The sequence below is a fragment of the Mesorhizobium sp. M2E.F.Ca.ET.209.01.1.1 genome (genome assembly GCF_004010375.2).
Classification (GTDB): Bacteria; Pseudomonadota; Alphaproteobacteria; order Rhizobiales; family Rhizobiaceae; genus Mesorhizobium.
Window position 1 is genome coordinate 1 of record NZ_SADP02000005.1, and the last position, 56,390, is coordinate 56,390.

The following is a 56,390-nucleotide window of genomic DNA, read 5'->3' on the forward strand; positions in this document are numbered from 1 at the left end:
TCTCGACGCAGCGGCGTTAGACGGGCATTCTTGTGGATGTTCATTCGGTCCTCCGGGAATCACTGAAGCTTCGACAACCTCAGCTTTCTCGGTCGGGGCCGAATGGACAACCTCCTGAAAGCTCACAGCTAGCTCTCTGATCCGATCCCGGTTTCGGAAGCCTCGTCGCTTCCGGAGCCGGACGCGGCCCGGACCCCCAGCCGCCAGGCCGAGGGTGGGACACCGAGCATCTTCTTGAAGGCGCGGCTGAACGCGGCTTCTGATTCATAGCCGATGTCCGCTGCGATGCTGGCGACGTTGCTGTTGCCGGCGCTGAGCAGTTCCGAGGCGATCTGCATGCGCCATTTGGCGAGATAGTGCATCGGCGGCATGCCGACGATCTTGGTGAAGCGCTCCGCCAGCACGGTGCGAGACAAGGCCGACTCCTTCGCCAGTGCTTCCACCGTCCAGTTGTGTGCCGGCCGGTCGTGGATCAGCGCCAGCGCCCTCGCCAGATGCGGATCGCGCAGGCCCGCCAGCCAGCCGGTCTGCTGCGGCGGCAGCGATTCCACATAGCGGCGCAGCACGTCGACGAACATCAGTTCGCTGAGCTTGGTCAGCACCGTCTCGCTGCCGGCCCGCTTCTCGGCCACTTCCGAGACCGCCAATCTGATGAACTGGCCGAGCCAGCCGCTATCGCCTTTGACGTCGCCGGCCTTGATGACGGGCGGCAGCGCCTCGAGCAGCGGATTGAAGGGCAGGGCATGGCAGGCGAGATAGCCGCAGACCAGCCGCGCCGACAGCGATCCGTCCTTGACGTAGTTGATGGGGAAAGGCTGTTGGCTGGCCGCGGCAATTTCCAGCACATCCGCCGTCGGCGGCTCGGCCCGCAGGTCCGGCGTGCTCGACATGATGTGCGGGTCACTGTGCGTGAAGACCACGACCTCGCCGGCCTCCATCGGAATCGCCTCCCGGCCGACGATGCGGGCAAAGCAGCGGCCTTCCGTCAGCACGTGATAGGAAATCAGGTGGTCGGCGCCCGGCAGTATCCTCGGTAATATCGAGGCGGGCGCAGGCGAGCACACCGCCCACGGATCTTGGGCCTCAATGTCGAAGAACGTCGCGCCGGTGAGGCGCACCGTTTTCAAAAGGTCCGATAGAGCGTCCCCGGCCATTCCACGCATGTCCCGCCAAGCCTGCTGCGCGACATCCCATTCGAGTTCCGGACGCGCTGTCAACTAACGCGGACGGCCCGTCATTCCGTCCCACGCCGAAAGCTTTAAACCCCAACCGGCGCCGAGAGCTGTCTTCTGTTGCACGCTCCGCGCAATCGAACGCAACGAAAGAAAAGGACGAAAGTCATGACGGTACATAAGGGCGGGTGTTTTTGCGGCGCCGTGGAAATCGAAGTCCACGGAAACGCGGAGGCAATGGGCTACTGCCATTGCAGTTCCTGCCGGTCGTGGTCGGCGTCTCCGGTGAATGCTTTCACGCTGTGGAAGCCCGGGAACGTCAAGGTCACCAAGGGCGCGGAGTTTCTCTCTGGCTTCAAGAAGTCCGAGATGAGCGACCGCCAGTTCTGCACCAAATGCGGCGGGCATCTGATGACGGACCATCCACCGCTCGGACTGGTCGATGTCTATGCGGCCACCATACCGACGGTGGAATTCGCGCCGGGGGTCCATGTCAACTACGCCGAGACGGTCCTGCCGATGAAGGATGGGCTGCCGAAGCTGAAGGACTTTCCCGCCGAGCTCGGCGGCTCCGGCATCGCGGTCCCGGAATAGGTCCGGACGATGACCGACGATTTCAAGCAACCGCAATTCACGACAGGAGAACAGCAATGGATATCGCGACATTTCGCGCCACGCAGGAGCCGATCAAGGATCTTTATCGCAAGGATGCACGGGCCGCGCTTCTCACCCTGAAGGCCAAGGGAAGCGCCGATGACTCCAGGGTGACCTGCAAGGTCGAGACCGGACGCGGACTGGCGCTGGCCGGCATCCATCCGATGGCCGGCGGCAGTGGCCAGGAACTCTGCTCCGGCGACATGTTGCTGGAGGCGCTGATCGCCTGCGCCGGCGTCTCGATGCGGGCGGCCGCGGCCGTGCTCGAGATCCCGATCAAGTCGGCGGAGATCTCCGCCGAGGGTGATGTCGATCTGCGCGGCACGCTGGGCGTCACGGAAGGCGTGCCGGTCGGCTTCAAGGAAATCCGCCTGCGCTTCGACATCGAGTCGGATGTCGAGCAGGGCCGGCTGACCCAGCTCATGGAGCTCACCGATCGCTACTGTGTGATCTTCCAAACCATCCAGCGCAGCCCGAAGACCTTCGTGAAACTCAATAGGGTGGTCTCGTGACACTTTGCCCGGAACTCAGATCCTGGCGGGCAGGTTCCGGGCTGGGCCTGAACGCGGCTTCAGCGTCAGGCCCTATCCTTTGACGTAGCCCATCGCCTCGACGATTTTTGCCAGAGCGGCGTGCGCAGGCGCTGGCGTCACTGGTCGAATCTTCGCTGGAAGGCCTCATGGTGATCGCCCGCGCCACCCGCGGCCGCACGCCGGTCAGCGTCGTGGCCGATGAGGTCGCGGCATTGGTCGAGGGCGCGGTGCTGGCTGGTAAGGCCACCGCGGAGGCGCATTGACCATTTGAGCGGTCAACTCGGTCGCGCGCGGCCGATGAAGGCCCGCCGGCAGAGCGTTTCGCCTTCCTTTGAACGGTGAAACGCGCTAGCGGGCCGATTGCCGGATTAGATCGCGGCCGATCGGCTTCGGTGTCTCGCTGCGCAGCACCAGCGCCGTCGTGACGGAACCGTGGCGCGCCACGGCGTCGACGATGCTTTCAAGCTGCGCCGGCGAGGGGACGACCACTTTGAGGATGAAGCAGTCCTCGCCGGTAAGCCGGTGCACTTCGGTGATCTGTGGCATCTCGGCGAACTGCTTGAGGCAGGGGCGGATATGCTCATGCGTGGTGCGCACCCGGATGATGCCCATCATGCCGAGGCCGAGCGCGGCCGGGTTGATCACGGCGGTGTAGCCGGCAATGACCCCGCGCTCCTCCAAGCGTTTCACCCGCTCCGAGGTCGCCGGCTGCGAGAGGCCGACACGGCGGCCAAGCTCGGACATTCCGATGCGGCCGTTCTCCTGCAAGGCTTCGACTATGGCAATGTCGGTGGGGTCGAACATGGCTTGCTCGTCCGGTTTTTCAGCTTCACTTTGAATCCATCGGATTCGAAGTCATTTCTCCGATGATTTCCCATTCCCGCTCCTGCGGCAAGGCGCCACCATGCCCCTGTTGATCGATAGGAGCAAGGCGACATGACGCATTTCATCATCCTGCCGGGTAGCGGTGGCTCGGGGCCCACGCATTGGCAATCGCGCTGGGAAGACACCGATCCGGCGATGCGGCGTTTCCGGCCCTCGAGCTGGGACCTGCCTGATTTCACCGACTGGCTGGCGGCTCTGGAGGCAGCTGTCATCGAAGCGCCAGAGCCGCCCGTTCTGGTGGCGCACAGCCTGTCCTGCCTGCTGGTCGCGCATTGGCAGAAGATTTCGCAACGTCCGGTCCGCGCCGCCTTCCTGGTCGCGGTCCCCGATCCGATGGCGGCTGTGTTCCCGGTCTACGGCATGGCTTTTGCCAGGATCCCCCAGGCCAAATTGCGCTTTACCTCGCTGGTGGTCGCCAGCACGGACGATCCCTACGGATCGTGCGACTATGCCGAGGCGGGGGCGGCGCGGTGGGGCAGCGGCATCGCCGTCATCGGCCCGGCCGGCCATATCAACGCGCAAAGCGGATTGGGCGACTGGCCGCAGGGCCGCGCTTTGCTCGATAGCCTCGTCGCGGAAGCAGCCTGAGGCGTAGCGTTGGCGTCCGAATAACGAAAAAGGGCGGCATCGCTGCCGCCCTTTCCGTATGCATTAGCCAGGTAGGCTGGATTAGAAGTCCATGCCGCCCATGCCACCCATGCCGCCGCCGGGCATGCCGCCAGGCATGCCGCCGGCAGCTTCCTTCTTCGGAGCTTCGGCGATCATGGCTTCGGTGGTGACGAGCAGGCCGGCGACCGAAGCCGCGTCCTGGAGAGCCGTGCGCACGACCTTGACCGGGTCGACGATGCCCATGGCGATCATGTCGCCATACTCGCCGGTCTGAGCGTTGAAGCCGAAGGTCGCGCCCTTGTTCTCGAGGATCTTGCCGGCGACGATCGAGGCTTCAGCACCGGCGTTCGACGCGATCTGGCGGGCCGGGGACTGCAGCGCGCGACGCACGATGTTGATGCCGGCAGCCTGGTCGGAGTTGACGCCGGTAGCCTTGACGGCAGCCGAAGCGCGCAGCAGGGCCACGCCACCGCCGGCGACGATGCCTTCTTCCACGGCCGCGCGGGTCGCGTTCAGGGCGTCGTCAACGCGGTCCTTCTTTTCCTTGACTTCCACTTCAGTCGCACCGCCGACGCGGATCACGGCAACGCCGCCGGCGAGCTTCGCCAGACGTTCCTGCAGCTTCTCCTTGTCGTAGTCCGAGGTGGTCTCCTCGATCTGCTGCTTGATCTGGGCGACGCGGCCCTGGATCTCGGCCTTCTTGCCGGCGCCGTCGACGATGGTGGTGTTCTCCTTGGAGATCGACACCTTCTTGGCGCGGCCGAGCATGTTGAGGCCAACGTTCTCGAGCTTGATGCCGAGGTCTTCCGAGATGACCTGGCCACCGGTCAGGATGGCGATGTCTTCCAGCATGGCCTTGCGGCGGTCACCGAAGCCCGGAGCCTTGACGGCGGCGATCTTCAGGCCACCGCGGAGCTTGTTGACGACCAGCGTGGCCAGGGCCTCGCCTTCGACGTCTTCCGAGATGATGAGCAGCGGCTTCGAGGTCTGAACGACAGCTTCCAGGACCGGCAGCATGGCCTGCAGGTTGGAGAGCTTCTTCTCGTGCAGCAGGATGTAAGCGTCTTCCAGATCGGCGACCATCTTGTCGGCGTTGGTGACGAAGTAGGGCGAGAGATAGCCGCGGTCGAACTGCATGCCTTCGACGACCTCCAGCTCGGTCTCGGCGGTCTTGGCTTCCTCGACGGTGATGACGCCTTCGTTGCCGACCTTCTGCATCGCTTCCGCGATCATCTTGCCGACCGACTCGTCGCCATTGGCCGAGATCGTGCCGACCTGGGCGACTTCCTCGGAGGTCTTGATCTTCTTGGCGGCCTTGCCGAGAGCGGCGACGACTTCACCGACGGCGAGGTCGATACCGCGCTTGAGGTCCATCGGGTTCATGCCGGCGGCAACGGCCTTGTTGCCTTCCTGCACGATCGCCTGGGCGAGAACGGTAGCGGTGGTCGTGCCGTCGCCGGCGATGTCGTTGGTCTTCGAAGCGACTTCGCGGACCATCTGGGCGCCCATGTTCTCGAACTTGTCCTCAAGCTCGATCTCCTTGGCGACGGTGACGCCGTCCTTGGTGATGCGCGGGGCGCCGAACGACTTGTCGATGACGACGTTGCGGCCCTTGGGGCCCAACGTGACCTTCACCGCGTCGGCGAGGATGTTGACACCGCGCAGCATGCGCTCACGAGCGTCGCGGGAGAATTTTACGTCTTTTGCAGCCATGGTTAGCTCCTGACAGGGGCTCGGGAAGAGCCCGAAAACTCAGTTGATGGAGAGGCCGAAATTCAGCCGATGATGCCCATGATGTCGGATTCCTTCATGATCAGAAGGTCTTCGCCATTGAGCTTGACTTCAGTGCCCGACCACTTGCCGAACAGGATGCGGTCGCCGGCCTTGACGTCCAGCGGCACGAGCTTGCCGCTTTCGTCGCGGGCGCCGGAGCCGACGGCGATGATCTCGCCTTCCTGCGGCTTCTCCTTCGCCGTATCCGGGATGATGATCCCGCCGGCGGTCTTGGATTCGGATTCGACCCGGCGAACGACCACGCGGTCATGAAGCGGGCGGAACTTGGACTTTGCCATGTTGTCTTCCTCGAGTGAGAACGGTGAGAACTGTTCCTCCATCCGGCGAGGCCGCCGGATATGAGTTAGCACTCACCTAGGGCGAGTGCTAACGTGGCGCTGAGATAGGCCGGTGGGTTGCCAGAGTCAAGGCGCGCGCAAGGGGCAGGCGGCGCGAAATTTTTCTCAGGCGAAGCCCTGGTCGGAAATGCGGTGACTGCCGCCAAGCATGGGCGAGCAATCCAGCTCGTTATTCCCAGCGCCTTGGCGACCGCAGCACCAGCAGCGGGCAGCGTTCGGCGAGGCCGTATGTACCGGTCGAGGCCAGCCGGACATCATCGAAGAAGGTCTTGGCTTCCTCGATGAGCGCTGCCGCGGGGGCAAAACTGTAGATCGCCGGCGAGTTCCGGTAGACGTCGACGGTGCCGATGACCGGCAGGTCCCACCCGGTACGCGCCGAACGCTCCTCACGGTCGGGAAATATTCTGTCGAATTGTTCGAGGATGCTCGTAACCGGTATCACGTGGTCAGGCGCGCCGCCGATCGGGGTCATGGCCAGGCGCCATTTGAGGTCGTGGAAGGTCGAGACGCCGCCGGCGAGGGCCAGGGCGCGGACGTACTGCGGCTCGTCGCGAAGCTGGATCTCTGATCGCGTTCAGAGAAACACCCGCAACTGCGTGTGGATGATCGAGCGATAGTCGTCGATCGTGCGCCGGCCTTCCGCCTCGTCCTGCGTCAGCGCCAGCCGCACGACGCCGCCGGCAAGCTGGAAGATCAGGAACACGACCCGCCCGAACGCCTCGCGCTGCCCGGCTTGAAGCATCGGCGCGACATGGTCGCAGAATATCCTTGCCTGGTGCCTCGTCTCGGCAATGTCGAGATGCTGCAGCGCCTTGTCGGCCTGGATGGCGTTCTGCAGGTCCTGGATCGCCGGGTCCGCCGCGACGCGGGTATAATAGTCGTCGAGCATCCGGTCGGCCGCCGCCGTCACGTCGCCCAACCCGTTGATCCCGGCGATGATCGCGCCGAAGCGCGCCCGGCTTTCTTCTGAAAATCGCTCGTAGAGCATCGCCAGGATCGCCGACTTCGACGGAAAATAATGATAGACGGTGGCGATCGGCCCGCCGGCCAGCGCGCCAACCTCCTTCATCGTCACCGCGTCGATGCCCTTTTCGCCGATCAGTCGCATGGTCGTGGCGAGGATCGCGTCGATACGCTCGCGGCTGCGCTCCTGCTTCGGCCGGCGCCTGGGTTCCGTCGCTATTCGCTTCGCCTGCGTCATGGCCCGCATCTTTCCCGGAAAAGTGCGAATTCGCGGTTGACAAGAAACATGATCAAGTATCAGTTTCGTTGAATGCTGACAACTTGTCAGCTTTTCGATCGTGCTGCAAGGGAGGCATCTCGTGACTGCATCGCAAGCCGCGCAAGCGGAAGATGGCGATTGGCTTGTCGGCAATCCGACGGGATCGCAGCTCGCCTCGGCGCTGTGGATCGGCTCGGTCGGCCTGCTCATCCTCGGCCTGCAGCCGGTGCTGCTCGGCGCGCTCTACACGGAGGGCCACGTCACCGGCGATGAGTTGGCGCTGGTCGCGACCGCCGAGATGATCGCGATCGGCATTGGGTCGGCGATCGTGGCCATGCTGCTGCCTGCCAGGAACATGCGGTCGAAGAGCGCGGCGCTGCTCGTCCTGCTCGCGCTCGCCAATTTCTGGACCGCTTATGCCGGCAGCCCCAATGCGCTGATCGGCGCGCGCATGCTGGCCGGGCTGGCGGAGGGCGGGCTGGTCGCCGTCGCCACCGAATTGATCGCCCGCTCGCGCCGGGCCGAGCGCATCGGCGGCTATTTCGTCACGCTGCAGACTTTGGCGCAATGCGCGCTGGCGCTGATCCTCGCGCTCTATGCCGTGCCCGCCGCCGGCTCGGCCGGCGGCTTCATCGCGCTCGGCATCGTCTGCCTCTTATCGCTGGTCGTCGCCTGGATGGTGCCGGACAACTATGCCGATCTGCCCAAGGAAGAGCAGTTTGCCAACGTCGCGACGTTGCCCGCGATCACCGCGCTCCTGTCGATCTTCTGCTATTTCATGTTCTTCGGCGCCGTCTGGGCTTTCCTGGAACCCATCGGCGCGCAGTTCGGCATCGACGGCCGCACCGTCGGCCTGATGGTGTCGGCAAGCCTTGCGGCGCAGGTGATCGGCGCCATGACCGCGACGGTCTTCGAGGCGCGCATCGACTACCGTTTTGCCATCACGATCATCGGCATCGTCGCGGCCATCAGCTCGGTCCTGCTTGCCTCCGGCCCGGGTCTTTCGGTGTTCTGGGCGGCGGCTCTGGTGATGGGCTTCATCCTGCTCTTCGTCGTGCCCTATCAGATCCGCATGGCAATCACCGCCGATGAGACGCGGACGGCAGTGCTCCTGGTGCCGGCCGCGCAGCTCTTCGGTCTCGCCATCGGCCCCATCGCCGCCTCGCTTTTGATCGATGCCGGGAATTTCCGCCCGGTGCCCGAATTCGCCGCAGCGACTGCTTTGGCCAGCGTGCTTTTGCTCGGCGTCTTCGTGCTGGTAGCGGGCCGGCGCGGTAAGGCTTGAGCGGGAGGATTAGGATGGCAAACGCCTGGAGCAACTGGTCGGGTTTCGTCACGGCGTTCCCGAAGCAGATCGCGGCGCCGGCCGATGCCGGCGAACTGGCCGAACTGGTGCGCTCGGCGCCCGGTCCGCTGCGCGTCGCCGGCGCTGGCCATTCCTTCACGCCGCTGGTGCAGTCCGACGGCACCATCGTTTCGCTGGAAAAGATCGAAGGGCTGGTCTCGCACGATGCCGCGAACAACCGGGCGCGGGTGAGGGCGGGAACCAGGCTCGGCGCCCTGATGCACATCCTGCAGGACATCGGCCAAGGCCTGCCCAACATGGGCGATATCGACAAGCAGGCGATCGGCGGCGCGCTGGGCACGGCAACGCATGGCTCCGGCCCGACGCTCGGCGCCTATCACACGCAGCTGGAGGCGGTGCAGTTCGTCGACGGGCAGGGCAAGCTGCGCGAATACAGCCGGGCCAGCGACCAAGACATGATCCATGCCACAGGCGTAGCTCTCGGCGCTTTCGGCGTGCTCACCGAAGTGACGATGAACAACACGCCGACCTACCGGCTGCGCCGGTGCAAATGGGTGCTGCCGATCGGCGACATGCTGCGCGATTTCGAGACGATGATGGCGGCGCATCGCTCGGCCGAATTCTACTACATCCCGTTTTCCGGCTACGCCCAGTTCATCGCCAGCGATCTCAGCGACGCAGCACCAATGCCGCGGCCGACCGAGAACGACGAGGAGGGGCTGGCGACTTTGCGCAAGCTGCGCGCCGTGCTGCGCTGGCTGCCGTCGCTGCGGCGCGCGCTGATCAAGGGCGCGGTGAAGAAGGTCCCGTCGGAGGACTATGTGCAGGACTGGCTCAACGTCTACGCCAGCGACCGTCAAACCAAATTCAACGAGATGGAGTACCACCTGCCTTACGAGGAAGGTCCGAAGGCGTTGGCCGAGATCATCGCGCTGACCGAAAAACACTTTCCGGAAGTCTATTTCCCGATGGAGGTGCGTTCGGTGGCGCCCGACGAATTCTGGCTTTCGCCCTTCCACAAGAGGTTGACCTGCTCGATCGCCATCCACCACGATGCGGCGAACGATCCGTTGCCTTTCATGCGCGCCGCCGAGCCGATCTTCCGCAAATATGGCGGCAGGCCGCATTGGGGCAAGATGCACAGCCTCAAGGCGGCGGATTTCAAAAAACTCTATCCGCGCTGGGACGAGGCGCTTGCCGTGCGCCGCGACATCGATCCGGACAACCGTTTCGTGTCGCCCTATATGGCCGGCCTGTTCGGCATAGAACGATGAGCGCCTATTTCGCCGTTCTGTCCGAGGCGCTGAGGGCCGCCGAGATTTTCCGGCCTTGCCTAGTGCTCGACCGCGATCGGTTGGACGGCAACATCGCGCAAGTGAAAAAGAGGCTGGCGCCGGGTCTCGCGATGCGGCTGGTCGACAAGTCGCTGCCTTGCATGCCGCTCCTTTCGCACATCGCCGGGGCGCTTGGCACCAACCGCTTCATGACTTTCCATCCGCCAGTGACGCAGGCCGTGCTCGACGCTTTTCCCGAGGGCGATCTGCTCTACGGCAAGCCAATGCCGGTTGGCGCCGCCAGGGCCGCGCTGACCCAAGGCAGCGCCGGCTGGTGGTCGCGCGTCTGCTGGCTGATCGATACGCCGGAACGGCTGGCCGAGTATGGCGCCCTGGCCGCCGCGCTCGACACCGAACTGCGCTTCGCCTTCGAGGTCGATGTCGGCCTGCATCGCGGCGGTTTTTCGAGCCCCGCCGAGATCAGGGCGCTGACGATACCGGAGCGCCTGCACTGCGAAGGCATCATGGCCTATGAAGCGCATGCGCCGGAGATACCGGGCATCTTCGGCGGTGCGGCCAGGGCGCTGAAGCAGGCTTCGGCCAAGGCGGCGGAGTTCGCCGCCGCCCTTGATCCGGACCAGCGCCGCATCTTGAACATCGGCGGCTCGAAGACCGCGCTGCTGCATGGCGGCGGCGTCGCCAACGACGTTTCGATCGGCTCGGCCTTCGTGCTGCCGAGCGACTTCGATACGCCTGGCCTCGACGGCCTCCAGCCGGCCGCCTTCATCGCCACGCCGGTCCTCAAGGCACTCGATCCGATGCTGCCCGGTCCCCCGGCGGTTTCCAGGGCGCTGCAGGCGCTCGGCCTCTTCCCGAAGAAGGGCTGCTATCTCTATGGCGGCAAATGGATGGCCGAACCGGTGTTCCCCGAAGGCATGAAGCCGAACGGCCTGATCGGGCTGTCATCCAACCAGCAGTTCATGGGCCTTCCGGCAAGCTCGCAGGTGAGGCCCGGCGACCACGCCTTTCTGCGGCCGACGCAGAGCGAGGCCGTGCTGCAACACTTCGGCTCGATCGCGGTGTTTGCCGGTGGGAGGATCGTCGAGTTCTGGCCGGCGCTGCCGATGGGCTGAGGAGCTACCGAGTCCCAATCGGATAGCGCTTGGCTTCGTAGGCTTCGATCAGGGTGGCGAGCACGTCAAAGCGGTTGGCCTCAGGGCTTCCAGCAACTGGTTCATGATCGAAATAGCGAGCAATCTCAGCAATCGCCCAGTCGTACTCGGCGTCGCTATTAATGGGTCGAATGTTTTCCATCGCACGTCTCCACGACTATCTTGCCATGGCTGGCGCAACTGTCGAGAGGCGGGGCTCGCGAGATCGCGAGAGCCTATCCGATCAATTTATTGACTAAGTCAACTAAATGATTGATCCTGTCCGTGACAGGAGGAATCCCGATGACCATCCACGATCACCCCGGCAAGGAACGCATCGATACCGTGCGCGCCTTCAACCGCTTCTACACCCGCCAGATCGGCCTGCTCGACGAGAGCCTTCTGAAGAGCCCGTTCTCGCTGACCGAGGCGCGGGTGCTTTATGAGCTTGCCCATCGCGACGGGCTCGTCGCCAGCGATCTGGTGCGCGATCTTGGCCTCGACCCGGGCTATGTCAGCCGCCTCTTGAAGAAATTCGAGGAACGCGGCCTGGTCGAGCGCGCCGCCACGGAAGCCGATGCGCGCCGCGCCTCGATCGCGCTGACGCCTGCGGGCAGGGAGGCATTCGCGCCGCTCAACCAGGCTTCGCATGACCAGGTGCGCGCGCTGCTCGATCGTATGGCGCCCGCTGACCAGGACCGGCTGGTCAAGGCCATGCGCACCGTGCAGGACCTGCTTGGCGACAGGCCCGAATCCAAGGTGCCCTACATCCTGCGGCCGCTGCAGGTCGGCGACATCGGCTGGATCACGCGCCGTCAGGGCATGCTCTACACTGAGGAATACGGCTGGGACGGAACCTACGAGGCGCTGGTCGCCGAGATCCTCGCCGAGTTCGTCAAGAAATTCGATCCAAGGTGGGAACGCGCCTGGATTGCCGAGCGCGAAGGCGAGGTGGTCGGTTCGGTCTTCGTCGTACGCAAATCGCCCAAGGTGGCGAAGCTCAGGCTGCTCTATGTCGAGCCCTCGGCGCGCGGCCTCGGCATCGGCCGGCGACTGGTCGACGAATGCATCGCCTTCGCCCGCGCCAAGGGTTACAGGACCCTGACGCTGTGGACGAACGACATACTGGGCTCCGCCCGCCGCATCTACCAGGCGGCGGGCTTCAAGCTGGTCGACGAAGAGCGCCACCATTCCTTTGGCAAGGATCTGGTCGGGCAAACCTGGGATCTGGATTTGTAGTGAGGATCACCCCTTCACCGGCACCCAGATCTCCAGCCCGCCATTGCCGGTATGCGCGTCGAATTCGGGCCCGTAGCGCTCGAATTCCGGCGCGTCGGCGATCTCGTGGCCGGAGGCAGGCAGCCAGCTGTTCCAGATCGTGTTGACGGTGCGGCGGACGGTCGAGATGTGCTCGCGATGCGAGAACACCGCGTATTTCTGCGCCGGCACCCGCACGCGGTAAAAGTCCTTCGGCAGGTCGGAGAAATCCGTCACCTCGACGCCGGCGATGTAATCGAAATTGCCGGCATCGTCGCCATTGGTGCAAACGCCGTAAAAGACGCCGGGCACCTCGCCGGGAATGTTGCCGATATAGGGCGCGAAGCGCTGCCACTGCATCGGTATGCCGGCGCTGGTCTCGCAGCTGTAGCGTTCGCCGAGCCCGGCGATGAGGAACGCTCGGCTGGTCTCGAAGCGCGGCGGCTCGAGCGTGGTGAGAAGTGAACTGTCCATGAGAATAGGCTCCACGAGATCGAGGTTTCGGGTCGAGCCTTGCGCGCGCACCAGCTCCGGCGTGGTGCCGAACGCATCGCGAAAAGCTCGCGTGAACGCCTCATGCGAACCGTAGCCGGCGTCGAGCGCGACCGAGAGAATGTCGGGCGCGCCGCCGGCTAGCTGGCGCGCCGCTTCGCTCAGGCGCCGCGCCCGCATGTAGCCCATGACCGACCGCCCCGTGGCCGCCCCGAAGGCGCGCGTCACATGGAAGCGCGACACGCCGCTGCTTTGCGCTATTTCGTCGAGGCTGATGGCGTCCGGCAGATGGCTTTCGACAAACCACAGCGCTTTCTCGGTCGGGTTCATGGTTCCTCGCATTTGGCGGGCCGATCCTATCGGCCGCGCCGGCATTGAGTTTGATCGAAATTGCGCACTGGGCAATAATGCGCTTCGAGCATGCAGCGTCGAAGTGGAATCGACGCTGCGGGTACGCGGGAAGGGGTGTCCCGATGACGACGGCGACCGATCAGATATTTCGGTTCGGCGGGTTCACGCTCGATCTTGCCATGGGCACGTTGCGCGGCGTCAGCGAGCCGCTCTTCCTGCGCCCGAAGGCTTTCGCGCTGCTTTCGCATCTTGCCCGCAACATGGGCCGCGTCGTGCCGAAATCGGAACTGATGGATGTCGTGTGGCCGGGCGTCTACGTCACCGAGGATTCGCTGACCCAGTCGGTGCGCGAAATCCGCAAGGTGCTGGGCGACGACATGGTGCGTACCGTCTCCAAGCGCGGCTACATGCTGGCTGCGGAAGCCGAAGCGGCGCCGGAGATCAGCACCCAGCCGATCGTCGCGGTGGTGCGCTTCCGCAATGAGAGCGGCGATCCGGCCGACGAGGCGATGGTCGACGGCTTCGCCGAGGACCTGATCAACGGTGTCGCGCGCTTCGGCACGGTCACGGTGCTGGCACGCAACTCCAGCTTCTCCTTCGCCTCGTTTGGCCGCGCCGAGTGGCCGCAGATCCGCGCCCGCATCGGTGCGGACTATCTGGTCGAAGGATCGCTGCGCCGGCAAGGCGAGCATGTCGTGGTCGCCGTCAGCCTCGTCGACATCGCCACCGGCAGCCAGCTCTGGGGCGACCGATTCCAATCGCATGGCGAAGGGCTGTTCGCGATCGAGCGCGAGATCGTCGAGCAGATCGTCAGCCGGCTGGTCACCCGTGTCGCCAATGCCGGGCTGGAGCAGGCGTCACGCAAGCCCGTCACCAGCCTTGCCGCCTACGAGCTGCTGTTGCGCGGCTTCGCGATGCTGCGTGATCCCGCCCAGACCGACCAGCGAAGCGCCGAAGCCCTGTTCGAGGCCGCGATCGCCAAGGATCCGAACTATGGCCTTGCCTATACCTATCTCGGGCTGGTGCGGGCCTTGGACGGCGAGTTCGGGCGCGCCAGCGATGCCGTTCTGGAAAATGCGCGCGACCTTGCCGACAAGGGCCTGGCGCTGTCGCCGGACCAGCCGACGGGACACCGCGTGCAGTCGCTGATCCGCCTCTATATGCGCGACCACGAAGCGGCCGAGCATCACATGCGCATCGCGCTGCAGCTCAACCCTTATGATGCCGACAGCATCGAGCAGATGGGCATGCTGCTCACCATGCGGGGGCGGCCGCTGGAGGCGCTGACCTGGCTCGCGCGCGGCATCCGCATCGATCCCTTGCACCCGCACTGGTACCAGTTCGACCGCGCGCTGGCGCTCTACATGATGGGGGAATATCGGCAGGCGGCCGACGCGCTGGAACTGGCGACGCGTCCGGCCCCGTGGATCCGCACGCGGCTCGCGGCCTGCTATGCCCAGATGGGCGAGATGGAAAAGGCGCGGCGGCAGATCGCGCTCATCGGCGTGGGCGATCCGTTCTCGCCGCTCGATTATGCCTTGCGCGGCGTGCCGTTCGAGAACCAGGCCGATGCCGAGCATCTCGCCGAAGGCGTCAGACTTGCCCTCGGCGCGATTCCGCCCGGGGCGGATCAATCGGCCACGACCACGATGTAGTGGCCCTGATAGAGCCGGTAGTAGGTGCCGCCGCAGCGCCACACGTCGAAGCCGTTGACCTTGGTGCGCACGCAGCCGGCGGGCAGCGTGGCGACCCAGGCCGTGGTGTGCCGCAGCACGCGCCACGTGGCGGTACGCCGGGCGACGCCTGCGGCGCTGCGCGGCGTCCAGGGCGCGCCGATGCGGGCCTCGGCGGTGCCGACCAGCGACAGCGCTGGCACGGCGCTGCCGAAGATCTCGAAGGTGGTGAGCGCGAGGGCGAGCAGGGCTGCTGCCGAGCGGTATTTGTTGAAGGATTTCATGGGCATGTTGGTTTCTCCAGAAGTTGGTTGAAGTCTTTGGGGAGGATGCTGCGGCAGGCCGGGCCGAACCCGCCTGTGCCGCCAGGTGAGCCACGAGCGCCGTGCCCGCGGTTGTGGTGTCGCCCCCGACTAGCCTGTCGGCGACGACGAGATCTGCTCAGGCGGCCAGCGGCTGCGGTTCAGCGGCCGCGACCGGCTCGGCTATTGCGGTGGCTGGTTCCGGCGCCTTGATGCGGAACCAGGCGACGTAGAGCGTCGGCAGGAAGACCAGCGTCAGCACGGTCGCCACCATCAGCCCGCCCATCACGGCATAGGCCATCGGTCCCCAGAACACGGTCGGCGCGATCGGGATCATGCCGAGGATGGCGGCCGCCGCCGTGAGCAGGATCGGCCGCAGCCGGTGCGTGGTGGCGCTGATCACCGCCGCCCAGGGTTCTTCGCCGGCGGCGATATGCTGGTCGATCTGCGCGATCAGGATGACCGAGTTGCGGATCACCATGCCGATCAGCGACATCACGCCGAGGATCGCCACGAAGCCCATCGGAGCGCCGGACAAGAGCAGCGCGCCGGCGACGCCGATGATGGCCAGCGGAGCGGTGAGCAGCACCAGCACCAGGCGCTGGAAGCTCATCAGCTGGATCATCAGCACCGTCGCCATGATGAACAGCATCAACGGGAACACCACGAAGATGCTGGCCTTGGCCTTGGCGCTGTCCTCGATCACGCCGCCCTGTTCGACGCTGTAGCGCGCCGGCAGCTCGGCCTTGAAGGTGGCGATGGCGCTCCCCAGCCGCTTCGACACGGCGGTGGCGTTCTCGCCGGGGGCCACGTCGGCCTGCACCGTCACGGTCGGCAGGCGGCCACGGCGCCAGATCAGCGGCGGCTCGGTCTGGTAGCTGAGCTTCGCCACCTGTTCGAGCGGCACACGGCGTCCGCCTGAAGCGCTGATCGTCAGGCCGCGCAGCGTGTCGATGCTGGCGCGTTCGGAGTCCACGGCACGGGCGACGACGTCGATCAGGTAGGTGTCGTCGCGCATCTGGGTGATCTTCGAGCCGGACAGGATCGCGTTGATCGTCTCGGACAGCTGCTGCGAGGAGATGCCCAGCGCGCGCGCCCGGTCCTGGTCGACCTCGACCTTGATGACCTTGGCAGGCTCGTTCCAGTCATAGTTGATGTTGCGCACCGCGGCGTCGCTGCCCAGCACCTGCGCGAATTGCTGTGCGAGGCCGCGCGTCTTGTCCGGGTCCGGACCCGAGACGCGGAACTTCAGCGGCCAGCCGACCGGCGGGCCGAGCTCCAGCGGCGTGACGCGGGCCATGACGTCGTCGAAGCCGGTCGACAGCTCCTTCTCCAGCCGGTCGATGACCGCCTGGCGCACGGCGTGGCCCTTGGTCACCACCACCGCCTGGGCGAAGAAGTCGTTGGCGAGCTGCGCGTCGAGCGGCAGGTAGAAGCGCACCGCGCCCTGGCCGACATAGAAGCTCCAGTGGTCGATGTCGGGATCGGCGGCGAGCAGCTTCTCGACGCGCTCGACAACCGCATCCGTCGCCTTGATCGAGGCGGTGCGCGGCAGCGTGAGGTCGAGCATCACTTCGGGCCGGTCGGACTTCGGGAAGAACTCCTGGCCGACGAAGCCCATGGCCACGACCGAGAGCGCGAACAGCCCGGCCGTCGCCGACAGCACCAGCCACTTCGCCCGCATGGCGGCTTCAAGCAGCGTCTGGAAGCCACGGGCGATGCGCGACGGCTGATGGCTGCCGCCATGGCCCTTGATGCGGTCGGGCAGCAGGAGGACGCCGGTGAGCGGCGTGAACAACACTGCGACCACCCAGGAGACGACAAGCGCGATGGCCACGACCGCGAACAGCGAGAAGCAGTATTCGCCGGCGCCGCTCTTGGCGAAGCCCACCGGCACGAAACCGGCGATCGTCACCACTGTGCCGGTCAGCATCGGGAAGGCGGTCGAGGTGTAGGCATAGGTGGCGGCCGAGATCTTGTCGTAGCCTTCCTCCATGCGGGCGATCATCATCTCGACCGCGATCATGGCGTCGTCGACCAAAAGGCCGAGCGCGATGATCAGCGCGCCGAGCGAGATGCGCTGCAGCGATATGCCGAAATACTCCATGGTGACGAAGGTGATCGCCAGCACCAGCGGGATGGCGACGGCCACGACGACGCCCGGACGCCAGCCGAGCGCCAGCAGCGAGACGGCGAGCACGATGGCGATCGCCTCGCCGAGGCTCTTGGTGAATTCGCCGACGGACTCGTCCACTACATGCGACTGGTCGGCGACCATGCCGAGCTCGGCGCCGAGCGGCAGCTCGGCCTCCATCTCGTGCATCTTCTCCTTGATGTTCTCGCCAAGCGCCAGCGCGTCGCCGCCTGAAGTCATCGAGATGGCGATGCCGACGGCGGGCTTGCCGTTGAAGCGGAACATCGGCTGCGGCGGGTCGGAATAGGCGCGCTTGACCTCGGCGACGTCGCCCAGGCGGAAGCAATGGCCGTTGGCGTAGAAGTTGATCGCCTTCAGGCTCTCTTCAGAGGTGAAGGAGCCGGAAACGCGGATGGCGATGCGCTCGGGGCCGGCATCGACCGTGCCGCTCGGCGTCAACGCGTTCTGCGCTTGCAGCGCCTGCGTCAGCGTGCCGACGTCGAGGCCGAGCGCCGCCACCTTCTGCGTCGAGAATTCGAGATAGATCTTCTCGTCCTGCTGGCCGATCAGGTCGACCTTGGCGACGTCCTTCACGGTGAGCAGCCCGGCGCGCAGGCTGGTCGCCATATCCTTCAGCTCGCGATGGCTGAGGCTGTCGGAAGTGAGCGAGTAGATCAGCGAATAGGTGTCGCCGAACTCGTCGTTGAAGAACGGACCCTGCACGCCGGACGGCAGCGTCGGCTCGATGTCGTTGAGCTTCTTGCGCACCTGGTACCAGAGCGGCTGCACCTGGTCGCCGGCAACCGTGTCCTTGAGGTTGACGAAGACGACGGATTCGCCGGGCTTGGTGTAGCTCTTGACGTAATCGAGGTCGGGCAGCTCCTCGAGCTTCTTCTCGATGCGGTCGGTGATCTGCTCGACTGTGTCGCTGGTGCTGGCGCCCGGCCACATCGTCTTCACCACCATGGTCTTGATGGTGAAGGGCGGGTCCTCCTCGCGGCCGAGGCCGCGATAGGCATAGAGGCCGGCGAGAGCGGCCGCGATCATCAGGTAGACGATGAAGCTGCGGTGGCGCAGCGCCCATTCGGAAAGATTGAAGCTGCTCATGACAAAATCCCTCTCGGCGCGCGCGAAGGCGCGTTCCGCCGGCTCCTGCCGGCCGACCAAAACAAGTAATGGATGGGTTCCGGTCAGCGCCCGCCATGGGCGTGCACTGTCGCTGGTCAGGCCAGGCTGTGCATGGTGCCCGGCACGCGGTAGGGCGCGCGCTCCGCCGTTCTCGGCTTGATGGCGAGACCGGCGAGATAGCGCTGGAAGACGGCCGCTTCCTGGACCGGCGAGGCGAGCGCGACATAGCCGTCGGGCCTCACCAGATAGGCGGCGTCACGCTGCAGGCCGGCTTTCTCAGTCGCGTCCGACCAGGCGAAGGCGTGAACCGGGATGCCGGTCGATGCCAGCATCGCCCGGAAATCGCAGGTGATCTCGCCATAGACGTGGACCTGCCAGTCGAGCGAGCGCAGCGGCTCGAAATTGTCGCCGTTGGGGCCGAGGACATAGGGCAGGCGGTCGCCGCCGCTGACCTTGCCCGCCGTACCCGCGCTGATCGGCCCGGCGCGGTATTGGATCGCCGCCTGCGAGATCACGCCGAAGAAGAAGCGCGAGCCGAAAGAGGTGTGGAGCAGCGCGTTTAAAATCTTCGGCATCAGATAACGACGGAACAGCCCTATGAACCGCGAGCGGCTGGTGATGAAGCGGAAAGCGGTGTCGGTGCTCTCGATCAGCTTGCGGGCGAAGGCGATGCGTTCCGGCTCGTAGCTGTCGAGCAGGCGCGGATCGGCCCGGCCCTGGACCACGGCGGCGAGCTTCCAGGCGAGGTTCACAGCATCGCCCATGCCGGTGTTCATGCCCTGGCCGCCGGCCGGGCTGTGGATGTGGCCGGCATCGCCGCAGAGGAACACGCGCCCGACGCGGAAGCGCTCGGCCACGCGGTGGTGGACGCGGTAGGTCGAGAACCAGTTCACCTCGTCGACCGTGACTCCGGTGTCGCGCTCGACATCGGCGCGGATCGCCTCGAAACTGATCGTCTCGTCGGTCTCATGCGCCTTCGGCACGATGCCGATCAACCGGACTGAACCGGACTGCCGCACCGGCATCACGATGGCGAAGCCATAGGCGCTGACCGTCGTGTCCATGCCGTTGCGGGTGATTTCGCCGCGCCCTTTTACGTCGGCGACGTAGAAGGACTGCTCGTATGCGCCGCCGGGAAAGCCGACCTTTAGCCCATGGCGCACGGCGCTGTGGGCACCGTCGCAACCGACAAGATAGGCGGCGCCGACGGTTTCGGTCCGGCCTTCCTTGCTCAAGGTCGCGACGACCGCGTCACCTCTGTCCTGGAAGGCGACGAGCTCGGTGCTCCGCTCGACCGTGACGCCGGCGCGCTCCAGATGCGCGATGAGCACGCGCTCGTGGATGTCCTGCGGCAGCGCGAAGGCGAAGGAGTAGGGGCTGACGCCGCGGCCGAAATCCGACAGCGGCAGCCTTGCGGCGACACCGGCGGGCGTGTGCACGGTGAGCCGTTCGATCTTCACGCCCTCGGCAAGCACGTCGTCGACGACGCCGATCTGGCGGTGGAACTCCAGCGTGCGCGCCTGGACGGCCAGCGCACGAGAGGTCTCGCCGGGAGCGGCGGCCTTGTCGAAGATGCGCACCGGCACGCCGAGCCTGGTCAGCCATAGCGCGAGCGTCAGCCCGGTCGGGCCGGCGCCGGCGATCAGGACTCTTGTCTTGGACATGGTCATTTTCCTTCTCCCTCAACGATACGGACTTTTTCGTGTTCCCGCAGCCGGTTTACGCCGGCGGTGACGACCCGGTCGCCCTTGGCGAGCCCGTCGCTGACGACGACGCGGTCGGTTTCATAGCGGGCTATGGCGACAGGCTTCAGCTCCACCGCCGAACTGGCGCCGACCACCCAGACGGCCGGCTGGCCGTTTTTGTCGAACAGCGCGCTGCCGGGCAGGGTCACGACTGGCGCGCCCGCGATCTCGACGCGGCCGGCGACACTTGCGCCGAAGCGCATCTCGTCCGGCGCGTTCTCGAGCGAGACCTTCACCTGGAAGGTGCGGGTGGCGGCGTCGGCCATCGGCGCGATCTCGCGGACTGTGCCGATGGCCGAGATCGCCGGATTGCTGAGCAGCGAGACGGTGACGGCGGGGATCCGTTTGCCGCGCTGGTCGCTAGCAAAGGCGGCCTCGGCGATGGAGAACACCGCGTCACGGCTCTTAGGATCGGCGACGCGCACCACCATCTGTCCGACATTGACGGACTGGCCGGCTTCGGCACCGGTGGCGGTGACGATGCCGTCGAACTCCGCGTGCAACTCGGTGTAGCCGAGCTGGTCCTTGGCCATCGCGAAGGCGATGTTCGCGGATTTTAGCTTGGCCTCGGCCGAGCGCAGATTCTTCAGTGTCGCGTCATGGTTGGCGTGTGTCGTAAAACCCTTGGCGAGCAGGGCGCTGATGCGTGCTTCGGCGGCGCGGGCTTCGACAACAACGGCCTCGGCCGCCGCGACATCGGCCTCGGCGCTGGCCAGTCGATTGCGGTAATCCTGGTCGTCGACGCGGGCGAGAACCTCGCCCTTCTTCACTGTCGCGCCTACCTCGGCGATGCGCCGGATGAGCTTGCCGGAAACGCGAAATCCGAGATCGCTCTCCAGCCTTGGCTTGATCTCGCCGATAGCGACGCGGTTATCCATGGCGGGTGCCGGCGAGACCGAAACTGCCTTGACCAGCTTGGTTTCGGGCGTGCCCGGTGCGGCGTTCGATGCCTCGCTTCTGGCGCCATGCCAGACCAGGGCGGCGCCACAGGCGAGGGCGGCGATCGAGCCGGCGATCAGGCGGTGCCTCAGCGGCTTGTTACGAAAGAGTGCGGCAATCATGTTGTCTCCATGCCCAAATTTGCGGCCGCGCTTGGGAGGACGCGGCAGGCTGAAATCGTGCTGGCTGCGAGGCAAATCGGTGTTTCGGCTGTCTTGCGCCGGCCTGAACGTTTTGCGATTTCGGCGGCGCAAAATCCCGAACGGTTTCTGAAAATTTTCCGATGTTTGGGTGAGACGGCCTTTTTGCGTCGCTGCCGTCACATGCTGAAACGGGCGCTCAGACCGTCCAGAAATAGCGCACGATGTGGAAGAAAATCGGCGCGGCGAAGACCAGGCTGTCGGTGCGGTCAAGCATGCCGCCATGGCCTTCGATCAGATGGCCCCAGTCCTTGACGCCCTGGTCGCGCTTGATCGCCGAGGCGACGAGCCCGCCGAGAAACCCCATCGTGCAGGCGATGAAGGCGACGGCCGAGGCCTGCAGCGGCGAGAACGGCGTGATGAAGGAGAGCAGCGCGCCGAGCAGGCTCGACGCGACGAGTCCGCCGATCAGGCCTTCCCAGGTCTTCGACGGCGACACATTCGGCGAGAAGCGATGCTTTCCGAACAGCTTGCCGAAGATGTACTGCAGCACGTCGCTGCCCTGCACGACGATGATCAGGAAGGCGATGAGCAGAAGGTTGCGGTCTTCGAAACCAGGCACGTTGAGCGTCAGCAAAGCTGGCACGTGGCTGACGCAATAGACCGAGATCATGATCGCCCATTGCTGCGCCGAGACACGCTCCAGAAAACGTTCGGTATCGCCGTGCAGCGCCGTGATCGCCGGCATCAGCAGGAAGCAGTAGACCGGGATGAAGATCACGAAGAGGCCGTACCAGGCTGTCCACACCAGCCAGTACTGGAAGGGGATGACGATGCCGAACATGCCGAGCAGCACCCAATGGTCGCTGCGGCGGCTGTGCGTCAGCGTCACGAATTCGCGCAGCGCCGCGAACGAGATCAGCGCGAACAGGATGGTCATGCCGTAGCGGCCGAAGAAGAAGGCGACCGTCATCAGCGCCACCATCACCCACCAGGCATTGATGCGCTGCGTGAGGTTGACCAGCGTCGAACTGAGCGGCTTCGGCGCGCGCGCCGACAGGATGGCGGCGGTGACGCTGGCGGTGCTCAGCACAACGAAGAGGCCGATGATGAGAATGCTGATTTCGTGGCGCATCAATCGTCTCGGTCGGGGCGCGGATTGAGCGCCAGAAGCTCAGCGCGGGCGCGCTGCAGGAAGGCGCGCCGCTCTTCGCCCGGCGCCACCGCGACCGGGGCGCCGAAGACGACGCGGCAAAGCAGCGGTACCGGCAGGAACTGGCCCTTGGGCAGCACGCGCGACATGTTCTCGATCCAGCAGGGGATCAGCTCGACGTCGGGCCGCGCCATCGACAGATTGTAGAGGCCGGAACGAAAAGGCAGCAGCTCGTCGCTGGTGTTGCGGGTGCCTTCCGGGAAGATGATCAGCGAATGACCCTGGTCGAGCACGGAGAGCATGATCGAGATCGGGTGCTCCGCTTCGCTCGTCCATTGCCGGCTGATCAGCACGGAAGACAGCATGTCCTGCGCGATAAAGCGGCGAAGCCGCGACTTGCCCCAATATTCGGCCGCGGCGATCGCATGCGTCTTGGCGCGCTCCGTCTCGCTGAGGCAGGCCGACAGCAAGATGAAATCGCCATGGCTGGTGTGGTTGGCGAAATAGATGCGCTGCCGGTCCGATGGCTCGCTGCCGCTCCAGATCGGCCGCACGCCGGTAACCGCCCAGGCCATCGCCGAAAGGCCGACCGAGGTCACTGTCTGCAACAGCGTGTAAGTGCGCAGCGAAAGCTTGCTCATCTGGGCATCCAGAATCCGGCGGTGAGGAACGCGACGACGAACACCGCGAAGGCGACGCGCTGCCGGGTAAGCAGGCGGCGGGTGCCAGCGATGCGGTCGTCAAGCGGACGCGGCGTTGGCGGAGCGGGCTTCAGCCGCATGCGGCTCAGCATGTCGTCGACCGCGGCGCCTCCGGAAATCTCGTCGCCATGCGTCGCCATCAGCCGGAACAGCAGCGCATCGAAGACGAGAAGCGCCGAGAGCCCGAGCACAACGACCGCGCTCGCCGCCGCGACCAGCAGCGCCAGCACCGCAAGCGGCGCATGGAGCGCGCCGCGCGCCGAGGCGACCAGTGGCGCGATGCTGTCGCCGGCGATCACGATGGCGGCCGGCCACGCCGCCTGCGTGATCAGCGTGGCGGCAAAGGCGGCGGTCTTGCGCTGATAGGCGTCGTCGCTCATACCGGCTCGTCCAATCCGAGCTGAAGATGCACTGGACGGCCGGAGGCGGCGAGCTGCTTGCGCGCCTGCGCCGGCGTGTGCGAACGGCCGCTGGCGACCAGCCAGCGGGCGACGACCGTGGCGCTGCGCTGGAAGCCGAGCGCGCAGCAGACCAGCACCGTGCCCTGACGACGCGCCGGCTCGATCGCCGCCACCGCCTCGTCGAGCGTGTCGGCGGGCGGCGGCAGCAGATCGAGCATGGGAAAGCTGATCCAGCGGCCCGGCGCGTCGCGCGGCCGCTCCAACTCGGCGGCAAGATCAATCACCGTGCCGAAGGCGTGTGCTTCGGCAGCGTCGGGAAAGCGCCCGAGAAAGACGCCGTCGGTGACGGCAACCACCGGCGGCAGCTTGCGCGTCCAGGCGCAGATATTGACCCTGGCGCCCAGCTGGTATGGCCAGAGCAGGACGCGGCTTGCCAGCGACACGCGGCCGTCCGCTGTCTTCTGGAACACTTTTGGCCCGGCCCCGGCATAGCCGAAAGCGACGATGGCCAGTGCCAGCGAAGGCCACAAAAGCACAAGAGCGGCAGCCGAGAAGAAGGCGCAGACGGATGCGCCAGCGAGCGCCAGGGCGGCGCCCAGCGCGTAGTAGAGCGAAAGGCGCCGCGCCTTGCCGTCGGCGGTCAGGCGGAAGCCGGAGAAGGGCAGCTCGCCCCGGGCCGGAAACAGCCACAGCGCGAAGAAGCCGAGCAGGGCGCCGGTCGGAATGTCGATGAAATGGTGTTGCCAGGTCGTCAGGACCGAGGCGCCGATCAGGAAGCACCAAAAGTGCCAGAGCCTGAGCAGGGGGCCGGAAAGGCGCTGGCTCCAGTGATCCCAGATGATCACCAGCAGCGCAATATGCAGGGAAGGGGCCTGGTTGAACGGCTTGTCGAAACCACCGAGCACGGCGAACAGGAAGCCGGGCAGCCCGGTGGTCGCCGGCCGCACGAAGGTGGCGGTCAGCGGAAACAGGATGAAGCAGGAGACGGCGACGACCTGCGCGGTGAGGTAGCGGCCGGCCAGCCGGTCGACGCCCCGCCGGCTGTCGTTGAGCAGCAGCGACAGGCCGTAGAACAGGTTGATCGACCAGTAGGGCACGATCGTCCAGGCGAGGAACGGGACATGGTGTTCCCAGGAGAAGACGATGCTGCCGACTTGATTGCGTGTCGAGGCCAGCCAGTTGGCGAAGCCGTAGGTCGAATAGAAGAACGGCGCCAGGAAGGCGAGCCAGAGGGCTGCCCGGATGACGACACGTCCATAGGGTTCGGCGGCTGGGCTGGCGGAACGTGACGGGGGCTCGGCACTGGTCGGCATGCGTGGGCGGTTCCTAAACCCGCCTTGCCAGCGAGACGGTGAAGATGCCCCATTGGTCGATGCACTGGTCGAGCTTCTCGAAGCCGGCCGCCTCGACCAGCTGGTCCATCTCGGCTTGCGTGCGCCGCCGCATCACCCAGGCCTGGCCGCCGCGATGCGAGGTCAGGCTGCGCGCGATCATCTCGAGCTGCGGGTGCCAGGGCTGGTTGGTGTAGATCAGCAGGCTGCCCGGCTGCATGGCGCGGGCGAGACCGCCGAGCGAGCACGTGATAAGCGCATTGTCGGCGAACAGCTCGTAGAGGCCGGAGACGATGGCGAGGTCCGGCCTAGGGTTCAGCGCGGCGAGCCCGTCGCCGTCGAAGGCGTCGGCGCGCCGGAACGAGACGCTGGCCGGCAATTGCCGCTCAGTGATCAGCTTGCGGCCGAGCTCGACATTGAGGTCGGAATAGTCCTGCAGCCGCACGCTCGCCGGCTGCTCCGCGCTCTTGCCGATCGCGTCGAGCACATAACGGCCGTGGCCGGCGGCGATGTCGAGGATGTGGCCCGACCGTCCCGCTGCTTTCAGCGTAGCCAAAGCCTGGCCGATCAGTTCCTCGAGGTTGAGCTTGCGCTGGCGGATGCCACGCCAGCCGATGGCGTCGAGAAAAGTCCTGTCAACCATGCGGCCGATCGGTCCGAGCCCTCGAGCCTCGTTCTCGTAGACATAGTCCAGCGTCGAGCCGGAATCGAAGCCGGTGCCGACGCCGATCTTCATGCCGCGCGAGAACCAGCTGCCGATGCGGATGGAGGCGCGGCTCATGGCCCAGTAGAGGCCCTTGGGCGAAAGGAGATCGAGCGGCGAGGCGAGGCGGTCGGCCTCGTCGCGCGTATAGCCGGCAATGTCCGCCTGCTTCAGGTCGACGGCTTCGGCGGGCGAAGCAAACTGCCCTTCGATAAACGGCCGGATCAAGTCGAGCGCCTTGGCGCGGTCGCGTTCGCCCAGCGTGTCGTGGAAGAAGCCCGGCAGCACATGCCGCTCCTTGATGCGGCTGCCGAGATTGACGAAGAATTCGTGCTGCGGACCGTGCCGCACCACCCAATCGCTGCCGGACAGAAGAAGCTGCGTCGGCACGGTGATGGCGCGGGCGTCGGCAACGATGCGCGCCGCGTGCTGGTAGAGCTCGACCAGGATGTTGGAAGCGATCGGCCTGGTGATCAGCGGATCGTTCTCGAACGAGGCGATGCGCACCGGGTCATGGGTGAGCAGGCTGGCCTTGACGTAGGAATTGACGAAGAAGCGCCCCTTGAGCTTCTGCCAAAGCGCAATGCCTTCCTTGGCGAAGGGCACATAGAGCTTGACCGAGAAGGCCGGCGAGGCGAGCACCATGGCGCGCAGCTTCGGCGCATAGTCATGCACCCAGGCAGCGGCGAGCACGGCGCCGAAGGATTGCGCTATCAGCGCGATATCCTGTGCGGCAAAACCGTCTTTGGCGGCGATCTCGCGCATGAAACAGTCGATATCGCGCACAAGTGCGGCAAAGGACGGAGCATAGCCGCGCTCGCCGGCGGAGCGGCCGTTGCCGCGCGCGTCCCAGGCGTAGAAGGCATAGTCCGGCATGCTCAGTTCGTCGACCAGATGCGCCATTCGGCCGCCATGCTCGTGGCCGCGATGGAAGAGCACGACTGCGCCCTTGGCCTCGGTCGAGGCTTTTGTCTTGGGCGCTATAGGCGGCCAGAAACGGTAGAAAATCTCGGTGCCGTCATGGCTGCGGAAGCTGCGTTCCTGCGCTTGCCGCGCAACGCCCCCAGCCGGGGCGGCGATCTGTTCGTGAAGCATGCTGTTCCCCTCGGACGGCATCGCGGGCCTGGATGCTTAGCCGGTGTTGCCACTAAGACCGGCGCGTATCCGGTTTATGGCGGTCAGCAGCGAAAGCGTAGCCATGGCCGGAAACACAAACGGCGCAATCGCCGCCGGCCACAGACCGACGCCGCACAAAGCCGCCACCACGCCGAGCCCCAGCGCTCTGTCGCTCTTGCCGAACGGCCCGGCATAGTTGCGCCCGATCCCTGCGGGAATGCCGAGCACGCCGGCGAACTCGGTGAGCATCGCGGCAATGGCAAAGGCGAAGACACCCCAGACGCCAAACTGCGGGAAAGCGGCGAAGGGCAGGATGAGCGCCAGGTCGGAGACGACGTCGCAGATTTCGTTGAGATACATGCCAAGCGTGGAAGCCTGGCCATGTTCCCGCGCCAGCATGCCATCCATGGCGTTGAGCGCCATGCGAACGAACAGCACCAGGGGAATGAGCAAGAGGAGCAGGCGCGAACCGGGCGCCGCCACGATCGCCAGACCGACCGCGATCGAGAGGCCGGCTGCCAGCAGGGTTATGCCGTTGGCTGTCACCCCCATGGCCGCCAGCCGGCAGACAAGCGGCCGCAGCCTGTCCTGGAAGGCCGGCTTCAGCGCATAGAGCGTCGGCATTGCGTGATCCCCCGATCCACGGCGCAAGCTTTACCATGAGCGAGCATGGAGGCGCTAGCGTGCGACAGAAAACACAGTGAATTTTCAGACGGTTGATGCCGTGCTGTGAATGCATCGCCTCAAGCGTTGCGGCGGGATCGCCGTGATCGCGGCTGCCGCGAGCTCACCGCATCTGCTTGCGCAGCCAGTACTGCAGCTTGACGAGGTGCCGCTCCGGCGTGCGCTCGAAGCGGCGGACGTCGATCAGCGTCACGCCGCCACCGTCCGACAGCGTGTGCAGGCCGGTGTCGAAGCCGTCGAGCCAGCCCTCGGGCGACAGCCGCTTGACGATGTCGGCCGAAAATTCCTCCGGCGTCAGGCGCTCGATCCGCAACAGGTTGATGGCTGTGCCGTAGCCGGTTGTACAATCCTGGGTCGGCAAATACAGCTGGCCATCATGTTCAAAGGGCGAGCCGCCGAGCCGCGACGATGCGCGTCCCGTGCGCACCGGATTTTGCGGATGCTTGGTCCAGGGGCCGGTCAGGCTCTCGGCGAAAGAGACGTGCAGCTCGCGCATGTCCCGTTCGTTGGGACCATTGAGCGCATAGAGCATCCACCAGCGCTCCTGGTGGCGAAAAACAGCCGCGTCGACCGCCGGCTCGTCCAGCAGCACGGCGACCGGCTGCCACGCCTTTGGAAAATCGGTCGCCTTGTAAAGCGTGAGCCGCCCGCTCTTGAAGGCCTCCGGCAGCATGAAGATATCCTCCCCCTGCCGGATCAGGAACGGATAGGAGAGGTGGAATGGCTCCTTCAACGCCACGCCACGCTCCTTGAGGGTCCAGTCCCGATCGTAGCTGTAGTAGTCGATCTCGCCGCGTCTCACCCGGTGGTCGTAGGCCTCGACCAACACCGTGAAACGGTCGCCATGGAAGAGGCCGAACGGGTCGGCGATGAAGCGGTACGACCCTTGAGGCGGCAGCCAGACGATCCCGCTCTTGTCGAGGCCTTGCGGGGCAAGTGCGTTGCCGATCCGATCCGGGACGATGCCCACCTGCCAGATGTCGAACATTGTTTCGCTCCCTGCTGCGCCGGCGCACCTATGCAGCAAACCGTGCAGCCCCGCAAACCGCGTTTGCGGTACTGTGGGCGGGAAGCCCTGTTCCGCAAGGCGCGGACTTCACATCTTTTTTAAATTGCCCTCGGCAGTGAATTCGCGATACGGCAGGCTGACGGCCTTGTTTGCTTATCCATTTGTTGGGCTGGAGCAGGCGCCTACTTCGTCCGGTCGCCTCCAGAGAAAAGTATCGATCAGCAGGCAAGCGATTCCCGCCATTTAACTGTCATGACTTTAAACAGCAAAAAAATCGACAGCGTTATTTTTACCGAAAGCTCACCCGATATCGGCGGACAAGAACGGCAATTGCTGATCCAGATGCGATCACTTCGAGCGTCTGGGATTGACGTGGTGCTTGCCTGCCGCCCGAATTCTCGGGTCGGGGCTTTAGCGGCGACAATGAACATTCGGACTGTGACACTTCCGTTTAGAAACGGTGCGGATCCGCGCACGATAATTGGTTTATATCGGCTGATCGCTGCAATGCGGCCCGCCGCGTGCTTCTGCCACAGCGGTCATGATACAGACAATCTCGCAATTGCTGCGCGACTTTTCGGTCGAAATCGTCCGCGCCTGATCAGGTCCAAAGCATACCTGGCTGGAAAAATATCAGAATATAGCTATAACTATTTCCTAGATGTTACATTCACTCCAAGCAAGTATTTGCGATCAAAAATTCTGTCCAATAGCCGGGTCGACCCCAAGCGGATCGAAGTGATTTATCCGGGTGTGGATTTCGAAAAACTTGATGCGGAATGTTACCTTGATCTTCCCTCCGATCTTTCTCATTGGATCGAGAGGAAGCGCGGCACGCTGATCGTGCAGGTGGGTATGCTCCGCAAAGAGAAAGGCCACCTTATGATGCTTGACGCAATAGCGAAATTGCGTTCGCGATGGCCCGCGCTTCATTTTGCAATTGTTGGATCGGGACCCGAGCAAGAGTCGATCAAGCAACGGGCAATCGAGCTTGGCCTTTATGATCAAATCTGGATGGGTGAACTGCCATCCGTTGCGGCGATCCTGAAGAAGGCGGATCTCGTCGTCATGCCTTCGTTCGTCGAAGCGTTGGGTCTGGCCCAAGTTGAGGCGGCGGGACTCGGCATCCCGATCGTGGCAAGCAATATCGGCGGTATTCCGGAGACGATCTCCCATCTGGAAACCGGTCTGCTGGCCGAGCCAAATGCGAATGATTTTGCGCAATGGCTGGACCACGCGCTGTCTCACCCGGACGACATGCGCACGATGGCTCATCGCGCTCAAGCGGATGTTCGGTCCCGGTTTAGCATCGAAAACAATGCCAGCGCGCTCAAATCCTTGATCACACGGCAGGCTCGTTGACGGCTTGCAGTGCTGACGCGCAGTCGTCCATTCGCAAAGCTCCTCTTGAATAATAAGCACGCTTATTATATCTATCGCTCATGGTTTCAGATGGCATCGACAGATTGGGATTTTTGATCCACGACGTGCAGCGCCTGATGCGCAAGCGCTTCGAGGCGCGTGCCAGCGGGTTGGGGCTTTCCTCGGCGCAATGGCGGCTGATGGTGCGTGTCGCCAAGGAAGAAGGCATCACCCAGGCGCGGCTGGCCGAACTGCTCGAAATCGAGCCGATCAGCGTCTCGCGGCTGGTCGACCGCATGGAAGAGGGCGGCTGGATCGAGCGCCGCCAGGACGCCACCGACCGGCGCGTGCGCATGATCTTCCCGACCGAGAAGGCGAGCGCCGCCTATGCCGATGTCAAAAGCCTTGCCGGCGAGGTCTATGAGGAGTCCTTGACCGGTGTTTCGCCGGAAGACCGGCGCATCCTGATCCGGGTTCTGGATACGATCGTGCAGAACCTGACGGATGGCGAGGCATCGTCCCTGGAAAAGATCAAGAGCAGCGAAGGGGCGGCAGCATGAGCGCGGCAGCCAAGAGAGAAGACGACAACGTAGCCAAGCTTGCGTCGGCGCAGCCGGTCGCTGAAGCCCCGGCGCAGCCGGCGGCCGCTCCGGTCACGGCGGCGCCTGAGCCTCAGCCTGCTCCGGCGGCGCCAAAGAAAAAGCGCCGCCTCGGCCGCTTCCTGTTGATGGTCACCCTGCCGCTGGCGCTGCTTGCCGGCGGCGCATATGTCTGGGTCACGGGCGGCCGTTATCAGGAGACCGAGAACGCCAATTTGCAGCAGGCCAGGATTTCGGTCGCCTCCGACACGGCCGGCCGCATCGTCCAGGTCGGCATCGCCGACAACCAGCAGGTCAAGCAGGGCGAGCTTCTCTTCGTCATCGATCCCGAGCCTTACCGGATCGCGCTCGCCCAGGCCGATGCGGCGGTCGCCGCCGCGCGCCTCAACGTCGAGCAGCTGCGCGCCGCCTACAGCCAGGCGATGGCGCAGGAAAAATCCGCCTCAAGCGAGGTCGACTATGCGCAGTCGCAATATGACCGCGCGGCCGATCTGGCGCAGAAGGGCATAAACGCCAAGGCATCGCTCGACCAGGCCCGCAACGATCTCGACAAGGCCAGACAGCAGCTTGCGATGGCTGAGCAGGGCATCGTTAGCGCCAAGGCGGCGCTCGGTGGCAACCCCGATATCGAGACCGACAAGCATCCGACCGTGATGGCTGCTTTGGCCGCGCGCGACAAGGCGGCCTACGATCTGGCGCAGACGACGGTGAAGGCGCCGGCCGACGGCATCATCTACCAGGCCGCCTCCTTCAAGGTCGGCCAGTATGTGTCCATCGGCACGCCGCTGTTTGCGCTGGTCGAGACCGGCGACACCTGGATCGACGCCAATTTCAAGGAGACCCAGCTCACCAACATGAAGCCGGGCCAGAAGGCCGAGATCGTCGTAGACACCTATCCGGGCCGCACCTTCGAGGCGACCGTCAAGGCGATCGGCGCCGGCACGGGCGCGGAATTCTCGCTGCTGCCCGCGCAAAACGCCACCGGCAACTGGGTCAAGGTCACGCAGCGCATTCCCGTGCGCCTGGAGCTGACCGATCCTGACGCCAGGATGGCGTTGCGCACCGGCATGAGCGCGACCGTCACCGTCGACACCGGCGTGGCGCGCGGCCTGCCGTCGATCTTCGGCCATGCCACGGCAGGGGAGAGCGCGCAGTAACGATACGCCCCGTGGATTGGGGCGGAGCAGGGATTGGTCTGATGGGAGGAGTGGGAAGGATAAGCGTTTAAGATCAGCCGCCTGGCGGCGCGATCGAAACCGAAACCTTCGTCACGGACCCGTCGGTCCTGAGGTTTCCGGGCGGCAGGCATCCGCTCCAACAGAGACTTTCAGTCGATGTAACCCCCACATCGATAGTCGCGTCCCACCGCGATGAGGGTCTCTCAACGGAAGGCATTGCCGCCCGGAAGCCTAGAGCCGGATGATTTCAGGTCTGTTCGACCTCAAATCTGAATCCGGCTCTAAATCAAAGAGATAGAGCATGATATCGTCCGAAAACCGCTCCACACTTTTCGGCATCATGCTCTAGTGTACATTTTTTTGTGACCTGCTGGAAGTTCAGCATCATGAGCACCCCCGAACCCTTTAAGGAAGTGCCGCATCGCGGGCTGATCACCGTCGCGCTGATGCTGGCGACGATCATGCAGGCGCTCGACACCACGATCGCCAACGTTGCGCTGCCGACCATGACCGGCGACCTCGGCGCGTCGCCCGACAACATCAACTGGGTGCTGACCTCTTATATCGTGGCGGCGGCGATCATGACGCCGGTCACCGGCTGGCTTGCCGACCGGCTCGGCCGCAAGGAGCTGTTCCTCGCCTCCGTCGTCGGCTTCACCATCTTCTCCATGCTCTGCGGCCTTGCCTGGAGCCTCGAGACGATCGTGCTCTTCCGTCTGCTGCAGGGCGTGTTCGGCGCGGCCATCGTGCCGCTGTCGCAGACCTTCCTGCTCGACATCAACCCGAAGGAACGCCACGGCCAGGCGATGGCCATTTGGGGCGCCGGCATCATGCTTGGGCCGATCCTGGGCCCGACGCTGGGCGGCTGGCTGACGGAGAACTTCAACTGGCGCTGGGTGTTCTTCATCAACCTGCCGGTCGGCATCCTGGCCTTCCTCGGCATGGCCGCCTATCTGCCCGTCGTCGCAAAGCGCGTGCGGGGCTTCGACTTCTTCGGCTTCGCCATGCTCTCGCTCGGCGTCGGCGCGCTGCAGCTCCTGCTTGATCGTGGCGGCGAGGTCGACTGGTTCAACTCGGCCGAGATCTGGATCGAGCTCGCTCTGTCGCTCACCGGCTTCTGGGTGTTCACCATCCACACGGTGACGGCCGAGCACCCCTTCATCGATCCAAAGATATTCCTCGACCGCAATTTCGTGACCGGCCTCGGCTTCATCTTCGTCATGGGGGTGCTGATCCTGGCCTCGATGTCGCTGTTGCCGCCGATGCTGGCCAATATTTTCGGCTACCCGACCGTGACGATCGGCATCGTGCTGGGGCCACGCGGCATCGGCACGATGATCTCGATGCTGGTGGTCGGCCGCATCATGCACAGGTTCGATGCGAGGATCCTCGTCGCCATCGGTTTCCTGCTGACCGCGCAGTCGCTCTACACCATGGCAAGCTTCACGCCGCAGATGGACAATTGGTTGATCCTCACCTCGGGCGTCATCCAAGGTCTCGGCATGGGCATGGTGTTCGTGCCGCTGTCGACGGTCGCCTTCGCCACGCTCGACGCGCGCTACCGCACCGACGCCACCGCGCTGTTCAGCCTGGTGCGCAATCTGGGCTCGTCGATCGGCGTCTCGGTGGTTGCCGCGCTGATGGTGCGCAACACGCAGATCAACCACACCGAGTTGTCGGCCTTTATCAACCCCTACAATCCCAACCTTTGGGCTGCCTCGCCGGCGGCCGCCAGCGGCGACGCCGCGGCGCTGTCGCAGGTCGACCGTGCGGTGAATGCCCAGGCGATGATGATCTCCTACATCAACGACTTCAAAATCCTGATGGTGATGACGCTGATCGCGATCCCGTTCGTCGTCCTGCTGCGCAAGCCGAAGGCGGCACCGGCAGGGGGTGCGCCTGCAGCGCATATGGATTGAAGCGGCCAGCTTCAGTCCGCGTGCATGGAACCGATACGGGCGAGTGGTTCGTTCACTCAGGTATATTGGGCACGCTCCAGCGTGGCGTGGCCGCAATTCGCCCACCCTTTGCGGCCTTGAAGTAAGTCGCAGCGAGATCCTCGGCGCACATCGATGACAGGTATATCTGGATTGACCCGCCTTCCTCGGTGACGGGGTAGCGTTCACCGCACGCTTCGAGGCGCCTTTCGTACAGGCGCATTTGCCTGTGGCTCAGTCGATCGAAAAACCCGGCCTTGCACTTGTCGATCACGGCTTCCGACATGAATTCGTCACCGCTCGATCCCCAGGCGCAAGCCTGATGTAACTTGTGGGCCGCCAGGCAATCGGGTGTGTTGTCTATATCCTGCGGCAATTGACTGCCTTCCGGACACTGGACATCCTCCGCGGCTGCGGGGGCGATCGATAGAAGCCCGATCAGGACTATGCAGCTGGTCCGCATATCGCATTCCCCCGGCGGTCTCGATTTCGTGTCCGTGTCACCTTAGCCCAATGGGTGCAGATGGAAAACAGCGCTACCGCCGGCTGCGTTCGCATACCGACCGGCTCCGTTGGCGGAGCCGCCCGCTGGCGGCTCGCCGCTTTCAGCGGCCGAGCACCAGCGCCCAGTAGCGCAAGGCAGGATCGCGGCCGTCGCGCACATAAGCGAGCCCGAAACGGCTGAAATCCGGATCGAGCATGTTGCGGCGGTGGCCGTCCGAGTGCATCCAGATGTCGAACAGCTTTTGCTGGTCGAAACGGCCCTCGGCGATGTTTTCAGCCGCCGCGCCGCGCACGCCATTGTCCTTCATGCGCGAGGCGAAATCCTTGCCCCAGCCGGTGGTGTGGCTCATGCGCTCGCGCGACGCCATGTAGCCGGCCTGCTGCAGCGCCGCCTGCTCGAGCTGCGCATCGGGGGTCAGCGCCGGCAGTCCAGCCGATGTGCGGATCGTGCTCAAGGTGCTCGTGGCGGAAGACGAAACGCCGGCGCCTTCGCCGATCGGCACGGACACCGTGCTGCAGGCGGCGATGCCGGCAAGTGCTGCCAGGCCTGCGGCCTTGATCAGCATGCGACGGTTCATAGTGGGGAGGGCGGTGGTCGAGATGCTCATCCGGCCTCTGATACTGCCGATCGTGGCTTTTGCCGGGCAACCGATGAAAATCGAGGGAGGCGGCGACTTTTGCCGGAAGATCGGTTATCATCCGCGCGTTCTTGAAAGTGGCAGCCATGGGCGGCCACCCTGGCGGTGACCGCCTCCCGACAAAAACGGAGGACGGTTATGGCCGGTTTTCATGTCATGACGGACGCGTACGGCGCGCATGTTCAGCCCACGGTGCGCCACATCTCGACCGCGGACCTTTGGGACGCGCTGAAGCTCGGCGCCAAGGATTTCTGGGCCAAGCCTTCGCATTACGTGTTCCTGTGCCTGATCTATCCGATCGTCGGCCTGATCCTGACGCAATGGAGCTCGGGCTCGAACGCGATCCAGCTCGTCTATCCGCTGATGTCCGGTTTCGCGCTGATCGGTCCGTTCGCGGCCATCGGCCTCTACGAGATCAGCCGCCGGCGCGAGCTTGGCATGAGCAGCCGCTGGCACCATGCTTTGGACGTGCGCCATTCGCCGGCGCTGCCGTCGATCGCCGTCATCGGCATCCTGCTCTTCGCGCTGTTCCTGTTGTGGCTGTTCACCGCGCAGTCGCTCTACACCAGCCTGTTCGGCGCCGAGCCACCCGCTTCGGTCGGCGCTTTCGTGCGTGACGTGCTGACGACCGGCAAGGGCTGGACGCTGATCCTCGTCGGCAACGCCGTCGGTTTCGTCTTCGCCGTTGTCGTTTTGGCCACCACCGTCATTGCTTTCCCGCTGCTGCTCGACCGTGATGTCGGCGCCGTCTCGGCAATCGAGACCTCGGCCCGCGCTGTGATGGCCAATCCGCTGACGATGGCGCTCTGGGGCCTGACGGTCGCGGTGCTGCTGGTGATCGGCTCGATCCCGCTGTTTGCCGGCCTCGCCGTCGTCATGCCGATCCTTGGCCATGCAACCTGGCACCTCTATCGCAAGGTGGTCGAGCCGGAGCAGATCCGGCCGGTGCGCCGGCCGATGTAAAATTGTGACGGCCCTTAGGGTGCGTTGAGATCCAGGTCAGGCCGGTCTCACCTGAATTATCAATGCACCCTATCTCTGCGCGTCGGTCGCCATCTTCAGCGCCAGCGCGGTTAGAACCGTGCCCATCATCCAGCGCTGAACGACCAGCCAGAACGGCCGTCCGGCGAGGAAATTAGCGATCGAGCCGGCGGTCACCGCGATGATGGTATTGACCGTCAGGCTGATCGAGATCTGTGTCACGCCGAGCACCAGAAGCTGTGACAAAACATGGCCCTTCGCCGGATTGATGAACTGCGGCAAGAGCGATAGATAGAGCACCGCGACCTTCGGGTTGAGCAGGTTGGTCATCAGGCCCATGGCGAAAAGCTTGCGCGGCCTGTCCCTGGGCAATTCGCGGACCTGGAAGGGCGAGCGTCCGCCGGGCCTTAGCGCCTGCCAGGCGAGCCACAGAAGATAAAGCGCGCCTGCGAAGCGCAGCGCATCATAGGCAAAAGGCACGGCGAAGATGAGCGCGGTGATGCCGAAGGCCGCGCAGACCACGTAGAACAGGAAGCCCAGCGCCACACCGCCGAGCGAGATCAGCCCGGCCTTCGGCCCTTGCGACAGCGAGCGCGAGATCAGGTAGATCATGTTCGGGCCGGGCGTCAGCACCATGCCGAGGCAGATCAGCGCGAAGGTGAGATGATTGGCGGCGTCGGGCACGGGCGTCTCCTGGAAAGCGCGCCTGAGATGTGCCCTGCCGCGCAGAACGGCACAAGGGCTTCAAGGCGCCGGCCGTTGCGCCAGCCTCGATGCCGCCAGATCCGGCCGTTTCTCGACCAGGAGGTGATAATCCAATACATTCCATTCACCAGCTTTGCACGGGTCGACGCTATGCAAATCTCCTTCAAGGGCAAAAAGGTTGTTGTAACGGGTGCCAGTCGCGGCATCGGCCGGTCGATCGCTCTGGCATTTGCGGCGGAAGGCGCCGATGTCGCGATCTGCGCCCGCGGTGCGCCGGGTCTCGAAGCGGCTGAGGTCGAGCTGAAGCGGCATGGAGGGAACGTTTTCGCAATGCGATGCGATCTCGCGGAGGCATCTGCACCCGCAAGCTTTGTAGCGGAGGCCGTTAGCGCGCTCGATGGCATCGACATCCTGGTCAACAATGCGTCGGGCATCGGCATGAGGGATGACGAGAGCGGCTGGCGAGCCAGCATCGACGTCGACTTGATGGCGACGGTGCGCACCACCCAGGCAGCCATCCCGTTCATGGAAAGAGCGGGGGGTAGTGTCATCATCAACATCGCGTCGATTTCCGGTTTCAGGGCGGTGCCGCGCACTCTGCCTTACGCCGCGATCAAGGCGGCACTCGTCAACTACACAATGGGCCAGGGGTTGGCGCTCGCGCCAAAACGCATTCGGGTAAACGGCATCGCGCCTGGTTCGATCGAATTTCCAGGCGGCGTGTGGGACCACCGTAGAACCTCCGATCCCCAACTGTATCAGCGCACGCTCGACGGCATACCTTGGGGGCGATTTGGCACGCCGGAGGAGATTGCAAAAGTTGCTCTGTTCCTGGCGAGCGAAATGGCAAGTTGGATTACGGGGCAAACGATCGCGGTCGACGGCGGCCAATTGCTGGCGTCAAAGACGGGCCCTTCAGCGACATTGCCCGCATCGTGAACCGTGCTTTCAGGGCCTGGATGCTGACATTCAACGCCCGTTTCTGATTTCCGGCCTTACCCCACAACCCGCAGGTTCGACAGCTCGTTCGCGATCTCCTTGAAATTGTCGGAGAGCGTTGCGCCGGTGGCGTTCCAGAACAGCTTGGCCGGCTTGCTTGGATCCGTCGGATCCTTGCGGAAACGGGAGTCGGAAGAACATGCTTTCAGCGCCGCCATGGCCTTCTGGTCGCTCGAACTGGTCGAGGACATGTCGAGCGCCACCGTCATCACCATGATGTTGCCGGCCTTGGCATTGTCGCACAGCTTCGCCATCTGCTCGTTCATCGCGGCGGTATAGTTGCTCGACGAATAGTTGAACTGGCCGATCGCGCTCGACGTGCCGCCGAACAGACGGGTGACCGAGGTACCGTTATAGCCGACGCCGGTATAGCCATAGGCCGCGTAGGTTGACTTGTTGCCGGCCGGGTCGGAGCTGACCGTCGAGTAAGTATTCTCTCCGTCCGTGAGGACAATGACGACCTTGTCGTTGCCGCGCTCGGTTTCCGGACGGCCCTCGGTGAAGGGCGGCGCGCTCGACACGGTGCGCCAGCCCCAGGCCATTCCTTCGGGCACATTGGTGTTGCCGTTGGGCTGCATGAGGTCGATCGCAGCCTTGATGGCTGCAAGCCCGGCCGCGTGGGTGACGTCGGTGAGCGGCGTGATCGGCGTGGTGGTGCAGCTGTAGTTCGGGCCGGCGCCCGAACCAAGGGTCGGAGCATCGATCGGCCGCGGCTGAAAGTACTTGGCCATGTTCGACTGCCTGGTCTTGCCCGTGGTGCTCGATGGGTCGTCGTTCCACCAGCTGTTCGCCGCGCCATAGGTCACCGGATCCGGCTCCCTGGGGTTCTGAGTAACCTTCCAATGATTGCCGGGTTCGTCCGGCGCGAACATCGGCACGAACATGGTTGCGGGATCGCCGACGCCGATACCGGTGTTGTTCGGGCCGCCCAAGGCCGGCGTGTCGTCGACATTGTAAGGATAGGGACGGACCTCGACACAGCCCTGCCAACTGGCGAATGGCCCGTAGGTGTCGTTGTAATCGTATTCCGTGTGGCTGTGCGAACAGGTGTGGTTCGAGCGGTATGTATCGCAGACGCTGCGCGCGCTGCCGATGATGCGCTCGTGGCTGGTCACCACCTTCATGTCTTGATAGAGCTCGAAGCGGCTGAGAACCTCGTCTTCTTCAGTGCCCCAGCCGGTGCCTTTCTTGTACCAGATGCCGTTGATCTTCTGGGCATGTTTGTCGGGCGCATTCAGCGTCGACCAGTCGAAATTCTCGTTGGCGATCGGAGACAGCCCGTAGACGTCCATCCACGGGGCGTTGTCGTTGTCCGGCCCGACATTGACCGAGGCCGCGAACGGCACGAGGCTGAACTGCACAGGTTTGTCGATCTGCTTGATCTGCGCTGCCTGCTGCGCCAGCGTGTCGACAAGCTGCTTGGCGGCCTGCTTGAGCAGGTCGATGCGCTTCTGTCCCGAGCCGGTGCCTGGCGTTGTCATGGAGCCCGAATTGTCGAGCACCATCGCCACTTCCAGCGTGTTCTTCAGCCGCACCTGGGAACACATCTCGACCTGGATCGGCTTATGCGCGTCGCCGTCCGACGCGCCGCTGAGCAGCGCCGCCGCCGGAAGGAAATAGGGATGATAGGTGAGCGTCGCGCAAAGCTTCATCAGGCCGCCGCCGGTCTGGCTGCCCGGCAGCGTGACATCGAGCGCAATGTTGGCGGGATCGACGGTGTTGAGATTTGAATTGAGGAAGGCAGATGCATAGGCCTTGATCTCGTCGTCCGACGCGCCCTGCGAGAGGCGCACCGCAGAGGCGAAATTGGCCGAGTCGAGCGCGTTGAGCACCATCTGCTTCTCGCGATTGAGCTCTGTGAAGTCGACGCCCACCGCCAAGGCCCCCATCAGCGGAACCATGGCTACTGCCGTCACGAGGGCATAGTTGCCGCGCCGGTCACGGCAGAATTGATGCCAGAATTTGCGCATTTGCTCGAGCGGCCCCCTGGTAGTTCAACTGACGATGCGCAGGTTCGACAATTCGTTGCCGATCGCCTTGAAGTCGTCCGAAAGCGTCGCGCCGGTCGAGTTCCAGAACAGCTTCGCGGGCTTGCTTGGGTCGGTTGGGTCCCTGCGGAAACGCGAGTCCGATGCGCAGGCCTTGAGGGCGGCCATGGCCTTCTTTTCGTCGGTCTTGGTGTCGACCAGGTCGAGCGAGACGGTCATCACGATGACCCCGGCAGCCTTGGCATTGGAGCAAAGCGTCTGCATGTTCTCGTCGAGCGCGGCGGTGTAGTTGCTGTCGGTGTAGGTGGTCTTCGGCACGGCGCTGCTCGTGTTCATGAACAAGCGTGTGACGCTGCCTGAACCGGGGTAGGTCAGCCCGGTATATCCGTAAGCGGCATAGGTGGACCGGTTGTTGGCGTAGCCGGAGTCGCCGACGGCGCTGTAGGTGTTGGCGCCATCGGTCAGGACGATGACCACCTTGTCGTTGCCCTTTTCGCTGTTCGGCCGGCCTTCGGTGAACGGCTCGTTGCTGGACACGGTTCGCCAGCCCCAGGCAAGGCCTTCGGGCACGTTGGTGTTGCCGGTCGGCGCCATGTCGTCGATGGCGTCATCCAGTTCCTGTTTCTCTGCCGCCACGCTGACATCCTTGAGCGGCGTGATCGGGCTGGTCGTGCAAGCCGCGTTCGGGCCGTCGCCGTAGCTCGCGGACGCCGAACCATATGGCTTGACCAGGAAATATTTGCGCATGTCGGACTGGCGCTGCGACGCCGTCGGGTTGGACGAATAGGGCCAATCCGCCCACCAGTTGTTACCATAGCCGTAGCCGACGCTGCTGACGTCATTGATGCCGTCGCGGTTGAAATCGCGCCAAAGCGTGCCGGCCTCGTCGGGGGCGAACATCGGCACGAACAGCGTGGCCGGATTGGCGCTGTCCGGCGTGGTGTCGTCGTCATTGTAAGGGTACGGCCTGGCCTCCACGCAACCCTGCCAGCTTGCATAGCGGCTGGTGGTATAGACATAGGTCGGGGACGGCGTGACCCAGTGGCCTTTGTTGCAGCTGCCGTCTCTATTGGTGACGTCGCAGACATATTGCCTTGGAGGCTGCACCGTCTCGCGGTCGGACTCGACGGTCATGTCGGAATAGAGGCTGAAGCGGGTGAGCGGCTGATCCTTGGTGTCTCCCCAGCCGGCGCCGCGCTTGTACCATATGCCGCCGACCTTCTGCGCGTACTTGTTGGGGTCGTTGGCCGAACTCATAGTCGACCAGTCGAAATCCTCATGGTGGATCGGCGAGACGCCGTTCAGATCCATCCACGGATCCTGGTCGTGCGTCGGGCCGACATTGACGGAGGCCGAGAACGGCACCAGCGAGAACTGCACCGGCTTTGAGATCTGTTTCATCTGCTGGGCTTGCAGCGCTAGCGTGTCGACCAGCTGTTTCGCCGCCTGCTTGAGGAGGTCGATGCGTTTCTGGCCGGTGCCCGAGCCGTTGATGCTCATCGAGCCGGAATTGTCGAGCACCAGCGCTACTTCGAGCGTGTTCTTGAGCCGGACTTCCGATCTGGCACTCACACTTACGTTGGTTTCTCCGGCGGTGCCGCCATTGAGCAGCATGATGGCCACCGGCAGGAAATAGGGCTTGTATTTGAGCGAGGCCTGGAGAACCAGCGTGCCGCCGCCGGTATTGTTGTTTGGCAAGGTAACTGTCAGCGCCGTGTTTGCCGCGGCGACATGCGAGAGATTTGCTTCGAAGAATTGTTTGGCGAAAGCCCTTACCTGATCGTCGCTGGCCCCCGAGACGATCTGCTGCGCTGTGGCGATACCCGCCGCGTCGAGCGCGTTCAGCGTTTCCTGCTTCTGCCTGATCAACTCGGTGTAGTCGACGGCGATCGCCACGGCGCCCATCAGCGGTATCATCGTGATAACCGTCATCAAGGCGTAGTTACCCCGCCTGTCGCGAAAAAAATCGCGGATCATTGCATTTACCCCCGCCAAGGATCCATGCCGATATACGACCATGGTCGCAGTTGCCGTCGTACCATGGTCATAAATCGTTAAATTTCAGCTTGCGCGAAACTATCAAGAACGCACCGCTTTTTTGACCGCGCGTTAACCCTGTGCGTCCGGGCGAGCGAGAGCGAGGCCCGGCATGTGGCGATCGGGAAAGCTCGTGACAGGATCAAACGCTTCGGTTATGCGGGACCGTCCGTGGCCGACTGTCTGTCGCGGCCTGCCAGGAATCAAAATCAGGGACACGGCATGGCGGATTCGCCTGACATCATCACCTCGCTCGACGATCTTGCGGGGCGCTACGCGGCCATACTGTGCGACGTATGGGGCGTCGTGCACAATGGCGAATGGCATTTTCCGGCGGCCGCCGCCGCGCTTGCCCGGGCACGCGCGGCCAACGTGCCTGTCGTGCTGATCACCAATTCGCCACGCCGCAGCGCCGACGTCATTGCCCAGATGAAGGTCATCGGTGTTCCCGCCGACGCCTGTGACCGGGTCGTTACTTCCGGCGACGTGACGCGCGACCTGATCGCCGACGGCCCAAGGCGGATCTTCCATATCGGGCCGGAGCGCGATTTCACGCTCTATGACGGGCTCGATGTCGATCTTGTCGAGGAATTCGAGGCCTCGGGTGTCGTCTGCACCGGTCTCTATGACGACGAGGTCGAGAAGCCCGCCGACTATGCCGAATTGCTGCAGCGGCTGCGCGCCCGCAACCTGCCGTTCATTTGCGCCAATCCGGATATCCTGGTGGAGCGCGGCGAGCGCACCATCTGGTGCGCCGGCGCGCTCGCGCGGGATTACGCGCAACTGGGCGGCCGTACGTTGATTGCCGGCAAGCCTTTCGCGCCCATCTACCATGTCGCGATGAAGGAGGTCGCCGGATTGCTCGGTCGCGCCGTCGAACGAAGCGAGGTTCTCGCCATCGGCGACGGCATGATGACCGATGTCAAGGGCGCGGCCGACAACGGCTTTGACGTGCTCTATGTCTCGGGCGGTATCCATGCGCGTGAGCATGGCGACGATCCCGCAAGGCTGGCGGCCTTTCTCGAAAAGCACGGCTACCGGCCGGTCGCCGTCATTCCGCGCCTGCAATAGGTTGATAGTCTGGCCATGACGGGCGCCTCGACATGACGCAAACCTTCAAACGTCTTTCCACGGCCACGCCGCTGCCTGCGCATTTGCGCGGCGGCGTCGTGGCGATCGGCAATTTCGACGGCGTCCATCGCGGCCACCAGGCCGTCCTGGAGCGCGCGCTGGCTGAGGCCGGCCGCAATGGCGTGCCCGCCCTGGTGCTCACCTTCGAGCCGCATCCGCGCAAGGTGTTCCGGCCGGAGGTGCCGCTCTTCGTGCTGACGCCGCCGCCGATGAAGGCACGGCTGCTCGCCGAACTTGGCTTTGCCGCTTTGGTCGAGCAGCCGTTCACGCGTGATTTCGCCTCGCTCTCCGCCGAGGCTTTCGTGACCGATGTGCTGGAGAAGAATCTTGGCATCCACCATGCCGTTACCGGCTTCGACTTTCATTTCGGCAAGGATCGCCAGGGCGGCCCGGCTTTCCTGATGGCGGCGGGAGAACGGCATGGCTTCGGCGTGACGCTCGTCGATGCCTTCCGCGATGAAGGCGCCGAAGTAGTCTCGTCGAGCCGCATTCGCGGACTGCTCACCGAAGGCAAGGTAGAGGAGGCCGCCGGCCTGCTCGGTTACCATTTCACCGTTGAGGCCGAAGTGATCGGCGGCCAGCAGCTTGGCCGCACGCTCGGTTTCCCGACCGCCAATATGCGGCTTTCGCCCGAAGCCGCCCTGAGGGAAGGGATCTACGCCGTCCGATTCCGTCGTCCCGACGGCATGCTTCATGACGGCGTCGCCAGCTTCGGCCGCCGCCCGACCGTCGACGACAATGGCGCGCCGCTGCTCGAGACTTACGTCTTCGATTTTTCCGGCGATCTCTATGGCCAGACCTGCCAGGTGTCGTTCTTCGGCTTCCTGCGCCCGGAGCTCAAATTCGACGGCCTCGACGCGCTGGTGGCGCAGATGAAGAAGGACGAGGCCGAGGCGAGGGCGCTGCTGGCGGGCGCGCGGCCGCTGTCGCAACTGGATAGCGAAATCGCGTTCTGATCTCGCGGTTTTGAGGCAGATCCGGCAAGCGTCGAACCAGGAATTGTGGCCTCTTCTCGATTCTGCTCTACTGCAAAGGCTGGGAGATGCTCATGACGAATATTCTCGTCGCGATTGCCTGTTATGGCGGCAATATGAAGGTCCAGTGCGCCGTCAGCCTAGTTGCTTTGTGTTCGAATTTCGCGGCGCGCGGCGTCCTCTTCGAAATCAGATATCGTGACAGCGCCGATGTCGCGGCCAATCGAAATCACCTGGCTTCGATTGCGCTGTCGCAGCCTGAACGCACGCACCTGCTGTTCGTTGACAGCGATATGGAATTCAGGCCGCAGACGGTATTCCGGATGCTGCAACTGGATCGGTCGATCATCGGCTGCGTCTATCCCAAACGGCGACTGGCTTCATCTTCGCTCGAGGACTTCGTCGTCAATGTCGGCGACCAAACGCGGCTTCACGTGCTGAACGGTATTTGCCAAGTCGCTGGCGTGGGCATGGGACTGACGCTTGTCCATCGTACAGTTCTTGAGCAGATGGTTGACACGGGAGAGCTTCGCCAATGGAGGCCAGACAGGTCAGGTCCGCCGCACTACGGCTTCTTCGATCCGATCGCGACGAAGAACAACTATACTTCCGAGGATCTCTCCTTCTGCAACAGATGGACCGAGCTCTGCAACGGCCAGATTTGCGCCCTTGTCGACGAAGAAATCGGACACGTTGGAGAATTCACATACAAAGCGCGCCTACTGGATCATGTCGGCGGGATGCGAGACGGTTCGAACCAAAAGCCGTTGCCGTAAACGAAGACGAGCGCGTTGGCGGGCGTGCGCCCGCTCTCGCAACTGGATAGCGAAATCGCGTTCTGATCGCCGCTTGCTTCTACCGCTTCAGCGCCAGCCCGATGGCGATGAAACTCCAGCCCTGGAAGACCAAGTCGATCGCCAGGAAGATGCCAAGCACCCAAAGGCTGTTGATTGGCCAGCCCATGGCGATCATCAGGCCGAGCAGAATGGTGATGATGCCGGCCGCGAGCAGCCATCCCCAGCCTTGCTCCGGCCGGTGGCTGAAGGCCACCCAGGACCGCAAGAGTCCCGAGGCGATGAGCGCGATGGCCAGCAGCAGCGTCAGCACCGCCGAGGCGAGCAGCGGGTTGTCGAAGGCGAAAAAGCCGGCGACGGCGTAGAGCAGGCCGCTCAGCAGCCAATAGAAGAACCGTCCCCAGGTCTTGACCCCGAACGCGTGGATGATCTCGATGATGCCAGCCATCAGCATCAACCAGCCGACCACGTAGACCGAGGCCACGGTGGCGATGAAAAGATTGCCGAAGGCGATGCCGCCGAAGATCAGCAGCAGCACGCCGAGCGCCACGAACCATCCCCATTTGTCCCGCGTCTGGCCGATTGCGTCTCTGAGAGCGTCGCTTGGCAAAGTCATGGTTTCATCTCCCTCGAAAATTCACCACCAGTCGTGCGGTGAAAGGAAGCTAGACTGAATGGCATTGTCCGTCCAGCAACACGAGCGGAACCCACGGGCGACCGGGCTGTGCCCGAGCCTGGAGCAATTCCAGGAAAGTGTGAGCGGTTAGGTTCGGCGCGTTCGCCGTAGCCTTCCGCCGGGAATTGCGTGAAAACGAGGAGATAGAGCGGTTCGCCGTTTCCGTGAAACGGTGAAACTAAGGCGCTCGTTCTCGCGCCGGCGTGACTTCATCCGGGAACGGCGCAAGCGTGGCCTCCAGCGTCTCCCGGCCAGCCTGCTCCCAGCTTCGCGCCGTGAATTCGCCGGCCTTCGCTTCATAGGAAGTCCGGACCTCGGGCGAGGTGATCCATTCCCGCATGGCCTTTTCCCATCCTTCGTCATCGAGTGGGTCAAGGCAGAGTCCGAACGGACCCACCACTTCGGGAATGGCTCCGCCTGTCGAGGCGATCAGCGCCTTTCCGTAGGCCAGCGCCTCCACGGGCGGCAGTCCGTATCCCTCATAGAGCGACGGGTACACGCAGAACGCACTGTTTTGGTAGAGCAGGGACAACGTTCCGTCATCGACGTTGTCGAGATGGACAAGGCTCCGGCCGTAGTCGGGATGGCTGTGAAGTTTCGCCAGGACCGCATCGACCATCCAGCCGCTGCGGCCGACGAAAACCAGCTTCATGCCGCTATGCGCGACCGTTCCGTCCTGAACGAGGCGCCGCCAGACGTCCATGAGCAACGAATGGTTCTTGCGCGGTTCGATGGTGGAAACGAACAGGATGTAGCGGCCTGTCTCAAGTCCGTCCGGCAGGGGGCCGCCCGCCTTCGATTTGCGCGCGCTGTCGCAGCCGAGCGGGACCAGTTTCAGTTCCGGCAGGTGAAGGCCGAGCCCGGCGGCATGCTCCTCCATATCGGCGGTGACACGCTTCGACGTCAGGATGAATCGGTCCGCCAGCCCGATCGCCCGATTCACGTAATCCGTGAATCTCGTGACGTCGTGCGGTTTGTACCATTCGGGAAACTGGATCGGTATGATGTCGTTCAGCAGCACGACCAGCTTTGCGCCGGCCGAGCGGCACTCGCGCGAAATGAGCTCGATATCGGTGTGCCACCAGTCGTTGTTCATCAAAAGCAGATGGTCGCCGGGTATGAGGTCGTGTTTGTTGCCGGCCACCGTCCGCAGCGGCACGATCCGCACCTTCGAACCGTCCTCGCGAGCGATCAGCCGCCGTTCATTCGCTTTCATAAGGCGGTTTTCGATCCGCTCGAGGAAAGGACGAAAACCGCTGCCGGGATTGTGCCGGACGAACGCGCCGATTTCCGTTATCAGGACACGGCGCGGTTTCATGATCGCCACCAGCGCCCGCCGCGCCCAGTTCGGCCAGCGATCGTAAAACCGCATCTTGATGCGCGCCGGGTCCGGATGGAAACTCATGTCGCATGAGATGTCGCCGGCGGTGATTTCTGCCGCAATCCGCGGCGAAACCTGCTTGAGGACCCGGTCGACCGGGTCGAACACCGTGAACGCCACCTCGGAGGCCGTGAACGCGGCTGCGGCCGCGCTGTAATGCCGCTGCACGCGGACCAGGCCGACCGGAGGGCCGAGCCAGCGCGCCATGCTGGTGAGATCTACGACAAGCCGCATCAACCGGGCCACATCAGCTAGGCCGCATCTTGGCAGGACGCGCAATCATCCTGCGCCAGGCCAGTCGAGGCCCGAGCGCGAGCGTCCTGAACGAGGGGGCGCCGACAGCCGCGAGGAGCAGCAGCTTGCAGGTTGTGGCCAAAGGTATGCCCGTCGTTCGCAACAGCAATTCGATGTCGCGTCTTTCCTGGCTCGAGATACCGGCCCCCGTGGCGGCGCGCCATGCCAGAAAGGTTCCGATGGCCTCCGTGGGTTGGCTGCTTGTGTCGAACGGCTCGGCGCGGGAGCGGCGCAACAGCGCCGACTGCCTGGCCAGCGCCGCGGCCGCCTTTTGCTGATCCTCCTTGACGCGCGACACCTGCCCCGGGTGCGAGCGCAATTTGACCAGCCGCGCATCCATATTGGCCAGCTTTCCGGTCTCGGAAAGCCGCAGCCACAGATCGTAATCCTCCGCATAGGTGAATGCGCGACGGTAGCCTCCCATGCGCCGGACGGCCTCGGTCCGGAACATCACCGTCGGATGAAGCATGGGATTGTATCTGGTAAGGGCAGAGCGCAACGGCTCGTTGCCGATGGGAACCTCCATTGGCCTCAACGATTTTCCGTCCCCGTCGATCTGCCATCCCGCAGTGCCGAGCAGCTGCAGATCGGCATCCGCGTCGAAACGCGCCGCCTGCAGGCGCAACCTGTCGGGCAGCGAGATGTCGTCGCCATCCATGCGCGCCACGAGAGGGGCCTGCGCCAGCGCAATTCCCATATTGAGCGCGTCGACGATGCCTTTGCCGCGATTGGCGACAACCTTGACGCGGCCATCGCCCTCGCCGAGCGACGTCGCGATCGCGGCGCTGTCATCCGAGGAGCCATCGTCGATGACGATGACTTCGATATCAGCCAGATCCTGGTCCAGAATGCTTTGCAGGGCTTCGCCGACATAGCCCGCGCCGTTTTTCACCGGAATGATCACACTTACTGTCGGCAACAGAACGTCCTTGCGATAATCGGGCGTGACCGAATGACCGTCGAATCGGCCAGTTTGGGTACGGGGTGTTTGCGGTCTGGACTCAAGGCTCCATCGCAAAGTTCGATCACTGTGTCGACTGCCAATCTCATTGTAGCGCCGATCCGGGCAGGGCCTGAAGGGTGGGCTCCAGCAAGCGTAAAACCGCCTCGCGCTTTTTCGCCTTCAACGAGAGGTCGCCGTCGAGGCCGACTTCATGAAGCCAGCTTCCCCGCCATTCGCAATAGGCCTGCCTGAGGTCAACCCCGGGCAAGGCCGCGAATTCCGTTATCGGCCGTTGCGGCAGCGCGTTCGGGTCCACATCCCGATAAAGCACCTCCCAGTTGGCCCCGCCGGTATCGAGGCCGGCGAACCAGTCGAGCCCGAAATCGAGAGGCTTGCGGCTGACGGCGTCGAAGCGGAAGAAGCAATAGCCCGCCCACAAATACCAGCGCGCGCCCGCTCGGCGCAGGTCGCCATAGAACGCCACATCTTGAAGAGGCGCGAAGGGGTCGCATGGCTGCGTCGGGAAGAGGTCCTGGTCCAGAAATCCGAACGCGGCCGGCGCGGCCGGCTTCAGGATATTGCGCCACATCCAGTTGAGCGCCGCGCCGTGGGACCGGCTCGGATTTTTCACGGTCCATGGATTGGCCGGCAGCCTGACATAGGGAACGCCTCGGGCCGCGCATATCTGCCTGTTCTCGTCCGCGGCAGCTTCGCTGATGCTGTTGTCGGCCACGATGTGGAGGTCGTGACGGACAAGTCTCCTGGCCAGCCGCGCCTGCAGATCGAGGCATTGGGCATCGCCAAAGGCGATCGTGAGCAGCACATCGCGACCCCGGGCGGCATCGCGAATGCCCGCGATGTCGCCAGCCTTGGCCGGCAGGCTCAGGAACCTTCGGTCGATTTTCCGGTAGCGGGCCGTCTTGACGGCATGTGTCAGCGGCTGCAGCCTCAGCCATTGCCGCCAGTTGTATTCACGCAGGGCCTTTGGCACGGGTATGGCAACTCTCAGGCAAAACCGGCTTGGCAGCCACAATTAATCCATGGAATCTTCACAATCGCGATCCGGTTGATTTTTTTTGGAAAAGCTCGAACGCAACAGCGTCCAAGTCTCTTGATAACCCGCTATATACAGCATATTCGTCTTTTCAACACGACTGACACTAAGCGCCCTGCTTTGTTTGTTTGAAGGAAGAAGTCTACGGCGCGCCCGCAGCTCTCCGCCGATCGGACTTGGGTAAATGGCGCTCTCCGGAACATACAATGAGAATTTGCTGCGCAATCTCTGCCCTGTTCATGAATGGGGGTCTGCAAAGGGATTGTCTCAATATTAGCGACCGCTTGATCAAGCGCGGCCATAACGTGACGATCCTGACGACACGCCAGGTCGGTCATGTCGACAGCTCGGCGACGATAAAGGTCCAGCCTGCCCGGGTTATCTCCAATCCGGGCACCGAATATGCGCTGGGAAAGACCCTGCTGACGGCCAGGCGGGATTTCGACTGCGTCGTCGGTTTCAACAAGATGGCGGGCCTCGACATCTATTATGCCGGCGACCCGCCCTATTTTGCCTCGAAGCTCGGATGGTGGCGGCCGTTTTCGCCCCGCTTCATGCGCCAGCAAAAGCTCGAATCGATGATCTTTGCCCCCGGCAGCGCTGTGCAGATCATTGCGCTCAGCGAGCACCAGGCAGCGCTTTACCGCGACTTCTGGCGAACCGAGGAATCGCGCATCCATGTTGTCGGACCGACGCTCGATCCGAAACGCCGCCGGCCGGAATTGCAGGCCGGCGACCGCAATGAAATCCGCGATCGTTTCGGGCTTCCCCGCCAGGCCGTCATTGCCTTGAGCATCGCCAACAGAATGAAAGTGAAGGGTCTCGACCGGGCGGTGAAGGCCCTGCAGCCGTTCCCGGATATCCACTGGCTGGTAGCCGGTCTTCGCAAAAACAGCGAGGAGGAAATCCGGCTGCGCAGCCTGATTGCCAAGTGCGGCATGTCGAACCGGGTCATCCTCCTGGGCATCCAGGAGGACATCCCTGCGGTTGTGGTTGCGAGCGATTTCATGTTGCACCCGGCGCGCCTGGAAAACACCGGCACGGTGATCCTCGAGGCGCTCGCAAATGGCCTGCCGGTCATTGCGTCGGCCGCTTGCGGATATGCAAAATATGTCGAAGCCAGCGGGGCTGGACTGGTTGTGGCCAATCACGACGATCCCGAAATCTGGCGACAGGCGGTCCTGAAGGCAGGCGACCCGGCGGTGCGGGCACAATGGCACGAGGCGGCCCTTGCCTACGGCGCGTCAAACCCGCTTACCGGCGGGCTGGAGGCGGCCTGCGACCTGATCGAGGCATCGCGGCGCAATCGGCGCGCCGCGTAGCGCGGCGACACAAGCGATCCAAATCGCCAAGGGCGATGCCGCTGTGCCTCGCACATGCTGTCGTCAGGGAGTCCCTATGCCGTCCGGAGTCGCCGCTATTGCAAAGATTCGCCGAAGCTGGTGTCATCCCGTTTTGCACGACTGGTGAGGTACGGTGATGAAGCGCTCCTCTACGCTGGCCCTGTTTTCCTCGGCTCTCGCTCTGTGTGCTGCCGCTTCGGCTTCCGCGGCCCAGCCCGGCGATCCGCCGGACGGCTTGGCCAAGATAGAAACGGTGGTCGTCATCTTCGCGGAGAACCGCGCCTTCGACAATCTCTATGGCCATTTTCCCGGTGCGGACGGCATCGACAAGGCGAGCCAGGAAAGCTTGCAGCAGCGTGACCGTGACGGTTCAGTGCTGTCGGAACTGCCGCCGGTCTGGGACGGGCTGACCGCCAAGGGCGTCACGCCGCCGGTGACGCAGGCGATGACCGAGCACCTTCCGAACGGCCCGTTCACCGTCAACGACGCGAAGGGTTTCAACGTCCCGCTAAGCGTTGTCACGCACGATCTGTGGCACCGCTACTATCAGAACCAGATGCAGATCAACGGCGGCAAGAACGACATGTTCGTTGCCTGGGGCGATTCAGGCGCCATGCCGATGAGCAACTGGGACACCTCCAAGGGCGACATGTGGGCAGTCGCGCAGAAATACGTGCTGGCAGACCACTTCTTCATGGGCGGCTTCGGCGGCTCGTTCTTCAATCACCAATGGCTGATCTGCGCCTGCGCACCCTACTACGCCAATGCCGATAAAAGCCCGGCCAAGCCATCGATCGCGGTGACGGACGATAGCGGAACGGCGCTAAAGATCGCCGACAATTCACCGAAATCAGCGCGCGACGGAGTCCCAAAATTTGTCTCCGACGGCAATCTGACGCCGGATTTCTACGCCGTGAACACCATGCAGCCACCCTACCAGCCAAGCGGCAACGACCCGGCGGCCGGCGGCGACCCACTGCTTGCGGATCCGGCCAAGCCCACGACATTGCCGCCGCAGAGCGAGCCGACCATTGGCGACATGCTCAGCCTAAAGCACGTAACCTGGGCCTGGTATTCGGGCGCCTGGCAATACACGCTTGACCACGGCAACCATTCGCCGACGCCGAATTTCCAGTACCATCACCAACCGTTCAATTACTACGCCAACTATGCTCCGGGCACCGAAGCCAGGCGTGAACATCTTCGCGACGCCGGGCTGAGTGGCGTGAGCTTCATCCAGGCGATCGACGACGGCGTGCTGCCGCAGGTTTCCTTCTATAAGCCGCAGGGCAATCTCAACGAGCATTCCGGCTATGCCGACATCCAGGCCGGCGATCGACACATCGCCGATGTCGTGGCGCATCTGGAGAAAAGCCCGCAATGGCCGCATATGCTGGTCGTCGTCACCTATGACGAGAACGGTGGCATCTGGGATCACGTCGCTCCGCCCAAGGGTGATCGGTGGGGGCCAGGCACGCGCATCCCCGCGATCATCGTTTCGCCCTTCGCCAAACACGGCTATGTCGATCATACGCCCTATGACACGACGTCGATCCTGCGCCTCATCACCGAGCGCTTCGAATTGCCGGTGCTGCATGGCATCGTGGTCCGCGACCGGGCCGTTGCCGCGCATGGCGAGCCCCCGCTCGGTGACCTTACCGGCGGGCTCGACCTGAATTGAGGGCGCGTAAGCGGAGGACGAAGATGGACGCTGACAAGATTGTCGCGCTGGTCACCGCTGGCGGCATCGAGCTCACCGACCGCCGGCGTAATGTCACGGACGACGGTTGGTCGCTCAGTTTCGCCAACGGTGCCACGGTAGAGGTGGGCGACGACGGCTCTGCGCGCATTGCCGGAAAAGGCAGCAAGACCGTGGCTGGGTTGCTGGACCTTCCTGTCGCGTCGCGCAACGCCTGATCCGGCGGCTGTCCTCGTATTCCCAACTGCCGTTCGATGTTACCGATTTTAAGTCAAATTTTACCGAACGCACGGCATGGCTTGGGCGCCGGCAGGTGGTGTTGCCGGCGCGTTTCGCGTAAGGGGTGACGATGCGTATTGTCGGGACGATTCCGCTGGCCGTCGCCATAGGTCTGTTCACCGCGCCTGTCGCCCAGGCGGGCGAGGGTGGCAGCTGGATATCCGGCGACTGGTACCTGACGCTCGGCGCCACCGGCCTGGTCGCGCCGAATTTCGAGGGCGGCAAGAAATACATGTTCAGCGCCCAGCCGATCATCTCGCTGGGCAAGGTCGGTCCCGAGGCGCGCTTCACCTCACGCAACGACAACATCTCGCTGGCGCTGATCGACGACGGCTCCGTGCGCGCCGGCCTGACCGGCAAGTTCCTGTTCCATCGTACCAGCAAGGACGAGCTCGAGGGCCTCGACCCGGTGCGCTTCGGCGGTGAGGTCGGCGGCTTCTTCGAGTTCTATCCGCTGGATTGGCTGCGCGCCCGCGCCGAGTTGCGGCATGGCATTCGCTCCCACAACGGCTTCGTTGCCGACATCGCGGCCGACGCGTTCTACGACATCACGCCCAGTGTGCGCATCTCCGGCGGCCCGCGCGTGGCCTTCGCCTCGTCCAACTATTTCGATGCCTATTACGGCGTCAACGCCACCGAGGCAGCCGCCTCGGGGATCAGCGAATACCATCCGGGCGGCGGCGTGAAGTCGACCGGCCTCGGCGGCGCGATCACCTGGAAGGTGACCGAGCCGATGACGGCCAGCCTCTTCACCGAATATTCGCGCCTGATGGGGCCGGCAGCCGATTCCAGCCTGGTCAAGGAACGCGGCGACCGCAACCAGTGGATGTTCGGCGTGTCGACAACCTACCGCTTCAATTTCACGATGTAGGTCGTGAAAGCGGCTTCATGCGTTGAAATCCGCGCTTTATTCCTGCCGCGCCATCCGCTAAAAGCCACGCCATGATGAGCTTTTCGCGCTTTTTCGCGATCGCGATACGAATTACGGGCCCGGTGTTCCGGGCGGCCTGAGCGCCGCTGGAACCGCCGGGAGTTTTGGCGCGCCCCCCTCGCGCTTTTTCAGAAATCAACGCATATCGCCCGAGCTTTATGCCCGCCGGGCAATTTGAGATGGCAAATCGATGACCGATACCCCTACGACCGATACGTCCGAGACGATCGACTACTCCAAGACGCTTCATTTGCCGCAGACGGATTTCCCGATGCGCGCCGGCCTGCCCGAGAAGGAGCCCGGCCTGGTCAAGCGCTGGCAGGACATGGAGCTCTACAGGAAGCTGCGCGAGGAGGCCGCCGGCCGCGAAAAATTCGTGCTGCATGACGGCCCGCCCTACGCCAATGGCAACATCCATATCGGCCATGCGCTGAACAAGATACTCAAGGACGTGATCAACCGCTCCTTCCAGATGCGCGGTTACGACGCCAATTACGTGCCTGGCTGGGACTGCCACGGCCTGCCGATCGAATGGAAGATCGAGGAGCAGTATCGCGCCAAGGGCAAGAACAAGGACGAGGTGCCGGTCAATGAGTTCCGCAGGGAATGCCGCGACTTCGCCACGCATTGGATCAAGGTGCAGGGCTCAGAGTTCCAGCGCTTGGGCGTCATCGGCGATTTCGACAATCCCTACACGACCATGGCTTACCATGCCGAGTCGCGCATCGCTGGCGAGCTGTTGAAATTCGCCATGTCCGGCCAGCTCTATCGCGGCTCGAAGCCGGTGATGTGGAGCGTGGTCGAGCGCACCGCGCTCGCCGAGGCAGAGGTCGAATACCAGGACTATGAGAGCGACACGATCTGGGTGAAGTTTCCGGTCGCGAGCCTCGCCCAGCCGGTCGCCGGCGCCGCGCTGGCGCTGGACGGCGCCGCGCTCGATCTGCTCGAGGCACATGTCGTCATCTGGACGACCACGCCCTGGACTATCCCCGGCAACCGCGCCGTCAGCTATTCGCCGCGCGTCGCCTACGGCCTTTACGAGGTCACGGCCGCCGAGAACAGCTTTGGACCGCAGCCTGGCGAAAAGCTGATCTTCGCCGACGCGTTGGCCGAGGATGCTTCGGCCAAGGCAAAAGTGACGTTGACGCGCCTTCACAGCGTCTCAAGCGAACAGCTTGCAAGCCTAACGCTTTCGCATCCGTTCCGGGGACTGGGCGGCGGCTATGAATTCCCGGTGCCGATGATTGCCGGCGAGCATGTCACTGACGATGCCGGTACCGGCTTCGTCCATACGGCGCCCAGCCATGGCCGCGAGGACTTCGACGCCTGGACGGACGCGGTGGCCGAGCTCGTCAAGCGCGGCGTCGACACCGCGATCCCGTTCCCGGTCGATGACGCCGGCTTCTTCACCCGCGATGCGCCGGGCTTCGGCCCGGACCGCGAGGGTGGGGCCGCGCGCGTCATCGACGACAACGGCAAGAAGGGCAACGCCAACCAGGCGGTGATCGACGAGCTTATCAGGCGCAACGCGCTGTTCGCGCGCGGCCGGCTGAAGCACAGCTACCCGCATTCCTGGCGCTCGAAGAAGCCGATCATCTTCCGCAACACGCCGCAATGGTTCGTCTACATGGACAAGGACCTCGGCGACGGCACGACGCTGCGCAGCCGCGCGCTGAAGGCCATCGACGACACCCGCTTCGTGCCGGCTGCCGGCCAGAACCGCATCCGCGCCATGATCGCGGAGCGCCCGGACTGGGTGCTTTCGCGCCAGCGCGCCTGGGGCGTGCCGATCGCCGTCTTCGCCGACGAGGACGGCAATGTGCTGAAGGACGAGGCCGTCAACCAGCGCATCATGGATGCTTTCGAGAAGGAAGGCGCGGACGCCTGGTTCGCCGACGGCGCCAAGGAGCGTTTCCTCGGCAATCACGATGCCTCGAAATGGCACCAGGTGATGGACATCCTGGACGTCTGGTTCGATTCCGGCTCGACCCATGTCTTCACGCTGGAAGACCGTCCGGACCTCAAATGGCCGGCCGACGTCTATCTCGAGGGCTCCGACCAGCATCGCGGCTGGTTCCATTCCTCGCTGCTCGAAAGCTGCGGCACTAGGGGCAGGGCGCCTTACGAGGCGGTCATCACCCATGGCTTCACCATGGATGAGGAAGGCCGCAAGATGTCGAAATCGCTCGGCAACACGGTGGTGCCGCAGGACGTGATAAAGCAGTCCGGCGCCGATATCCTGCGGCTCTGGGTGGTGACGACCGATTATTGGGAAGACCAGCGGCTCGGCAAGAACGTGCTGCAGACCAATATCGACGCCTATCGCAAGCTGAGGAACACCATCCGCTGGATGCTGGGCACGCTCGCCCATGACGACGGCAAGGATGTGCCGGTCGAGACGATGCCGGAGTTGGAGCGGCTAATGCTGCACCGGCTGTCCGAATTGGACGAGGTGGTGCGCCAGGGCTACGACGCCTTCGAGTTCAAGCGCATCACCCGCGCGCTCCTGGACTTCATGGTGGTCGAGCTCTCTGCTTTCTACTTCGACATACGCAAGGACGCGCTCTACTGCGACGGGCCGACGAGCCTGCGCCGCAGGGCGGCCGTGCAGGTGGTGCGCTACCTCTTCGAATGCCTGGTGAAGTGGCTGGCGCCGATGCTGCCCTTCACCACCGAGGAGGCTTGGCTCGACCGCCATCCGGATGCTGTCTCGGTGCATCTCAACCAGTTCCCGGCGATCCCGCAGAACTGGCGCGACGAGGCGCTGGCCGAGAAATGGCGCAAGGTGAGACAGGTGCGCCGCGTCATCACCGGCGCGCTGGAGATCGCGCGCGCCGAGAAGCTGATCGGCTCTTCGCTGGAAGCCGTGCCGGTGGTGACGCTGGACGACGCCGCGCTGGAAGCGGCTATCGCCGATGTCGACATGGCCGAGATGGCGATCACCAGCGACCTTGTCATCAAGCACGGCAAGGTGCCGGAAGGCGCCTTCACGCTCGACGACGTCAAGGGCGTGGCGGTGGTCGTGGAGAAAGCCGAGGATCGCGGCTTGGTCAAATGCGCGCGCTCCTGGCGCTACACCGCCGATGTCGGGCAGGATCCGGAATTCCCGGATGTTTCGGCTCGCGACGCTGCTGTGCTGCACGAGCTCAAGGCGCTTGGGCGTCTATAAGCCGGTGCAAAAGTACCACGCCGGGCGGACCATATCCGCCCGCGCGTTGCCCATAACAAGTGGTTGAGGTAAACACGCGACACTCCGGCAGACAAATTGTCGCCGGATTTCCATCGCAAGTGCGGGGAAGAAGGGGACCGTGCCCTTGGCCGGTGGCGACCGAAAGGCAGTTAGAGTGGGACTTTTTGGCATGACCGACAGAACGTTCGCGCGCGCCGCGCTGCTGGCGCCGCTTGTGGTATCGGCCATCGCCTTGTCGGGCTGCATGAGCTCGCCGACCTACGGAACCGACAAGACGGCCGCCGCGCAGCTCTTCGACGATGTTTCCGGCGCAGTCTCGATCACGCCGAAGCGCCGCAATCCGATCGACTACAAGCCGCGTCCCGATCTGGTGAAGCCCGCCCCGGGGCAGAAGGAAACCCTGCCGCCGCCGCAGGAGAGCATCGAGACGGCGAGCACCGAGTGGCCCGAATCGCCCGAGGCGCGCCGCGCCCGCATCCGCGCCGACGCCACCGCGCATCAGAACGACCCGAATTACCAGCCGGAAGCCGTCGAGGATGTGCAGACCGATCCCGTGTCGGTGAAGAAGGCGATGGC

53 protein-coding genes (1 of these 53 running past the window's edge) are annotated in these 56,390 nt (G+C 64.0%); 25 read left to right on the forward strand and 28 right to left on the reverse strand.

All coding sequences use genetic code 11. The annotated features are described in order from the left end of the window. Positions 1 to 128 precede the first annotated feature (128 nt). Complete coding sequence (locus EN852_RS11495; RefSeq protein WP_127873981.1) at positions 129 to 1,154, reverse strand: AraC family transcriptional regulator; 1,026 nt, start codon at positions 1,152 to 1,154, stop codon at positions 129 to 131. Positions 1,155 to 1,340: 186 nt separating this feature from the next. Between EN852_RS11495 and EN852_RS11500 the strand changes: the two genes are divergently transcribed. From EN852_RS11500 to EN852_RS11510, 3 genes are all read left to right on the forward strand, one after another. After that, positions 1,341 to 1,766, forward strand: a complete 426-nt coding sequence (locus EN852_RS11500; protein ID WP_127873980.1) for a GFA family protein — start codon at positions 1,341 to 1,343, stop codon at positions 1,764 to 1,766. 56 nt (positions 1,767 to 1,822) lie between these two features. Beyond that, a complete protein-coding gene (locus tag EN852_RS11505) occupies positions 1,823 to 2,338 on the forward strand; it encodes an OsmC family protein (RefSeq protein WP_127873979.1) in 516 nt (171 codons plus the stop codon). Between the two features lie 107 nt (positions 2,339 to 2,445). After that, entirely contained in the window at positions 2,446 to 2,622 is a 177-nt protein-coding gene (locus EN852_RS11510; protein WP_246694246.1) for a hypothetical protein, read from the forward strand. 85 nt (positions 2,623 to 2,707) lie between these two features. Here the strand turns inward: EN852_RS11510 and EN852_RS11515 are convergent, their stop codons facing one another. Further along, on the reverse strand, positions 2,708 to 3,163 hold the full coding sequence (locus EN852_RS11515) for an Lrp/AsnC family transcriptional regulator (protein ID WP_127873978.1): 456 nt from the start codon (positions 3,161 to 3,163) through the stop codon (positions 2,708 to 2,710). Positions 3,164 to 3,295: 132 nt separating this feature from the next. Between EN852_RS11515 and EN852_RS11520 the strand changes: the two genes are divergently transcribed. Next, positions 3,296 to 3,832 (forward strand): alpha/beta hydrolase, encoded by a 537-nt coding sequence (locus tag EN852_RS11520; RefSeq protein ID WP_127873977.1) that lies wholly within the window; start codon positions 3,296 to 3,298, stop codon positions 3,830 to 3,832. An 81-nt stretch (positions 3,833 to 3,913) separates the two neighbouring features. On the opposite strand, the gene groL is transcribed toward EN852_RS11520, so the two are convergent. The 4 genes from groL to EN852_RS11540 form a co-directional block, all read right to left on the reverse strand. Continuing rightward, entirely contained in the window at positions 3,914 to 5,566 is a 1,653-nt protein-coding gene (gene groL / locus EN852_RS11525) for a chaperonin GroEL (protein ID WP_127865410.1), read from the reverse strand. 62 nt (positions 5,567 to 5,628) lie between these two features. Further along, positions 5,629 to 5,925 (reverse strand): co-chaperone GroES, encoded by a 297-nt coding sequence (gene groES / locus EN852_RS11530; RefSeq protein WP_010915433.1) that lies wholly within the window; start codon positions 5,923 to 5,925, stop codon positions 5,629 to 5,631. A gap of 229 nt (positions 5,926 to 6,154) precedes the next feature. Further along, entirely contained in the window at positions 6,155 to 6,457 is a 303-nt protein-coding gene (locus EN852_RS11535; RefSeq protein WP_127873976.1) for a hypothetical protein, read from the reverse strand. Between the two features lie 102 nt (positions 6,458 to 6,559). Continuing rightward, complete coding sequence (locus EN852_RS11540) at positions 6,560 to 7,186, reverse strand: TetR/AcrR family transcriptional regulator (protein ID WP_189545855.1); 627 nt, start codon at positions 7,184 to 7,186, stop codon at positions 6,560 to 6,562. Between the two features lie 121 nt (positions 7,187 to 7,307). Here EN852_RS11540 and EN852_RS11545 point away from each other — a divergent pair, with 121 nt between their 5' ends. From EN852_RS11545 to EN852_RS11555, 3 genes are read left to right on the forward strand one after another with little or no spacing between them, the layout of a single operon-like run. Further along, the gene (locus tag EN852_RS11545) at positions 7,308 to 8,492 is read left to right on the forward strand and encodes an MFS transporter (RefSeq protein ID WP_127873975.1); all 1,185 of its coding nucleotides are present in this window, start codon (positions 7,308 to 7,310) and stop codon (positions 8,490 to 8,492) included. A 14-nt stretch (positions 8,493 to 8,506) separates the two neighbouring features. Then, positions 8,507 to 9,787 (forward strand): D-arabinono-1,4-lactone oxidase, encoded by a 1,281-nt coding sequence (locus EN852_RS11550; RefSeq protein WP_127873974.1) that lies wholly within the window; start codon positions 8,507 to 8,509, stop codon positions 9,785 to 9,787. Next, the gene (locus EN852_RS11555; protein WP_127873973.1) at positions 9,784 to 10,920 is read left to right on the forward strand and encodes an alanine racemase; all 1,137 of its coding nucleotides are present in this window, start codon (positions 9,784 to 9,786) and stop codon (positions 10,918 to 10,920) included. Before EN852_RS11550 ends, EN852_RS11555 begins: the two co-directional genes overlap by 4 nt. Before the next feature lie 4 nt (positions 10,921 to 10,924). Here the strand turns inward: EN852_RS11555 and EN852_RS11560 are convergent, their stop codons facing one another. Beyond that, positions 10,925 to 11,101, reverse strand: coding sequence for a transcriptional regulator (locus tag EN852_RS11560; protein WP_127873972.1), 177 nt, complete (start codon positions 11,099 to 11,101; stop codon positions 10,925 to 10,927). 140 nt (positions 11,102 to 11,241) lie between these two features. Here EN852_RS11560 and EN852_RS11565 point away from each other — a divergent pair, with 140 nt between their 5' ends. Then, complete coding sequence (locus tag EN852_RS11565) at positions 11,242 to 12,177, forward strand: bifunctional helix-turn-helix transcriptional regulator/GNAT family N-acetyltransferase (RefSeq protein ID WP_127873971.1); 936 nt, start codon at positions 11,242 to 11,244, stop codon at positions 12,175 to 12,177. Positions 12,178 to 12,183: 6 nt separating this feature from the next. On the opposite strand, the gene EN852_RS11570 is transcribed toward EN852_RS11565, so the two are convergent. Further along, positions 12,184 to 13,017 (reverse strand): AraC family transcriptional regulator, encoded by an 834-nt coding sequence (locus EN852_RS11570; protein ID WP_127873970.1) that lies wholly within the window; start codon positions 13,015 to 13,017, stop codon positions 12,184 to 12,186. A 143-nt stretch (positions 13,018 to 13,160) separates the two neighbouring features. On the opposite strand from EN852_RS11570, the gene EN852_RS11575 reads away from it, so the two are divergent. After that, entirely contained in the window at positions 13,161 to 14,693 is a 1,533-nt protein-coding gene (locus EN852_RS11575) for a winged helix-turn-helix domain-containing protein (RefSeq protein ID WP_127873969.1), read from the forward strand. Here the strand turns inward: EN852_RS11575 and EN852_RS11580 are convergent. From EN852_RS11580 to EN852_RS11630, 11 genes are all read right to left on the reverse strand, one after another. Beyond that, positions 14,669 to 15,001, reverse strand: coding sequence for a hypothetical protein (locus tag EN852_RS11580; RefSeq protein ID WP_246694247.1), 333 nt, complete (start codon positions 14,999 to 15,001; stop codon positions 14,669 to 14,671). The genes EN852_RS11575 and EN852_RS11580 overlap by 25 nt on opposite strands. 151 nt (positions 15,002 to 15,152) lie before the next feature. Next, entirely contained in the window at positions 15,153 to 18,254 is a 3,102-nt protein-coding gene (locus EN852_RS11585) for an efflux RND transporter permease subunit (RefSeq protein WP_127873968.1), read from the reverse strand. A 116-nt stretch (positions 18,255 to 18,370) separates the two neighbouring features. Continuing rightward, positions 18,371 to 19,939, reverse strand: coding sequence for an FAD-dependent monooxygenase (locus tag EN852_RS11590; RefSeq protein ID WP_189545857.1), 1,569 nt, complete (start codon positions 19,937 to 19,939; stop codon positions 18,371 to 18,373). Between the two features lie 2 nt (positions 19,940 to 19,941). Next, positions 19,942 to 21,081 carry an efflux RND transporter periplasmic adaptor subunit gene (locus tag EN852_RS11595; protein ID WP_127873966.1) on the reverse strand — a complete coding sequence of 380 codons (1,140 nt, stop codon included), beginning with the start codon at positions 21,079 to 21,081 and terminating at the stop codon, positions 19,942 to 19,944. Positions 21,082 to 21,298: 217 nt separating this feature from the next. After that, positions 21,299 to 22,234, reverse strand: coding sequence for a phosphatidate cytidylyltransferase (locus EN852_RS11600; protein WP_127873965.1), 936 nt, complete (start codon positions 22,232 to 22,234; stop codon positions 21,299 to 21,301). After that, positions 22,234 to 22,893 carry a lysophospholipid acyltransferase family protein gene (locus EN852_RS11605; protein ID WP_127865426.1) on the reverse strand — a complete coding sequence of 220 codons (660 nt, stop codon included), beginning with the start codon at positions 22,891 to 22,893 and terminating at the stop codon, positions 22,234 to 22,236. The genes EN852_RS11600 and EN852_RS11605 overlap by 1 nt, the downstream gene beginning before the upstream one ends. Continuing rightward, a complete protein-coding gene (locus tag EN852_RS11610) occupies positions 22,890 to 23,333 on the reverse strand; it encodes a hypothetical protein (protein WP_127873964.1) in 444 nt (147 codons plus the stop codon). The genes EN852_RS11605 and EN852_RS11610 overlap by 4 nt, the downstream gene beginning before the upstream one ends. Continuing rightward, entirely contained in the window at positions 23,330 to 24,667 is a 1,338-nt protein-coding gene (locus EN852_RS11615) for a phosphatase PAP2/dual specificity phosphatase family protein (protein WP_127873963.1), read from the reverse strand. Before EN852_RS11615 ends, EN852_RS11610 begins: the two co-directional genes overlap by 4 nt. 13 nt (positions 24,668 to 24,680) lie before the next feature. Next, positions 24,681 to 26,483: a bifunctional alpha/beta hydrolase/class I SAM-dependent methyltransferase gene (locus EN852_RS11620; protein ID WP_189545859.1), complete on the reverse strand. Its 1,803-nt coding sequence runs from the start codon at positions 26,481 to 26,483 to the stop codon at positions 24,681 to 24,683. A 36-nt stretch (positions 26,484 to 26,519) separates the two neighbouring features. Next, positions 26,520 to 27,128 (reverse strand): CDP-alcohol phosphatidyltransferase family protein, encoded by a 609-nt coding sequence (locus EN852_RS11625; protein ID WP_127873961.1) that lies wholly within the window; start codon positions 27,126 to 27,128, stop codon positions 26,520 to 26,522. A gap of 163 nt (positions 27,129 to 27,291) precedes the next feature. Beyond that, complete coding sequence (locus EN852_RS11630; RefSeq protein ID WP_210238232.1) at positions 27,292 to 28,158, reverse strand: glycosyl hydrolase family 43; 867 nt, start codon at positions 28,156 to 28,158, stop codon at positions 27,292 to 27,294. 291 nt (positions 28,159 to 28,449) lie between these two features. Between EN852_RS11630 and EN852_RS11635 the strand changes: the two genes are divergently transcribed. The 4 genes from EN852_RS11635 (at position 28,450) to EN852_RS11650 (ending at position 33,255) form a co-directional block, all read left to right on the forward strand. After that, positions 28,450 to 29,559, forward strand: coding sequence for a glycosyltransferase family 4 protein (locus EN852_RS11635; RefSeq protein WP_127873959.1), 1,110 nt, complete (start codon positions 28,450 to 28,452; stop codon positions 29,557 to 29,559). A gap of 80 nt (positions 29,560 to 29,639) precedes the next feature. Beyond that, the gene (locus EN852_RS11640; protein ID WP_127873958.1) at positions 29,640 to 30,119 is read left to right on the forward strand and encodes a MarR family transcriptional regulator; all 480 of its coding nucleotides are present in this window, start codon (positions 29,640 to 29,642) and stop codon (positions 30,117 to 30,119) included. Then, a complete protein-coding gene (locus EN852_RS11645) occupies positions 30,116 to 31,315 on the forward strand; it encodes an HlyD family secretion protein (RefSeq protein ID WP_127873957.1) in 1,200 nt (399 codons plus the stop codon). Before EN852_RS11640 ends, EN852_RS11645 begins: the two co-directional genes overlap by 4 nt. A 407-nt stretch (positions 31,316 to 31,722) precedes the next feature. After that, on the forward strand, positions 31,723 to 33,255 hold the full coding sequence (locus tag EN852_RS11650) for a DHA2 family efflux MFS transporter permease subunit (protein ID WP_127873956.1): 1,533 nt from the start codon (positions 31,723 to 31,725) through the stop codon (positions 33,253 to 33,255). Positions 33,256 to 33,307: 52 nt separating this feature from the next. Here EN852_RS11650 and EN852_RS11655 read toward each other — a convergent pair whose 3' ends face one another. Both EN852_RS11655 and EN852_RS11660 read right to left on the reverse strand, forming a co-directional pair. Further along, complete coding sequence (locus EN852_RS11655) at positions 33,308 to 33,736, reverse strand: hypothetical protein (protein ID WP_127873955.1); 429 nt, start codon at positions 33,734 to 33,736, stop codon at positions 33,308 to 33,310. A gap of 142 nt (positions 33,737 to 33,878) precedes the next feature. Next, a complete protein-coding gene (locus tag EN852_RS11660) occupies positions 33,879 to 34,385 on the reverse strand; it encodes a CAP domain-containing protein (RefSeq protein ID WP_127873954.1) in 507 nt (168 codons plus the stop codon). Between the two features lie 168 nt (positions 34,386 to 34,553). Between EN852_RS11660 and EN852_RS11665 the strand changes: the two genes are divergently transcribed. Beyond that, on the forward strand, positions 34,554 to 35,378 hold the full coding sequence (locus EN852_RS11665) for a DUF2189 domain-containing protein (protein ID WP_127873953.1): 825 nt from the start codon (positions 34,554 to 34,556) through the stop codon (positions 35,376 to 35,378). 69 nt (positions 35,379 to 35,447) lie between these two features. Here EN852_RS11665 and EN852_RS11670 read toward each other — a convergent pair whose 3' ends face one another. Beyond that, positions 35,448 to 36,080: a LysE family translocator gene (locus EN852_RS11670; RefSeq protein WP_127873952.1), complete on the reverse strand. Its 633-nt coding sequence runs from the start codon at positions 36,078 to 36,080 to the stop codon at positions 35,448 to 35,450. Between EN852_RS11670 and EN852_RS11675 the strand changes: the two genes are divergently transcribed. Beyond that, a complete protein-coding gene (locus EN852_RS11675; RefSeq protein WP_246694248.1) occupies positions 36,060 to 37,040 on the forward strand; it encodes an SDR family oxidoreductase in 981 nt (326 codons plus the stop codon). The two genes, EN852_RS11670 and EN852_RS11675, sit on opposite strands and share 21 nt — an antisense overlap. A 56-nt stretch (positions 37,041 to 37,096) precedes the next feature. Here EN852_RS11675 and EN852_RS11680 read toward each other — a convergent pair whose 3' ends face one another. Then, positions 37,097 to 39,070 carry a TadE/TadG family type IV pilus assembly protein gene (locus EN852_RS11680; RefSeq protein ID WP_127873951.1) on the reverse strand — a complete coding sequence of 658 codons (1,974 nt, stop codon included), beginning with the start codon at positions 39,068 to 39,070 and terminating at the stop codon, positions 37,097 to 37,099. A gap of 24 nt (positions 39,071 to 39,094) precedes the next feature. Continuing rightward, on the reverse strand, positions 39,095 to 41,065 hold the full coding sequence (locus tag EN852_RS11685) for a TadE/TadG family type IV pilus assembly protein (RefSeq protein ID WP_127873950.1): 1,971 nt from the start codon (positions 41,063 to 41,065) through the stop codon (positions 39,095 to 39,097). Between the two features lie 282 nt (positions 41,066 to 41,347). Between EN852_RS11685 and EN852_RS11690 the strand changes: the two genes are divergently transcribed. The 3 genes from EN852_RS11690 to EN852_RS11700 all read left to right on the forward strand — a co-directional run bounded on the left by EN852_RS11690 (position 41,348) and on the right by EN852_RS11700 (position 44,006). Continuing rightward, positions 41,348 to 42,196: a TIGR01459 family HAD-type hydrolase gene (locus EN852_RS11690; protein ID WP_127865442.1), complete on the forward strand. Its 849-nt coding sequence runs from the start codon at positions 41,348 to 41,350 to the stop codon at positions 42,194 to 42,196. 32 nt (positions 42,197 to 42,228) lie between these two features. Beyond that, positions 42,229 to 43,212, forward strand: a complete 984-nt coding sequence (locus EN852_RS11695; RefSeq protein WP_127873949.1) for a bifunctional riboflavin kinase/FAD synthetase — start codon at positions 42,229 to 42,231, stop codon at positions 43,210 to 43,212. Positions 43,213 to 43,304: 92 nt separating this feature from the next. Continuing rightward, the gene (locus EN852_RS11700) at positions 43,305 to 44,006 is read left to right on the forward strand and encodes a hypothetical protein (protein WP_127873948.1); all 702 of its coding nucleotides are present in this window, start codon (positions 43,305 to 43,307) and stop codon (positions 44,004 to 44,006) included. Positions 44,007 to 44,085: 79 nt separating this feature from the next. On the opposite strand, the gene EN852_RS11705 is transcribed toward EN852_RS11700, so the two are convergent. The 4 genes from EN852_RS11705 to EN852_RS11720 form a co-directional block, all read right to left on the reverse strand. Next, on the reverse strand, positions 44,086 to 44,640 hold the full coding sequence (locus tag EN852_RS11705; RefSeq protein WP_127873947.1) for an HdeD family acid-resistance protein: 555 nt from the start codon (positions 44,638 to 44,640) through the stop codon (positions 44,086 to 44,088). A 238-nt stretch (positions 44,641 to 44,878) separates the two neighbouring features. Then, the gene (locus tag EN852_RS11710) at positions 44,879 to 46,315 is read right to left on the reverse strand and encodes a glycosyltransferase family 1 protein (RefSeq protein ID WP_127873946.1); all 1,437 of its coding nucleotides are present in this window, start codon (positions 46,313 to 46,315) and stop codon (positions 44,879 to 44,881) included. Positions 46,316 to 46,328: 13 nt separating this feature from the next. After that, the gene (locus EN852_RS11715; RefSeq protein WP_189545861.1) at positions 46,329 to 47,294 is read right to left on the reverse strand and encodes a glycosyltransferase; all 966 of its coding nucleotides are present in this window, start codon (positions 47,292 to 47,294) and stop codon (positions 46,329 to 46,331) included. Positions 47,295 to 47,421: 127 nt separating this feature from the next. Next, positions 47,422 to 48,141, reverse strand: coding sequence for a hypothetical protein (locus EN852_RS11720; RefSeq protein ID WP_127873944.1), 720 nt, complete (start codon positions 48,139 to 48,141; stop codon positions 47,422 to 47,424). Here EN852_RS11720 and EN852_RS11725 point away from each other — a divergent pair. The 7 genes from EN852_RS11725 to EN852_RS11755 all read left to right on the forward strand — a co-directional run. Continuing rightward, positions 48,109 to 48,504, forward strand: coding sequence for a hypothetical protein (locus EN852_RS11725; RefSeq protein ID WP_127873943.1), 396 nt, complete (start codon positions 48,109 to 48,111; stop codon positions 48,502 to 48,504). The two genes, EN852_RS11720 and EN852_RS11725, sit on opposite strands and share 33 nt — an antisense overlap. A 107-nt stretch (positions 48,505 to 48,611) precedes the next feature. Beyond that, positions 48,612 to 49,694 (forward strand): glycosyltransferase family 4 protein, encoded by a 1,083-nt coding sequence (locus EN852_RS11730; protein WP_281407781.1) that lies wholly within the window; start codon positions 48,612 to 48,614, stop codon positions 49,692 to 49,694. Positions 49,695 to 49,851: 157 nt separating this feature from the next. Beyond that, the gene (locus EN852_RS11735; protein WP_127873941.1) at positions 49,852 to 51,396 is read left to right on the forward strand and encodes an acid phosphatase; all 1,545 of its coding nucleotides are present in this window, start codon (positions 49,852 to 49,854) and stop codon (positions 51,394 to 51,396) included. 23 nt (positions 51,397 to 51,419) lie between these two features. After that, complete coding sequence (locus tag EN852_RS11740; protein WP_127873940.1) at positions 51,420 to 51,632, forward strand: hypothetical protein; 213 nt, start codon at positions 51,420 to 51,422, stop codon at positions 51,630 to 51,632. 131 nt (positions 51,633 to 51,763) lie between these two features. Continuing rightward, the gene (locus EN852_RS11745; RefSeq protein ID WP_127873939.1) at positions 51,764 to 52,564 is read left to right on the forward strand and encodes a MipA/OmpV family protein; all 801 of its coding nucleotides are present in this window, start codon (positions 51,764 to 51,766) and stop codon (positions 52,562 to 52,564) included. Between the two features lie 250 nt (positions 52,565 to 52,814). After that, on the forward strand, positions 52,815 to 55,793 hold the full coding sequence (ileS, locus tag EN852_RS11750; RefSeq protein ID WP_127873938.1) for an isoleucine--tRNA ligase: 2,979 nt from the start codon (positions 52,815 to 52,817) through the stop codon (positions 55,791 to 55,793). A 190-nt stretch (positions 55,794 to 55,983) separates the two neighbouring features. Continuing rightward, a protein-coding gene (locus EN852_RS11755; protein ID WP_127865452.1) for a hypothetical protein crosses the window boundary here: on the forward strand, positions 55,984 to 56,390 show its 5' portion. The gene runs 268 nt beyond the window's last position; only the first 407 of its 675 coding nucleotides appear in the window; the start codon lies at positions 55,984 to 55,986; its stop codon lies beyond the right edge, outside the window.

Coding starts and splice junctions, on each gene's coding strand:
- EN852_RS11495 (WP_127873981.1), bottom strand. CDS start 1,154: ATGGCCGGGGACGCTCTATCGGACCTTTTGAAAACGGTGCGCCTCACC.
- EN852_RS11500 (WP_127873980.1), top strand. CDS start 1,341: ATGACGGTACATAAGGGCGGGTGTTTTTGCGGCGCCGTGGAAATCGAA.
- EN852_RS11505 (WP_127873979.1), top strand. CDS start 1,823: ATGGATATCGCGACATTTCGCGCCACGCAGGAGCCGATCAAGGATCTT.
- EN852_RS11515 (WP_127873978.1), bottom strand. CDS start 3,163: ATGTTCGACCCCACCGACATTGCCATAGTCGAAGCCTTGCAGGAGAAC.
- EN852_RS11520 (WP_127873977.1), top strand. CDS start 3,296: ATGACGCATTTCATCATCCTGCCGGGTAGCGGTGGCTCGGGGCCCACG.
- groL (WP_127865410.1), bottom strand. CDS start 5,566: ATGGCTGCAAAAGACGTAAAATTCTCCCGCGACGCTCGTGAGCGCATG.
- groES (WP_010915433.1), bottom strand. CDS start 5,925: ATGGCAAAGTCCAAGTTCCGCCCGCTTCATGACCGCGTGGTCGTTCGC.
- EN852_RS11535 (WP_127873976.1), bottom strand. CDS start 6,457: ATGACCCCGATCGGCGGCGCGCCTGACCACGTGATACCGGTTACGAGC.
- EN852_RS11540 (WP_189545855.1), bottom strand. CDS start 7,186: ATGACGCAGGCGAAGCGAATAGCGACGGAACCCAGGCGCCGGCCGAAG.
- EN852_RS11550 (WP_127873974.1), top strand. CDS start 8,507: ATGGCAAACGCCTGGAGCAACTGGTCGGGTTTCGTCACGGCGTTCCCG.
- EN852_RS11555 (WP_127873973.1), top strand. CDS start 9,784: ATGAGCGCCTATTTCGCCGTTCTGTCCGAGGCGCTGAGGGCCGCCGAG.
- EN852_RS11560 (WP_127873972.1), bottom strand. CDS start 11,101: ATGGAAAACATTCGACCCATTAATAGCGACGCCGAGTACGACTGGGCG.
- EN852_RS11565 (WP_127873971.1), top strand. CDS start 11,242: ATGACCATCCACGATCACCCCGGCAAGGAACGCATCGATACCGTGCGC.
- EN852_RS11570 (WP_127873970.1), bottom strand. CDS start 13,017: ATGAACCCGACCGAGAAAGCGCTGTGGTTTGTCGAAAGCCATCTGCCG.
- EN852_RS11575 (WP_127873969.1), top strand. CDS start 13,161: ATGACGACGGCGACCGATCAGATATTTCGGTTCGGCGGGTTCACGCTC.
- EN852_RS11580 (WP_246694247.1), bottom strand. CDS start 15,001: ATGCCCATGAAATCCTTCAACAAATACCGCTCGGCAGCAGCCCTGCTC.
- EN852_RS11585 (WP_127873968.1), bottom strand. CDS start 18,254: ATGAGCAGCTTCAATCTTTCCGAATGGGCGCTGCGCCACCGCAGCTTC.
- EN852_RS11590 (WP_189545857.1), bottom strand. CDS start 19,939: ATGTCCAAGACAAGAGTCCTGATCGCCGGCGCCGGCCCGACCGGGCTG.
- EN852_RS11595 (WP_127873966.1), bottom strand. CDS start 21,081: ATGATTGCCGCACTCTTTCGTAACAAGCCGCTGAGGCACCGCCTGATC.
- EN852_RS11600 (WP_127873965.1), bottom strand. CDS start 22,234: ATGCGCCACGAAATCAGCATTCTCATCATCGGCCTCTTCGTTGTGCTG.
- EN852_RS11605 (WP_127865426.1), bottom strand. CDS start 22,893: ATGAGCAAGCTTTCGCTGCGCACTTACACGCTGTTGCAGACAGTGACC.
- EN852_RS11610 (WP_127873964.1), bottom strand. CDS start 23,333: ATGAGCGACGACGCCTATCAGCGCAAGACCGCCGCCTTTGCCGCCACG.
- EN852_RS11615 (WP_127873963.1), bottom strand. CDS start 24,667: ATGCCGACCAGTGCCGAGCCCCCGTCACGTTCCGCCAGCCCAGCCGCC.
- EN852_RS11620 (WP_189545859.1), bottom strand. CDS start 26,483: ATGCTTCACGAACAGATCGCCGCCCCGGCTGGGGGCGTTGCGCGGCAA.
- EN852_RS11625 (WP_127873961.1), bottom strand. CDS start 27,128: ATGCCGACGCTCTATGCGCTGAAGCCGGCCTTCCAGGACAGGCTGCGG.
- EN852_RS11635 (WP_127873959.1), top strand. CDS start 28,450: ATGACTTTAAACAGCAAAAAAATCGACAGCGTTATTTTTACCGAAAGC.
- EN852_RS11640 (WP_127873958.1), top strand. CDS start 29,640: ATGGTTTCAGATGGCATCGACAGATTGGGATTTTTGATCCACGACGTG.
- EN852_RS11645 (WP_127873957.1), top strand. CDS start 30,116: ATGAGCGCGGCAGCCAAGAGAGAAGACGACAACGTAGCCAAGCTTGCG.
- EN852_RS11650 (WP_127873956.1), top strand. CDS start 31,723: ATGAGCACCCCCGAACCCTTTAAGGAAGTGCCGCATCGCGGGCTGATC.
- EN852_RS11655 (WP_127873955.1), bottom strand. CDS start 33,736: ATGCGGACCAGCTGCATAGTCCTGATCGGGCTTCTATCGATCGCCCCC.
- EN852_RS11660 (WP_127873954.1), bottom strand. CDS start 34,385: ATGAGCATCTCGACCACCGCCCTCCCCACTATGAACCGTCGCATGCTG.
- EN852_RS11665 (WP_127873953.1), top strand. CDS start 34,554: ATGGCCGGTTTTCATGTCATGACGGACGCGTACGGCGCGCATGTTCAG.
- EN852_RS11675 (WP_246694248.1), top strand. CDS start 36,060: ATGATTGGCGGCGTCGGGCACGGGCGTCTCCTGGAAAGCGCGCCTGAG.
- EN852_RS11680 (WP_127873951.1), bottom strand. CDS start 39,070: ATGCGCAAATTCTGGCATCAATTCTGCCGTGACCGGCGCGGCAACTAT.
- EN852_RS11685 (WP_127873950.1), bottom strand. CDS start 41,065: ATGATCCGCGATTTTTTTCGCGACAGGCGGGGTAACTACGCCTTGATG.
- EN852_RS11690 (WP_127865442.1), top strand. CDS start 41,348: ATGGCGGATTCGCCTGACATCATCACCTCGCTCGACGATCTTGCGGGG.
- EN852_RS11695 (WP_127873949.1), top strand. CDS start 42,229: ATGACGCAAACCTTCAAACGTCTTTCCACGGCCACGCCGCTGCCTGCG.
- EN852_RS11700 (WP_127873948.1), top strand. CDS start 43,305: ATGACGAATATTCTCGTCGCGATTGCCTGTTATGGCGGCAATATGAAG.
- EN852_RS11705 (WP_127873947.1), bottom strand. CDS start 44,640: ATGACTTTGCCAAGCGACGCTCTCAGAGACGCAATCGGCCAGACGCGG.
- EN852_RS11710 (WP_127873946.1), bottom strand. CDS start 46,315: ATGCGGCTTGTCGTAGATCTCACCAGCATGGCGCGCTGGCTCGGCCCT.
- EN852_RS11730 (WP_281407781.1), top strand. CDS start 48,612: ATGAATGGGGGTCTGCAAAGGGATTGTCTCAATATTAGCGACCGCTTG.
- EN852_RS11735 (WP_127873941.1), top strand. CDS start 49,852: ATGAAGCGCTCCTCTACGCTGGCCCTGTTTTCCTCGGCTCTCGCTCTG.
- EN852_RS11740 (WP_127873940.1), top strand. CDS start 51,420: ATGGACGCTGACAAGATTGTCGCGCTGGTCACCGCTGGCGGCATCGAG.
- EN852_RS11745 (WP_127873939.1), top strand. CDS start 51,764: ATGCGTATTGTCGGGACGATTCCGCTGGCCGTCGCCATAGGTCTGTTC.
- ileS (WP_127873938.1), top strand. CDS start 52,815: ATGACCGATACCCCTACGACCGATACGTCCGAGACGATCGACTACTCC.